Here is a 54,942-nt window from a genome sequence, read left to right as displayed (position 1 = left end):
GAATTTTCTGGTGACCTCTTCCGAGGTCGCCGCATTGGCGGGGGCAGCCGCGCCCGCCAGCAGGAGGGTCGCAATCAAGACAAGGAACCAGCGATCGTACGGCAAGACTCTCTCCTTCGCTTCCGAAGGCTCGAGACTATAGGCGCCGGCCGGCGATGGCCTGATCCATTTGGGCTATGCCGTGCTAGCTCACGGCAATGATGACATGGGCCTGAATCTTGGCGGCGACCTCGCCGCTGCCATGCTTCTTCGCCAGCGCGGCTGCGGCGTAGTCGGTGGCCGCTTCCAGTCCTCCCGCATCCCTGGCTTCGATCTCGCTGCGCAGAACAGTACCCTGGCAATAGGCGACGGCCGGCAGGCGCGGCGAGGAAGCGCGGCTTTGTTCGGCGCGCGTCTCGATCGCCACATGAGAAAAGCCCGCATCTTCCAGCTCGCGGCGGATCAGTGCCGTATCGTGATAGCCATGCGGCGTGCGGGCCAGAAAGCGCGGCGGATCGTTCGGAAAAACCCGGGCGAGCGCATTCGTCACGTCATCGGCAAATACATTCTCTTCGATGCGATCCCACACATTGAACAGAAAATGTCCGCCGGGCTTCAGGACGCGCTTTGCTTCGCGGTAGGCCGATGAGCGGTCCGGAAAGAACATCGCGCCGAACTGACAGCAAACGAGATCGAAGGCCGCGTCTTCAAAGGGTAGGTCCAGAGCATTCGCCTGGCGCCACGTGATGCGGCGATCGGGAGCTTGCCGCGACGCGGCGTAGTCGAGCATCGGCTGGTTGAGGTCGGTGACGACATAGCTTGAGCCGGGAGACAGCGTCGGTGCCAGGACGCGGGTGACGGCCCCGGTGCCCGCGGCGACTTCCAGAACGGCGCCCGGCGATAGGGACGCCGCTCGTCGCGCAATATCCGCGGCGAACGGCGCAAAGATCAACGGCACCATGTAGCGGTCGTAGTTTTCCGGAATCGAGCCGGCGAAGACCTTGTCCGCTTCCAGCACGGCGACCACCCTCTGCCTGTCTACTTCACCACGAGAACGGTGTGCATCCCCGCTTCATAATGACCCTTGATGTTGCACAGCAATTCATAGGCGCCGGGCCGCAGGGTGACGACGAGTTTCCCGTGCTCTCCGGCTTTGAGGCCCTCTACCTCGCCCAGCGCTTTGAGCTTGCCCTCATCGATCCGGTGCTTCTCCTTGACGACGGGGATGGCCTGGTCCGGGGAGTTGAGCTTGACGAGGACCACCTCATGACTTTCGGTTATCGCGTCATTGGTTACGTCGAACTGGATTTTGCCTGCCTTCACCGTCGATTGTGAAAGCTTGATTTCCATGCCGGCGCCGCCTTCGCCGAGTAGCGAGACCTTGATTTTCGCAGGCGCGGCCGCGAACGCCGTCCCTGTGATTGCCGATGACAGGATAGCGGTCGCGACGAGCATTCGCAGATGCATGATGGTTGTTCCCCTGAAGGAGTATCCGCCGCCCGCCGAGGCAAAACACTAGGGCAAGAACCTTCCGGCTCCGACTTAAAGTTTAGTTAGGCGGGTTGGTTCTTCACGGAGGAGCTCGATTACCATGGTCGCGGCAACCGCTTGCGTCGACAGTCGTTTGGCAAGGATGACTTGACGAAAGCTGGTTCATGACGCAGTGTCCTTTGTCCTAGGACAGGGGACGAACATGAAAAGCCAGGATATCGTCATATTGCTTAAACTTGCGAGCTTGGAGCAGGACGAGCAGGACGAGCAGCACGGGCTTCGGCATCCTCGGAGAGACATACGCCATGAGGATCCATTTTCAGTCCGCGGCCTTGAATCGTCCCTCGGAATCAGCAAAACCGAAGTGAATGCTTCGATCAAACGGAGTATTTCCTCTGGGCTTGCGATCAAAGACCACGATTCCGGCCGGGCTAAACCCAACCGCCGCAACCTTCGCAATTTTATTGTCCACGGACTGAAATTTGTTTTCCCGGCAAGGCCTGGCGCCATGATGCGGGGTGTGCCCACAGCTTTTGCTGCTCCCTCGTTGAAGAAACTACTGATGAGCGCCGGCGAATACATTTACGTCTGGCCGTTCGCCAAGGGCAAAGACATGGGACAATCGGTCGACCCCCTATTCAAGAGCGTGCCGGAAGCGGCTTTGAAGGATGATCGCCTTTATGAATATCTAGCCCTCATTGACGCGATCAGGCTTGGAAATCAGAGAGAAGCTGGGCTCGCGGCCGAACAGATCTCAGAGAGGTTTTTGGGAAAATGATGACTGTTAAGGGCCAGCTGCATCTTATGTTGGAAACAGTCACCAAGGCGTTAGGCGACGATCTCCGGGACCGGTTGGTCTTCGTCGGCGGATGCACGACGGCTCTTTTCATTACGGATGCGATCACGCTCGAAGGCGTACGAGTAACCGATGATGTGGATTTGATTGTTGATCTCGTCGGCCATACGCAATGGGCGAAACTGCAAGAGGAATTGCGTCAAAAGGGATTTACGGAGTCTCCAGAGGACGACGTGATTTGCCGGATGCGGCTTGGTGCCCTCAAAGTTGATTTTATGCCTGACGATGCGAGCATTCTCGGCTTTAGCAATCGCTGGTATTCCAAAGGCATTGCAACGGCGCTCTATCACCCTCTGAGCGAGACGCTGAACATCAAATGCCTCACACCAGAAATGTTTCTGGCGACGAAGCTGGAAGCATATCTTGGCCGCGGCAAAAACGACCTCTTAGGAAGCCACGACATGGAGGACATTCTTCTCGTCGTCGATGGACGGGACGAACTCGTCGCTGAAATTCAGGCTCTCGACGAAGACGTTCGCTACTACATCGCAGAGCAGTTCCGGGCTTTGCTGAAGCATGATGACTTTGATCATTTTCTCGCCGGCAACATCAGGGGGCCGGAAGGCCGCGTCGATCTTGTGCGGGAGCGCATTGTCGCCATAAGTCAGAGCGACACCGATGGCTGAATGGAGTCGGACCGACTGAGCCCGCAGGCATCGGGATAAGCTCCGACATGTTGATGCGCCTCATCCTGGATGGTTCTACCAAGCTGCCCTCGCTCTCTATGAGGCTATGACGCTTCACGCCTCCAAGTACAACGATGCCGCCGGCTCTGAATATTTCGGCACAAAAGGCGATGCGATGACATGCTGGCAAGAGGGGCTCGGCAAATATTCTTGCTACATCGGGTATGATGCGGTCACCAATGTGCTATCCGCGGCAAAAACCTGTCAGCACGAGTGAGCATCGCCTCACCCGGCGCCGCCATTTTTCTCGGGAGTAAAATGGACATCGGCCCGACTGATTGCAGACAGAGGGCTGCCGGGAGGCTCAGATCACATCATCGAAATGACCGGGGCGTACCACCTCAACCGCGATCCTTGTTTTTCTTCTTCTTCGGCTTCTTGCCGAATTTGGGCTTGGCGAACGGGGCGGCGGGGTCACGCGGCGGCCGACCGGCATCGGCAGGCTTGTTCTTGTGCCACGGCTTCTTGCCGAATTCCGGCTTGGTCCCCGACTTGGGAGCGCCATCGCCAGGGGCCTCGTCACGATGCTTCTGGTACGGCTTGTGACGGGGCTTGTCGTCGTGACGGGCCTTGCCCTTATAGGGCTTGCCGTAGCTGGCGGGTTTGTCGGCGGGCTTTTCGAAGGCGGCCTCGCCTTGCGGGCTGGCCGGCATCCCGGCATCGGCAGGTTTGTTCTTGTGCCACGGCTTCTTGCCGAATTCCGGCTTGCTCCAAGACCGGGGAGCGCCGTCGCCAGGGGCCTCGTCACGATGCTTCTGATACGGCTTGTGACGGGGTTTGTCGTCGTGACGAGCCTTGCCCTTATAGGGCTTGCCGTAGCCCGCTGGTTTATCGGCAGGTCTTTCGAACGACGCTTCGCCTTGCGGGCCGGCCGGCATCGCCTCGATGCGGATGTTCTCTTCCTGGTCGGGGCGTTTCAGGTTCTCTGAAAACCGTTCCGCCGCCTCGGCCGAGATCTCGACTTCGCTGTGCGTCCCATAGACCTTGATCGCGCCGATATCCTGCTTGCCGATATCGCCGCGCCGGCAGATCATCGGAATCAGCCAGCGGGCCTCGGCATTCGTCTTGCGTCCGACGCTCAGGCGATACCAGACGCTGCCCTCCATGTTCTGGCGGAATTCCGGCTTCTTCCGCCGCGATTCCGTGCCCATGTGGCCGTCATCGCCGCGCGGAGTGCGCTCGTCGCGCCGGTCGCCGCGCTCGTGACGCGCCCGGTCCTTGCCGGGGCCCGGATCGATGATGTCCTCGGGCGCCGGCAGCCGCGCGCGATAGAGCCGGGCCAGCGCCGCGGCGATTTCCTCGCCCGAGCGTTCGGCGAGCAATGTGCGCGCCAGGACCAGATCATCCTCACTCGACTCCTCGGTGAAGAGCGGCCCCTCGAGCATGCGCTGATGATCGAGCTTGCGGATGTCTTCCGCCTGCGGCGCGGTGCCCCATATGGCCTCGATGCCGGCCTGGGCGAATGTCGATTCCGTGCGCCGGACGCGCGACGGCGGCACCAGCAGCACGCTCACGCCCTTGCGCCCCGCGCGGCCGGTGCGCCCGGATCGGTGCTGCAGGGTCGCCGGGTCATTCGGCAGATCGGCATGGATGACGAGGCCGACATTCGGCAGATCGATGCCGCGCGCCGCGACGTCGGTAGCGACGCAGACACGCGCCCGTCCGTCGCGCAAAGACTGCAGCGCGTTCGTCCGCTCGTTCTGCGTCAACTCGCCCGACAGGGCGACGACGGAAAATCCGCGCTCGAGCAGTGCTGCCTGCAGATGCCGGACGGTATTGCGCGTGTTGCAGAAGACGATGGCCGCGGGCGATTCGAAATAGCGCAGCACATTGACGGCCGCATGCTCGATATCGCGCGCGACGACCCTGACGGCGCGATATTCGATATCGGCATGACCACCTTCGTCGCCGGTGACGGCGATGCGGAAGGCGTCTTTCTGATATTGCTTGGCCAGCGCCACGATGCCGCGCGGCAGCGTCGCCGAGAACAGCAAGCTGCGGCGGGTGTCCGGCGTGGTTTCCAGGATGGCTTCCAGGTCCTCGCGAAAGCCCAGATCGAGCATCTCATCGGCTTCGTCGAGCACGACGGCCTTCAATTCCGACACGTCGAGATGGCCGCGCCGCAGATGGTCGCACAGCCGCCCCGGCGTGCCGACGACGATATGCGCGCCCTGGCTGAGGTCGCGCTGCTCGCGGCGCGGATCCATGCCGCCGACGCAGGAAACGATGCGCGCTCCGGCATATTGATAGAGCCAGGTGAGCTCGCGCTGCACCTGCAGGGCCAGCTCGCGTGTCGGCGCCACGATCAGGGCCAGCGGCTTGCCGGCGCCTTTTTCGAAGCGCTCCGTGTCGCCGAGCAGGTTCTTGGCGATCGACAGCCCATAGGCCACCGTCTTGCCGGAGCCGGTCTGCGCCGAGACCAGGAGATCGCGGTCGGCGGCCTCATCGGCGAGCACCGCCGCCTGCACGGGCGTCGGATCGGTGTAGTTGCGCTCGGCCAAAGCGCGGGCGAGCGGTGGGCTTGTCGGCAAGAATGTCACGAAATGTCAGACCTTGATGAGGGCCGTAAAAAACAGCGATTTGAAACGGAATAGGTTGCCGGTGCGTCATGACCGGGCAAACGAGTGAGGGTGGTAAAGCTTTGCGCGGCGACAAGCAACAGTGGCGAATGATCGCTGGCAATATTATCCGAGAGCATGATCCGGAAAAGTGCGCAGCGGTTTTCCGGAAAGATCATGCGCAAACAAGAAGATAAAGCGTGGTGGCAATTCGGTTCTAATCCTGCCGGGTCCAGGCAGGCTCCAGCTTGGACAGATAGGCGCAGACCATGTCGGCCAGCGCGTCGGCATAGGCGTTCGTCTCGGCTTCCGTCCGGGGTGTTTCCGAGAATTCCTTTCCGACCGCGGTGATCGTGGTGATGATCAGGTCGCCGGTCAGCTCGCGGGTTTCATCGGACGCCGCCGGAAGCGCCTCGCGCATGAAGCTTTTGATGATGCGGTCGCCTTCGCCATGAATCTCCAATGTTTCCGGGGCATCGCGATAGAGCGGCGCCGCATCGTCGAGAGCCGTGCGCAGGGCCGCTTCCGCGCATTCGGAGCGGACGAAGGCGTGGACGAGGCTGCGCAGCCGGTCGGGCGGCGATCGCGAGGCGTCGCCAAGAATTACTGCCCACTGCGCGGTCGTCTGCCGCCATTCGTCGCTCTGCAGCCGGAACAGGATGGCCGCCTTGTTCGGAAAATACTGATAGAGCGACCCGACGCTGACCCCGGCCTTCTCGGCCACCCTGGCCGACGTGAAACGCTGTGCGCCCTCCGCCGCCAAAACCTGAACAGCCGCCTCGAGAATGGACGAAACGAGCTCCGTCGAGCGGGCCTGCTTGGGGATTTTTCGTGAGGAAATACGGGGTGTTGGGCGGTCCGGCATAGAGGCTTTCCGGGAATGCGATTAGAAAATGCGACGAATTAATCGTATTTCTAATTCCACCACGAAGCAACCTTTCTCATGGATTTCCCGATGACCACTCTCACCACAGCACCCATGGCGCCGCTCCTCGATCGCCTGTTCCAGGAGGCCGATGCCGCGACCAGCCCGGCCATAGGCGTCCTCACCCGCGACGAGCGCGAGAGGCTGATGCGCAGCAAGACCGAATATCTTGGCCTCTACAGGCTGATGAAGGATCTGTGGCTCCCGGTGTCGCGCGAGACAGGCGTCCTGCTCTACATGCTGGCGCGCAGCTCAGCCGCCCGCAACATCGTCGAGTTCGGCACGTCATTCGGCATTTCGACACTGCATCTGGCGGCGGCGCTGCGCGACAATGGCGGTGGCCGCCTGATCACCAGCGAGTTCGAGCCGTCCAAGGTCGCCCGCGCCCGCCGGCATCTGAGCGAGGGCGGCGTCATCGACCTGGTCGACATCCGCGAGGGCGATGCCCTCAAAACGCTCAATGCCGATCTTCCCGACGCCATCGATCTCGTGCTGCTCGACGGCGCGAAGTCGCTTTATCCCGAAATCCTGGGCTTGCTGGAAAGTCGTCTCAGGCCCGGCGCGCTCATCGTCGCGGACAATGCCGATTATTGCCCGGACTATCTGGAGCGCGTACGCAAACCGGGCGGCGGCTACCTGTCCGTGCCCTTCGCCGAAGATGTCGAGCTGTCGCTGCGGCTCGGCTGAAGCCCGCGTTTCCATCTCGCAACCGTCCTCGATCCACAATGCCGCATCGGCGGCCGTAAGCGTTCAACGTCATTCAACGCACTCATCCACCATGAGAGCTTGAACATGTCCGACATTGAACCACCGAATCTCGCTTATCGCCGCGTCCTCGCTTTGACGGTCGCTTTGTTTCTGTCCTATCTCACCGTCGCCATGGCGCTGCCGGCGGTGCCGGTCCATGTCGTGCAGGGGCTCGGCCTCGGCAATGCCTGGGGCGGTCTGGCCGTCGGCATCGCGTTTCTGTCGACGATCCTGACCCGCGGCTGGGCCGGCGCCTGGTCGGACCGGATCGGCGGCAAGCGCGCTATGCAGCGGGGCCTGCTCCTCTACGCGGTGGCGGGAGGGGTCTGCGTTGTTGCAGGCTGGTCCGGGCTTTCCACGCCGGAAAGCTACGCCGTGCTCATCATCGGTCGCCTTCTGCTCGGGCTCGGCGAGAGCGTGGCCATGGTCGGCATGGTCGCCTGGGCCATCGGCCTGATGGGGCAGGCTCGCTCGGGGCAAGTCATCTCGCTGGTCGGCATGGGCATCTATGGCGCCTTCGCCGCCGGCGGGCCGCTGGGCCTGATGCTGCTCGACCGGCTGGGCTTCGCCGGGTTGATGCTCGTCTGCACGTTGCTGCCGCTCGTCGGGATGATCGCCATTCACTGGATTCCGGCCGTCGCAACGCACGCCGGTCAGCGCGAATCCTTCTGGAAGATCATCGGGCGTATCTGGAAACCGGGCGCCGCGGTAGGGTTGCAGGGCGTCGGCTTTGCCGGGCTCGGCGCCTTCTTCTCCCTCTATTTCTTGAGCAAAGGCTGGCCGCATGCGGGCCTCGGCCTCACCTGCTTCGGCGTCGGTTTCGTTCTGGTGCGCCTGTGCTGCGGCCACCTGCCGGACCGCATCGGCGGTAAGCGTGTCGCGATCGTCTCGCTGATCGTCGAGGCCTGCGGGCAATATCTGCTGTGGCTTACGCCGGGGCCTGAGGCGGCGCTCGCCGGCGCGTTGCTGACCGGCATCGGCTGCTCGATGGTGTTTCCGGCGATGGGATCGGAAGTCGTCAAGCGCGTGCCGGCGCATCTGCGCGGCACCGCGGTCGGCGGCTTCGCGGCGTTCCAGGATCTCGCTTATGGCGCCACGGGTCCGGTCGTCGGCATGCTGGCCGACCACTGGGGTTATTCTTCCGTCTTTCTCATCGGCGGGCTCGCCGCGACGCTGGGTCTTTGGGTCGTGCTGTCGATCCGCGCGACATCCTGACTTGTGGCATTCGCCACAGACGTGCGGTGTGTCCGGAAAATATGGTCTCATCCGCACCCTGTATTGTCTGGAACGAGATGGAGAATGGTCATGAAGAAGGCTCTTCAGCATTCCGTGCTCACCTCGACGACGGCGCGCCGACTGATCGGCGTGACCTATCTTTCCGCCTTTGTCGCGCTTTCGGCTGTCGATGTGGCGGCGGATCCGGTCAGCTTCGGCAAGGCTTTGAGTTTCTCGAGCGAGCAGAATACGAGTTACGCGCCGACCGATGACAAGCAGGCCTTCAGCATCGATTTCAATGGTCTCGAGATCGGCCTGGGCCGCAATCCGGTGGCGACCCCCGTCGTCACGCGCAGCTATTCGATGGTCATTCCTGTGTCCGACGCGGATAAGGGCGCCGAGATCCCCTTCAATTTCCAGGGATACGCTTTGTGCCTGGAGGGCGTGAACGCCTATGCGGTGTTCAGCGTCAACGGCCAGACCTCGGCCATCAGCTTCCCGCCGGGGCATGACGACAGTTTCGTGCATACGATGAAATTCAAGGCGCCCTATGCGGACGATCTCAGGGTCACGATCTTCCTGTCGCTCGAACGCGACGCCAGGCATGCCGACGCCGAGGGCGTCAAGACCCTGAAGAAGAAACCTTGAACACCGTGACTGCGGCTCACGCCGGAACGTACCGCAGCCTGATCACATCCGCGTCGAGCCGGTCATGCGCCACGAGGCGGAGCGGCGGCCGGGGGCCGGCGAAATAGGGCTTGCCGCCGCCGAGCACGACGGGGTGCAGGTAGATGCGGTACTCATCGATCAGGCCGAGCTCGGTGAGGCTGCGCGCCAGATCCGGGCCGGCAACTTCGATCTCGCCTTCATGCTCGGCCTTCAGCTTGCGCATCGCGACTGCGAGATCGCCTTCGACAAGCCGGGCATTGGGGCCGACTGACGTCAGCGTGCGTGAGACGACCCATTTCGGCTGCCTGCGCCACGCCGCCGCGAAGGCCCGCCGGTCTTCATCCCATTCCGGATGTTCATCGTCCCAATACCGCATGAGCTCATATACGCAACGGCCATAGACACTGCCCGCCTGCGCCCGAGCCTCTTCGATGAAGTGGCGGAAGAGCGTTGGGCTCGGTCCGAACTCCATATGGTCGACATAGCCGTCGAGCGACTGGTTCATCCCGAACACGAGCTTGGCCATACGATCTCTCTTTCCTTGCGGCATATGCTGATCTCATTGAACTTTAGCGCACCCTTGCGAGTTCTCCTATCCGTGGAAGGAGAACGGCCGTGCTCGACATACACAGGACCAGGCATCGCACGCTCGACGTGAACGGCGTGAGCCTGTTCTACCGTGAGGCGGGACAGACCGGCGCGCCCGGCCTGCTGCTGCTCCATGGTCAGCCCAGCTCTTCCTACAGCTTCCGCGATGTCATCAGCCCCTTGGCGGAGGTGGCGCGGGTCGTTGCGCCCGATCTGCCCGGCTTCGGCTTCACCGAGGCGCCCGGCGATTACCCATACACGTTCGATGCGATGGCGCGGACGATCGATGACCTGACGCGGCAGATCGGGCTGGAGCGCTTCTTTCTCTACATCCACGACTTCGGTGCGCCTGTCGCTTATGACCTGGCGCTGGCGCGGCCGGATCGTGTGCTGGGGCTCATCATCCAGAACGGCAATGCCCATGAGGAGGGGCTGGGCCCGGACTGGGAGCCGAACAAGGCCTATTGGGCTGATCCCACCCCGGAGAACCGCGCCAGGCTGCCGGAATGGCTGAACTTCAAGGGGACCAAGGACACCTATGTCGGCAAGATTCCGGATCGGCTCAAGCCGCTCTTCGCGCCCGAGGGCTGGCATCTCGACTGGGAGCGGATGAGCCGGCCGGGCCTCGTCGAGATCCAGTTCCGCATCTTTGAAGACTATGGCCGCTATATCGCCCGCTTTCCGGAAATCTCGGCCTATCATCGCAAGCATCAGCCGCCCGCGCTGATGCTCTGGGGGCGGCACGACCCGTATTTCGAGATTGAGGAAGTGCTGTCCTATGCCCGCGAGCTCGACCGTCTGGACATGCACATCTATGATGGAGCGCATCTCCTTCTCGAGACGCATCATCAGGAATGCGCGGCGCTCATGCGTGCGTTCATTCTGAACACCCTTCATTCCCACTCGGCCGGCGAGTAGCCCGGGCTCCTTCCACCACCCGGATCATGCAGGATGCCCCCTTGCATGCCGCCAATCCATGCTTTATATACTGAACCATATGGTTCAGTATATTGCAGCGCGTCTCGATTCCTCCTTCGCCGCGCTCTCGGACGCCACCCGGCGCGGCGTCCTGGAGCAGCTCGGGCGTTCGGACGCGTCGATCACGGAGCTTGCCGAAAAATTCCACATGACCCTCACGGGCATGAAGAAGCATGTCGGCGTCCTGGAGCAGGCGGGTTTCGTCGTCACGCAGAAGGTGGGGCGGGTGCGGACCTGCAAGCTCGGCCGACGCCGGCTGGAGGAAGAGGCGGCCTGGATCGAGGGATACCGCCGGCTCTGGGATGCGCGCTTCGACGCGTTGGATCAGGTTGTCGAGGAATTGAAGCGGAAGGAAAAAGCCGATGGTCGAAAGAAGAGAGAATGAGTCCGACCCGAAGAAGAACCGAACGACGGCGGAACGGAAGTCAGACCGGGAGCTGGTCGTCACGCGGACCTTCGACGCCCCGGCGCGCATCGTCTACGAAGCCTGGACCACTCCCGAGCTGTTCATGCGCTGGTGGGCGCCGAAGTCGATGGGCGTGCCCCTGCTTTCCTGCGAGATGGATGTCCGTGCCGGGGGCAGTTACCGCCTCGAATTCGGACACGACGCTTCGGACGCCATGGCGTTCTTCGGCAAGTATCTCGAAGCGACCTCGCCTTCACGCATCGTCTGGACCAATGAGGAAGCCACCGACGCGCCCATCACCACGGTGACCTTCGAGGAAAAAGACGGCAAGACACTGCTGGTCCTGCGCGAGCTTTATCCCTCGAAGGAAGCGCTCGACGAAGCCATCGGGATGGAGGAGAGCATGGCCGAGCAGTTCGAGCAGCTGGACGAGCTTCTCGTCACGCTGGGGACGGGACGGTTGCCACGAGAACCGTAGCGTCTGCTGGAGCATCGGCCCGGGAAGTGCGTGCGGTTCCCGGGCAATGCGTAAAATAAATGAGATAGAGCGCCGGGGAGTACACCGAAGCACCCGGCGCTCCAGCGGCTAACGTTCGAATATAATATGGACGATGCCGCTCTCTGCGGTTTCTGTCTTCACCATGTAGCCCGCTTCAAGGCCGCGCAGATCGTCCCAGAGGCGGATGCCTCGGCCAAGCAGGATCGGGGTGATGGCGACGTGGAGGCGATCGACGAGTCCTGCCTTGAGGAAGTCGCGCGCGACACTGGCGCCGCCGCCAATCCGCACGTCCTTTCCATCGGCAACGGCGACAGCCTGACGGAGCGCATCGGCTGGTGTCGTGTTGATGAAATGAAACACTGTGCCGCCGGCCATTTCGGTGGAGGGCCGCGGCTTGTGAGTCAGGACGAAGACCGGGACCCGGAAGGGCGGCTCTTCTCCCCACCATCCACGCCAGTCCGGATCGTCGGGAAAGTTGTGGAGTCCGAACATGCCGGCGCCCATGATCTCCGCGCCGATATTTGCGAAGTAATCGCTTGCATATCTGTCGTCGATGCCCGTCGTGCCTTTGCCGCTGGTGTCCTTGAACACGCGCTCGCGGAATGTCCTTGTCGCGGCATACGCAGCGACGAGGCGTGGCCAGTCCTCGCCGAACGGTTTTTCGGGCGTCTGGTCCGTCGTTGTCGCGAATCCATCGAGTGAAATGTTGAGATCGATACGAACTGCCACGGGGAGGTCCTCTTACAAACTAAGGTACTTGCCTAAGTATATGGGATCGAATACTAAGGCAAGTACCTTTTTGTCCTTGACCACCGTCACCGGCCCCCTTTACTGACTTACATGCCCCACCATTCGACTCCTCTCGATCTGGCCTTTCACGCGCTCAGCGACCCGACCCGCCGCGCGGTCGTCTCGCGGCTTGCCGAGGGCGAGGTGCCGGTCAGTGTCCTGGCCGAGCCCTTCGACATGGCGCTGCCCTCCTTCGCCCAGCACCTCAAGGTCCTGGAAGATTGCGGGCTGATCGCCAGCGAGAAGCGCGGGCGCAGCCGCTGGTGCCGGCTGGTGCAGACGCGCTTCAACGAGGCGGCGGACTGGATGGAGACGGAGCGCCGGAGCTGGGCCAGGCGCTTGGATCGGCTGGAAGTCTACCTGGACAAGGCGGAGAAAAAATAAGGGTCATGGCAAATCCGTTTGAGACCTGGTCGCTCGATCGCGAGATCGTGCTCGTCAAGCTGCTGAACCACCCACGCGAGAAGGTCTTTGCCGCCTGGATGGACCCCGAGGCCCTGGCGCAATGGTACGGTCCGGCCGGCATGAGCATCGAGAGCCACGAGGCCGATATCCGCGCGGGTGGGGTCTGGCGCTTCGACATGGTGGGCGTGTTCGAGGGCCGGGAGCGGCGTTTCCCGAACCTGATGCGTTTTCTGGAGATCGTGCCGAACGAGCGGATCGTGATCGACTATGGCAGGCCCGAACCAAACGACCCTGACCGTTTCCGCGTCACGGTGACCTTCGATGAGCAGGCCGACGGCAAGACTGTGCTGACCATGCGCCAGCTCCACCCCAGCCGTGAGCGGCGACAGGTGGTCATCGGCTTCGGCGCGGTCGAATACGGGCTGCAGACACTGGACGGTCTCGCTGCCTGGCTGGACGGCTGAACGCTAAACAGTAGACTCCATACTCGCTGTGCGTTTCCTTGGCGCGCTGTCGTGATGGGGGCGGTGTTCACGAAAGGCAGCCGCAAGCGTTCTGAGCGCTGCGCGGGATCTCGCATCCGAAAGCGTTGAAAGCAGCACGATCTCGGATGAAGGAAGGGCAGGGAGTCCGAGCCGCCGGCTGACCTCGACCGTGCCCGGCGGCGCAAGCCGGTAAGAGAATACCGAGATGGCCAGGCCGGCCGCGACGGCGTCGGCAACGGCAAAGGAACCGCAACCGAGGAAAACCTCCGTCCACGGTATTCCCGCGGCGTCGAGCGCCCGCGTGGTGATGTTCCGGATGCCGCATGAGGGTGAGGATGCAGCCAGGCGCAGGGGCTCGCCGGCGCGATGCACAAAGTCCGGCGTGGCGAACCAGCCGAAATGCTCCGGCGCGAGGACCTCGCCATCGCGTCGGTCGTCCTCCCGGCGGATGATCGCCGCATCGATTTCACCGCGCTCAAAAGCGTCGAGAAGGTCACGGGAATCGTTCAGCCGCACTTCGATGGTGAGCGCCGGGTCGTGCGCGCTCAGCCGCGCCAGCACTGTCGGAACTTCCGGCCCACCGACATGGGTGGCAATGCCGAGCGTGAAGCGGCGCCGGACTGAAGACAGCCCAGTTATGGCGCGGTCATGTGCGGCGAGGAAGTCTCGCGCAGACTCGAGGAACACCGCGCCTTGCGCCGACAAACGCACCAGCCGCGGCGTCCGCTCGATCAGTTTCTTGCCGATCTGGTCTTCCAGCCTCTTCAGCTTCACGCTGATCGCACCCTGCGTGGTGCCGAGCGCTTCGGCTGCGCGCGTGAAATTCTGGAGATCGGCGATGGTCACGAACGCCTTCACGGCATCGACGTCCAGCGTGATCATGTGAACCATCCTGATTTGTTGTCTCAGATATAGTCAATCACCCAATTCTAAAATGATCAAGCGGGGCCTAGTTTCACTCCATTATGTTGAAAGGCCGAAACTATGCACTCTGCACTGAGCCGTCGAGGCGTCGTCGTATTGGTCGCCGTATGCCTGGCGTGCCTGATGTTTGGACTGGAGATCTCCAGCATTCCCTCGATCCTGCCGACGCTGGAGCGGGTGTTGCAGGCGGACTTCAAGCAGCTCCAGTGGATCATGAACGCCTACACCATCGCGGTGACGACCGTGTTGATGGCGACGGGAACGCTGGCCGATCGTTACGGACGCAAGCGCATTTTCCTAATCTCCATCGCAGCGTTCGGCCTGACGTCACTGATCTGCGGCGTGGCTGAGAGCGTCTCGACGCTGATCATCGCCCGGTTTCTTCAAGGCATGAGTGGTGGCGCGATGCTGATCTGTCAGATTGCCGTGCTCTCGCATGAATTCCAGGGCGGACGGGAGCGCGCGATCGCATGGGGCTGGTGGGGGATCGTCTTCGGCATTGGTCTGGGCTTCGGGCCGATCATCGGTGGCGCGATCGTCGCGGTTTCGAGCTGGGAGTGGGTGTTTCTCATCCACGTGCTGTTTGCGGTCCTGGCACTCGTGCTCACCGCGAGCGGCGTTCATGAATCGAAGGACCCGAAGGCCGGCAGCCTCGATATTGCTGGCATCCTGACGCTGTCGCTGTCCGTCTTCTGTCTGGTTTTCTACATCACGCAGGGACCGGATCTCGGCTTCGCCAGCCCGGGTGCCTTGGCGATCCTCGGCGCCTCCATCGCGAGCCTCATCGCCTTCCTCATCGCCGAGAAGGTCAGCCGGCGACCGATGTTCGACTTCTCGGTATTCCGTGTCCGTCCTTTTTCGGGTGCGATCATCGGCTCGGCCGCGATGAACCTCAGCTACTGGCCTTTCATGATCTATCTCCCGATCTGGTTCCAGGCCGGGCTTGGTTATGACAGCGTCTCCGCCGGTCTCGCATTGCTCGCCTACACGCTGCCGACGCTTGTGATGCCGCCTTTGGGAGAACGGCTTTCGTTGCGCTACCGGCCCGGTCTCGTCATTCCGGCCGGACTGTTCACGATCGGCGTCGGCTTCATTCTGATGAAGTTTGGCAGCGCTGCTGCGCACGCAGATTGGTTGACGATGCTGCCTGGGTGCCTGCTCGCCGGGATTGGCCTCGGCCTGACCAATACCCCGGTCACCAACACGACGACCGGCTCGGTTTCAAGCGACCGCGCGGGTATGGCGTCCGGCATCGATATGAGCGCGCGGATGGTCTCACTCACGCTCAACATCGCGCTTATGGGGTTCATCCTGGTCGAAGGCGTTCAAGCCTCGCTGAGAGGTACGCTTCCCGGCGTCACCGACGCCGCATTGTTGCGGCCGCTGGCGGAAAAGATCGCCGCCGGCGCGGTCATTTCGCCCGAGCAGAACATATCCGGCGCCATCATTCATGCGGCCCTTGTGGACGGTTTCGGTTGGGTCTTGCTCTACGGCGGAGTAGGAGTCTGGATTCTGGCCGGAATCAGCTTCTTGATATTCGGCTTCGCAAAGCCGGCTCGTGCTTGACGCATTACCCTAGGTATTCCCTCTGCGGCGTGGCAATTAAATGCGCTGTCACAGAAATATTCTGCGTGGCAGTTACGGTCGAGCTATGCCGAGGCCCTCGACCGTCTCGGCAACCTGCTCGAACACCTCAGGGAAACACGATAATGCAGACCATCACCTCCGCCGACGGCACCACGATCGCCTACGAGAAGACCGGCTCCGGCCCGGCGATCATCGTGATCAGCAACGTCGCCGAGGATCACACTGGTGTCGCCGGCCTGACCAAGATCCTGTCGGAGCACTTCACGGTGATCAGTTTCGATCGCCGGGGCCGCGGCGGCAGCGGTGACCCACAGCCCTACAACCCCGCCCGCGAAATCGAGGATATCGCCGCTCTTATAGAAATTGCAGGCGGCTCAGCGGCCTTGACTAGCGGTTCCGGCGGCTGTGCGATCGCGCTCGACGCGGCGAGCGCGCTCGGCAACAGAGTGACGGGACTCTACCTTTACGAGCCACCGTTCATCGTTGATGAGTCTCGGCCGCCAGCTCCCGCCGACTATGTCGATCATGTGGAAGAGCTTGTTGCGGCGGACAAGCGCAGCGAGGCCGTCGAATATGTGATGACGGATATGATCGGCGTTCCCGCCGAGTATATCGAGTCGATGAAGCAGGACCCGTCCTGGAATGAGATGGCGCGTTACGCCCATACCTTCGCTTACGAGGGGCGAATTCTTCAGGGACTTATGGACGGCAAACCCCTACCCGCCGACCGTTGGTCAATCGACGCACCGATTGCAGTCGCCGTCGGCGGCAACAGCGAGCCCTATTTCCGCGCGGGCGCCGACGCGCTGGCCGCGCTCCTGCCGAAGGTCACGGTGCTGACACTGCCCGGCCAGGATCACGGTGCGTTCTGGGCGGCGCCGGAACCGGTCGCCGGACAAATCCGCGAATTCCTGCTCAGCTGACGGAGCGAAGGCAGTCAATTTCGGTGACAGTGCATCAATCTTGGCGCGTCCCCCGGGATTTCGGTGACAGTGCACTAATCTTGGCACCCCCCGATATTTACTCTGCGGCCTGGCAATTAAATGCACTGTCACCGAAATCCGTGCTGTCAGCGAAATTCGTGTCACGGAAATCCGCCTCGTGATACTGTCTCAAGCGACAAACGGATAGGAGATACATATGCCGGAGAAGCTGACAGCAGCAGAGGCGCGAGCTACGTTGGAGGGGATTGTCGCCCTTGCCTGCCGAATCTCCAAAATGGATCCCAAGGATTTTCGGGTCAAGGAGGGAGGAAGGCAGCGCACAAACAATGCAAGTATTGATCTTTATTCGTCTGTTCAGAATGTTGAAGCCAACATCAATACAACTTCAGCGAGGAACGGTGGTCTGATCAGGAGGTCATTTGCTGTTGTACAATTCGCTGACAACGTACCGGCCGATCTCAAGATAGTTGAATGGGATGCGAAAAAAGATTGGGGCAGGGGTGACTATCGTGAAATATGGTCGAAGCCATATAGTGACCTTAAAGCGAGACAAGAGATGGCCTCTTTGATGGCCGAAAGCATTGGTGAACTCCGTGGAACAGGTGAATAGGGATCCGGAAACACCCTGCGTTCCTTACGCGTGAAAGACCTGAGGACGCGCATAAGTTCAGTGGCGCGCCGACAGAATTCACGATGGCCATCGGGACTTGTAGCGATCGCGTCGACCGATATAATCGTGTGTTCTTAATGTCACAAGCTAGAAGACACCGCGAACCAAGCTATTCGCTTTTTCAGTGACAGTGCCATCTAATCTTGGTGCATGCCCTAGGCATTCATTCTCCGGACTGACATTAAATGCACTGTTACCGAAATCGATAATGGTCTTTCACGTGGCCTCCCACCTGCAGGATTATTCCCACAGACTAGCCTGGTCGACGCCGCGTCTGGCGCGGCGCGCGTGCTCGGTGTAGGTTAGCAGCGAAGGCCAGGTGGCGGGCGCGGGTATGTTGCGTTGCGTATGAAGCATTTCCCTGCGTCCAGGGTGGTGGACCCAGCGGCCCGCTACGGCCACGAAGGTATTGCTACCGGCCTCGGTCTCCTGCAGGGTCTCCACGTCAAACCATGTCTCCCTGCGGCGCGGCTTGGCCTTTTCGTACATCGACGCGACCAGCGCACGGTCGTTCCAGTCCCGGAAATAGAGATTGGCATGGCCACGCACCGCCTGCAGGTCGTTAAAGGCGGCCACGTCCGAAACACGGTCGATGACGCCGAGTTTCCCCAAAAGTTTCTCGAGGCGGTAGATAGCCGGATCAAAAGACAAGAGCAGAAAGCGGGGTGTTAGCGGCATCAGGAGCATGGCACCCGGACTACCGATGCCGGCGCCCCCCAACACGTTCTTTTGCAGGTGGAAGCGGTTAGTATAGACCACCGGATCGTCGGACGTGAAGAACGGCATCACCGTTCGATTGAGTACAATCCGCGTCTGGAGGTGAGCCGTACTTTCGATGCTGTTTCTGAAGGCGCTCAGTGCTAGCTGAAGGGCCATTTCGTGGGTCACAACAAGGCTTTCCAGCAGCTCCGGCGTGGCCTCGTCGGCCACCATCGCGCGTTCCGCCTCGGCTAGCCGGATTTCGCCCTCGATCCATGCGGCGCTCCTGTAGGACTGCAAGAGCATGAAGCCGCTTAGGGTCGAGATGTCTGTCCATGTCGCCGCATGGGGATCGTTGACGACGCGCCGCATGATCTCGCCGTATTCACCTTCGGGCTCTTGCAGCGCCCGTTCCAGTTCGCCGTCGCGCCCGTAGAAATAAGGCTTAGCGCACTGCCCCTTAGCCGGTGCCGCCTGTATCAGCAGCTCGCGAGCCATATTGAACACATTGATTGCCGCGCCTTCATCGTCCGCACAGAAGGCACGGAGGTAGCAACGGGGTACGAAGTGTTGGGATTTGTTGGCGGGCATGGCGGGTGGATGATGTGGTGCTTCAACTACCGACGCAACGTGTTGTCGTCTGTCGACGCGTCAGGGGCGGCACTCATCCGCGCAATGATCGCATCTTCAATCCTGGAAATTTCGGTGACAGAATTTCGGTGACGAGAATTTCTGACAGAATTTCGAATTTCGGTGACAGTGCACTTAATCTTGGCGCCTCCCCCCTGAGCATTCACTCTGCGGCGTGGCAATTAAATGCGCTGTCACCGAAACTTTGGTATATTGTATCGCTCAGTTTAGAGGCGAATTATGAGACCTATACTAAACACATTCTTTCTCGCATTTCTTTTGCTCATTGCAGCTTGTTCTGACAACGAAAGCTGGACACAAGAGCAACGTTCAAATGCGCGTAATATACTGAATGCTTGGAACGCCTTTAACGAAGCCAATCGTATCCAGAATGACAATGGCTTAATTGTTTCTAGGGAGCAAATACAGCCAATCATTGTGAATCTGCGATCGGCATACGAATATGCGCAGGTGGTACAGGACGATGTATTGGACAAAGTTCATCCGGAATTGAAACAACACTGGAAACGCGAGTTCATCGAAGGGCTTCGACAACGACTGCAGAACCTAGAATCGGGCACTGGAGCTGTCGCTGCAGAGATAGGCGGATCCATCAAACTGGATCAATTTGGAGAATGGATGATGGAAAACAAGGGTGAAATCAAAATACCAAAGGCAAACTAAAAGCCGACGCGGACGTAGCTCAGATGCTTCTCTGACGTGAGATGTGCTGGATGGCCTCCTGGAGATCATGATCGAGCTCGTTGGGGGCAGTACGCTCAAGGTGCCTGTAGTAGGTCGCACGCGAGAGGCCCGCGAGCCGACACAGATGGCCAGCCTCATGAGTGGGGTTCGTTGCGATCATCTCTTTGACGACTTCGGCGAGGCGGGTCCGCGTCTGCCTTGCGTGGCCTTCCCGTCCATGGCACGCAAGGCTTGTCGAAAAAAAATCGAGTTCCAGTTGCTGGCGGCCGATCACCCGTTCAAGCTCAGCGATACGATGATGCGCAACCGCCAAAGCTCCCCGGCCTTCACCTATCGGAACATCCGGTACCGGCTTCAACCGCCTGCGTCCGGGCTTCGGCCCGCGCTTGCGGTTGAGGCCTTCTGGGCCAAGAGCTTTGTAGGCTCTCACCCAGTCATGCAGCGCTTTGCGCGTCACACCCAGATCGCGCGCCACAGGCAGAACGCCCTCACCACGCTCGACCCGCTTTATGGCCTTCAATTTGAACGCTACCGGGTACTGGCCGCTCTTGGACTTGCTGCTTCTCTTCAGCACAGGCTATCCTCCTTGGACTACCTGTAACCGAAATTGCCGTGTCTCATTCAAGGGGTGCAGCCCAGCACTGTCACCGAATCCCAGAATGATCGAACGCCTCATCCTAGGCCTTCTCATTCGAACCGGTTGTTATGCGCGCGGTCTTCTTCCCGCTCGATTCGGCGCTGGGCATCGACGTACGCTTCTAGTTTTCTTTTCGCCTCGGCCATCGCCTCGGCTAGGACAGGGGTATCGGCCCCAGGCAGGTTGTTCAGGAGCTTGAGTCGCCCCTCGAGCTTGGTCGCAAGCGAGCCACTCCAGCTTGAGGGACGGAGGCGATTGACGATTTCATTTAGCACGTGGCGCGGGTCCGGCGCTTTCTCAAGTAGCCTCCTCGCGAGCGGTGTCCATTCGTGGGGCTCGCCCTCCTTCGGCCGCTTGAAGAGTAAGACCACGGATGCGGCGAGCGGATAGCGCAATGCAGGATCTCGGTCGCACCACATAACTGCGATATCATCGGGCAACGCATCCATGACGTTCTTGCGAAAATGCAGAAGATTGTTAAGAAGGCGTACGCTCGCCCGTTGTGACTTCGCATCGCCGGAGAACAGCTCATCAAGGATGGCGAACGGGTGGATCTCCAGCAGAGCCTTCACAAGATCGTCGTAGTCGTATCCGCTGACATCGTGATTCGCTGCGGCAACCAAGAGCTTGCGGCAAAGCGCCTTCGCAATGGGAGCACCTTCCTCTCCGGCCAACGAAGCCATGACGACGACGCCAAGCTCGTGATCCTCCCGCGTCGTGTGGTTATCCTTTCCGTGGAATTCAAATGCATTGAGCACAAAGCGACCCGCTTCGCAGACCTCCGGCAACGGCTGGCGCTTGTCACTGCGGTCCGAATACAAGCGCATCGAGATTACCTCAAGACCGACCGGGAATCCGCCAGGCCTGCGCGCGATGGCAATCACCAAGTCGCGGAACTCCGGGCCCGGCACGTTGTCGGAGACACGGCCATAGGCCAGACATTGGTAATTCGCGATCTGTGCCTTACCGAGCGCAAGCGCACGATGCAGCCGGCCAAGTGCGCGTTCGTCAAGCTGTGCGCTGGCCTGCAGAATCGGAAACCACGCGGCAAAAGCAGGATGCTCCAGCGCCTCATCAAGGACAACGTCGGCAAGTGCCGCATCACGCTTCTGCAGTCCACTTATGAATCCGCGCAAGAGCTGTGGGCTTGCGTTTTTGGTTGCTGCAAACTGTGCAACAATCGCATCCCACATCGCGCGCGGGTTTTCGGTGGCCTCTGCCAATGCTTCGCCGAACGATGACGTCCGTGTGTCTCCAGCCATCAACTCCGGCAACACGGTTTTGAACGTGCCGTTGTCCGCCGCCACGTCATGGCCGAGTTCACGCATTGCCGTGGCTGAACGTGCAGCACGCTCAGCGTAGCGCGCGGTCGAGCCACTCTCATCGTCGTCTTCGTCATCATCAAAGTCATCCAGGTCGAGACCTCCTGCGCGCGCACCGATGACAAGCCCGCGCACTTTACTGACAATATCCTTAGGCCGCAGGAATTCTTCCAGCTCCGTCAAGCGATCGCGAAGCTCAGGGACCATACCCTTGCCATCGTAGACGCGGGTCTGGCGTGCAGCGATCCAGCCGTCGCGCCAAAACGACATGGCGGCGATCGCGCGAGAAAGCTGGTCTAACTCATCCGCCCTGCCCGAGTGGGTCCAGAGGCCCCGGAACTTCCGGGCGATTGCTTTCTGCACTTCTCCGACTACAGGACTGTCCGACAGGGCAAACTTGCCCGCGAGTTTCAGTACGGTGTCGAACCATGCGCGCACATCCGCGCCGGTTGGCGGGTAGTAGCCGTAGTCTCGGGAACGCGCACCGAAGTCGAATTCATAGTGTGAGGAGAAGTGGTCTGTCTTCATTAGGGATTCGAGCGCCTTGACACCAAGGTGGCGCATGGCCTCGTCCTTGGAGGTCATCAGCGCTTCCACGGCCTTCACGCGTATTTCGACTGGAGCATGTGTGCCGGATAGGACGATATGGAATAGTGACTTAACAACACCAGTCGCGTCATTGTCCTTGTCATCGCCAGTTGAAAGCGCCACGAATTTCACGAGCAAGGCAAGAGCGCGTTCGAAGAAGGCGGAGTCGTATGCGAGTGAGCGCAAGAGCCGAACGAAATGCGTACAACGTAGGAGCGTGGCCTCATCGGCGACAGACAGTGCATTCTCTAGCGCCAAAAGTACGGCCTTCGGCGCGACCGGTGCGACGTTAGTGAACATCGCACGGCCAAGCTCCGTAAAATTTGCTAGATCACCGAGCAGACCGTTCGGCGCCACCCAAGCCTTCACGATAGCCTGAGCTTCCTTGCTGTCATCAAGATATCCAAGACGCCGTGAGAAGGAGCGGAGAAGGCGTTCCGATGCATTGTCGACGAGCACCGAATTTACCCTTGCCGGCGCAACGGCATTAAGCGCTCTCTTGGCGAGACGATTAGCGATCGCATGCGGCAGCACTGCACGCCATTTTGCGCGAGTCTGCACGAGGTCTCGTTGCTTGAGCTCTGCCACTCCGGCATACATCTCCTCGGTCGATTTGCCGATGAGGCTGCCGAGGACGGGAAGCTCTGCCTCGTCGCCATCAAGAGTCTCGCCGTCGAACGAATAAACTAGGGAACAGGCTTGCGCAGTTAGGAGGAGCGATGGGTCAGGATCGTGGCGCTGCTGAAAGAGACGCTTGAAAAGCTCTTCTTCACTCAAGCCCGCGACGGCTTCGGTCTTCTCGATCCGGGATGCCAGTGCCATGGCGACCCGGGCATTGCCGCCAGAGAACTCCGCAACGGTATGCGCATCGATCTGCGAGAGGTGCGGGTAACGCCGCTTCAACAGCTTCTCGATCAGCGGTACGGAAGACGTTTCCAGAACAAAGACGTCAGTGCCCTCCGGCTGGTCCTCTCGAATATCGTACTCGATAGTGAGTACGCTGATTGTCGAACCATTCGATCGTGCGATCTCTGAGAGCCGCCTATGCAGTTCCGGTGTGCAATTATCGACAACCAGGATGGCGCGGGTCTGTCCGGCGATCAGGTCCGAGGCAAGCCCGGCAGGCGGAGGGCCGGGCTCGTCTGCTTCGTTGGAATAAATCGCAAGCGATGGATCAAGCGCGTCTTCGCCAACGCCAGCGTCAAACAGCGCTTCAGCAAGCCGTGTTTTGCCGACACCGGAAAGCCCAACGAGCCGCACCACATTCCCAGGTAAGGCAAGCACCTTCCGGATACGGTTGATGCCTTCGATTGCGGAGACCCCTTCACCGTCTTTGTCGCTTGTACGTATGCGCGCAAGGTCATCGGCTAGGTAGCTCGCGTCAACACCAGCGGGCGCAAGCGACCACGAACCGTAGGATTGCCAACCCGGCATCGCCTTGCCGATCTGAGCACGTACCCACGGAATCTGCCCGGGATGATCCCGAACCCATGTCGCCGTCCGGTTACGGTCATAAAAATCGAGCGCGAGCTTACCTTCGGCGGGCGTGCCTCTGATGGCTTCGGCCATCGCGCTGCGGCGGTCGGTCAGAGCCGAGTCCGATGTGGAACCCGTAGAACTCACGATGATGTAGGCGCCACCAGCCGCCGCGAGCTCGAGGATGACGGGCCGTACGCCTCCCTTCGGTATCATCTCCTTCAGAATCTCCGCCCGTGGCAAATCGGGCTTCTTGACCTGAAAACCGGATGCCGGCTTCGGCACGAAGCCTTCGATCTCCGTCCCGACCGGAAGTGCTACCCGAACATCGAGACCGCCGTCTTTCGCGTCTTGATTTCCACCGTAGGTGATGGCGGATGTGGGCAGCTTCCGTCGGCGCATCTCCGCCTCGCAGAGAAGCCCGATTAAGGTACGCAGATCCGCGTCGCTTAAAGCAGCGATATCGTCGCCAGTAATTTCGAACATGGGTTAGCCTATGCAGTTGACGCAATCGCGTCAACGAACGGTGGTAACTCAGTCTTGCTAGGAATATCAGGGCTCGGTCGCGCCTGTGGGTGCGGTATTGCCACGGCTTGATCCACCGTCCATGCCGAATTCTTGCGGGCCGCCATGGGTGAAATAGAAGAGTCAGGTGGTGGTCGGCCGGCTAATCACGGAATCGCTGGTTTCGGCACGCTCATGTGTGAGTATATCAACCATGGCGGAAGTCTTGTTCTGGAAAGCGTGCCTTACAATCCTTAGCCGGCGCCGTGGAGATCGATGATCGTTATCCGCATTCCAGCTTAGACACAGTGCTGGAACGCGCCGTCCCAGGCATCCGGGTGTTGATAGCTGTGTATTAGAATATGGCGCGCCCGAAAGGATTCGAACCTCTGACCCCCAGATTCGTAGTCTGGTGCTCTATCCAGCTGAGCTACGGGCGCGCAATGGAATAAGGGGCGGCAAGCCGCCCGCGGGCGCACTCTCTAATACGGCTTTCCGGCAAAGGCAAGCCACGGATTTCACCAATCTTTTCGCTGGCCTATTTGGCCACAAAGGCTCGACATTCCGCAGCTGGATGAAAACGGAAGGGTCGAAGTGGCGAGGAAGACGAAGAGAGATGGTGATCGCCGGGCTGATCTGCCGCGAGGTCTCCGGATTTCCCTGATGCGGCGGCGTGTCGGGCGCCAAGTGATTGAAATCATTCAGGTCGGCACTTTTTTCGCGAAATTTCCCTGTAATTCCCTGAAAATCCCTGTATCGGCGTGCCGGCCCTCAGAGCCGGTGCTTCTCGCGATACCCCGGAAACCCACCCGTGCTCTCGGCCGCCCACAGCGCCCGGCCGATGGCCCGCGTCAATGTGTCGGCGGCGATGCTCCCCAAGGCCGCGACACCCAGGGCGTGCTGCTCGGGCAGGGGCTTCTTGCCCGTCGACAGCGCGAAGACCGTGTCGCCGTCGAACGGCGTGTGGATGGGGTGGATCGCCCGCCCCAGGCCGTCCCTCGCCATGATGGCGAAGCGTTTCGCCTCGATTCGGCTCAGCGTCGCGTCCGTCGCCACCACCGCGATGGTGGTGTTCTGCAAAGGCTTCGGATCGAACTTGCTGTCTTCGAGGGGCGATGCCTGCGGTCGCGCGCCCTCGCGCGATGTGTCCGGCCCCATCTCCAGCCCAAGCGCCATGTCGCGCGCCCACAGCCTCGACGTGCCTGGAATGACGCAGGAGCCGACGGAGTTCACCGCCACGATCGCGCCGACCGTATAATCGCGCCAGCGCGACGACGCGCTGCCGAGCCCGCCTTTGAGCCGCCCGGCAATGGCGCCAAGGCCGGCGCCTTTATTGCCGATCTCGAAATCATGCTTCGCCGCCTGCAGCGCCGCGAGCCCCAGCTCGCGATAGGGCGGCTGATCGTCCGGCCATTTGGCGCCGCCATTCATGATGTCGAAGAGAATGGCCGACGGCACCACCGGGCAGGGCACCGGCTGGTTGCCGAAGGTGAAGCCCACGCCGCGTTTCGCCAGCTCGATGACGACGCTCGAGGCCGCGTCGAGCCCGAAGACCGAGCCGCCCGACAGCACCAGCCCATGCACCGTCTCGATGAGATTGGCGGCATCGAGCGCCGCCGTCTCGCGGCTGCCGGGCGCCCCGCCGCCGATCTCGATCGCCGCCACCGCGGGCTCGTCGGGCAGGATCACGGTCGTGCCGGTCAGCGCCAGCCAGTTCTCGGCATTGCCCACTTTGAGCCCCGCCACATCGGTGATGAGATTGCGCGGGCCCGGCCTGATCTCGTCGGATTTAGCCGTCAAGGGCGGACCTGCGCTCTGCGCGCTCGCCCCGTTTGGGCGGCCGCACCTCGCTCACCCGGTCGGGCAAGGTCAGCATGAAGCTCGTGCCGTCACGCCCCGTTTGCGACATCCATAATTCGCCGCCATGGGCGCGCACCAGGTCGAAGGCGATGGCGAGGCCCAAGCCCGTGCCGCCCGGTTTCGCGGCACTCTGGAACGCCTCGAAGAGCCGGCCCCGCACATGCTCGGGGATGCCGGGCCCGTTGTCGCTGACGCTCGCCGTGACGACCGATCCCTCGCGCCACGCCTTGATCGTCACCACCCCGTCGCGCTCGGAGGGCGCGTCCTTCTGATGCTGCTCCAGCGCCTCGACCGCGTTGCGCGCCAGATTGGTCAGCACACGGAACAGCTGGTCGCGGTCGGCATCGGCCGACAGTGTCTGCGGCACATTGTTGTAGAGCACGATGCGGCTCGACGCCTCGACGACGACGCCTTCGATCACCTCATCGACGAGCAGCGCCAGGATGAACTTGTCGCGTTTCGGCTTCGGCTCCTCGGCGCGGCCATATTTGAGCGTCTGCACGCACAGCGAGATCGCCCGGTCGAGCGAGAGGATGAGCTTCGGCGCGAATTTCTGCACCGTCGGATCGTTCACCATCGACAGCCGGTCGGAGATCAGGTGCGCCGAGGACAGCATGTTGCGCAGGTCATGGCTGATCTTGCTGACCGCGAGGCCGAGTGCGGCCAGATGGCTCTTCTGATGCAGCGCCGAGGAAAGCTCCAGCTGCATGTGGCGCAATTCGCGCTCCGCGATGCCGATCTCGTCGCTGCGTTTCGACGGCGCGATGATGCGCTCGGGATTCTCCGGCGCCCCGGCATAGGCCTGCATATGTTCGGAGAGCCGCCGCATCGGCTTCACCAGCACCTGGTTCAGCGCGAGGAAGACGAGGCCGGCGACGAGGGCCGACAGGAACAGCGACAACAGGAAGATGTTGAGCGCGTAGCGCAGCATCGCGGCGCGCAATGGCGCCTCCTCGAGCGCCACGTCGATGAGCTCGCCCGAGCTGTTGGGCGGCGTGTCGGTGACCCCGATCACCCGGCCATTGCCGGCGATCAGGGCGCCGAAGGCGTCATAGATGGCGGGCAGCGTCGAGCTCTCGCGCAGGTCGAAGCTCTCGTCGATCATGTCATAGCTGTCGCTGCGCAGGATGAGCTGGCGCGAGTCGCCCTTCTTGAGCGACACGACCAGCACGCCCGCCCCGGCCAGGAGCTCGCTTTTCAGGTCCTCGGACAGCATCTGGTCGGGGGCGGCCTCGACGGCCAGAGCGGCGATTTCGGCCTGGGCGATCCGATTCTTGAGCCAGTTCAACCGGAAATTGGCTATGGAGGGCAGGAAGATCAGGATTTCGCCCAGCATCACGAAAAGAAGCGTCAGGCGCAGCAGCTTGCCCGACAGGCCCTGGAACAGGCCCGGGCTCTTCATGCGCTCAGCTGTGGCGGGATCCGTCATTATGGCGGTTACACTAACACCCCGGACGGAAAGGAAAAAGTGGAGTTACAATGCGGCCTTAACGGGTGGGGTTGGGTTGCCCTTGGGGCGGAAAACCGGCCTTGGTGACGCAGGCGCCCTGGCGATTGCGGGAAATATCGGGTGAAGATTGACTTTGCTCGCCTTTTCACCCTATATGCCGCGCCATTCCAGAAGCGAGTGAATTGTCCCCTCGCGGCGCTCTCCGGGCCGGCTGCCCGGTCCGTGGATCGAGCGCCAGGACAGGGGACTGACGACGGAGAAAGATTGTGAAGCGCACTTATCAACCCTCGAAGCTTGTCCGCAAGCGCCGCCATGGCTTTCGGGCCCGCATGGCCACCACGGGCGGCCGCAAGGTGATCGCGCGCCGCCGGTCGCAAGGCCGCAAGCGGCTGTCCGCGTAACGTGGACGGGGCCATTGAGCCCCAACCAGCTGATCGAGCGCATCGTGAAGCGGCAGGATTTTCTCGCCGCCGCGAAAGCCAATTCCTTCGCCGCCAAGGGCGTGGTCGTGCAGATGCGCGACCGCAAGGATGAAAGACCGGCCCGTGCCGGCTTCACCGTCACCAAGAAACTCGGCGGCGCGGTGACGCGCAACCGGATCAAGCGGCGCTTGCGCGAGGCGGCCCGCCTCACGCTGCCCGAGCTTGCTGAACCTGGCCATGACTATGTGCTGATCGGCAGGGCCCAAGGCCTCGAAAGGCCGTTTTCAAGCCTTCAAAATGACATTAGGACAGCCTTGAAAAGGCTGCACACCACCGACCGGTGAACGGGACTGCCCATGCAGCATGATAATAAGAATTTCATTCTCGCCATCGTCCTCTCCATGGCGATCATCTTCGGCTGGCAATATTTTTATGCGGCGCCGACGCAGAAGAAGCTCGAGCAGCAGACTCAGCAGCAGACCCAGGTAACGGGCGGCCAGCAGCAGCAGCCGGGCGCCGTCGTTCCGGGCACCCAGGCGGCCCCCGTCGTCCCGCGAGAGACCGCCATCGCTTCGGCCAAGCGCATCACGATCGAAACCCCGGTCATCGACGGCTCCATCAATCTCACCGGCGCCCGCTTCGACGACATCCGCTTCAAGAACTACCGCGAGACGGTCGACCCGAAGAGCCCCGAAATCGCGCTCCTCAACCCGCTCGGCACCCCGCATGGCTATTTCGCCGAGCACGGCTTCATTCCCGCCGCCGGCACCACGGTGAAGCTGCCCGACCTCAACACCGAATGGCAGGCCCCGGCCGACGCCACTCTGGCGCCCGGCAAGCCGCTCGTCCTCACCTGGGACAATGGCGAAGGCCTCACCTTCACCCGCACCATCTCGGTCGATGAGGACTATCTCTTCACCGTGAAGCAGGACGTCGTGAACAAGAGCGCCAATGCGGTCTCGCTCTTCCCCTATGCCCGCCTGCTGCGCCAGGGCACGCCCAAGGTCGACGGCATCTATGTGCTGTTCGAGGGCCTGATCGGCGTCTTGGGCGGCAAGCTGCAGGAGGTCCACTATTCCGACCTCAAGGAAGAGGGCAAGAAGATGCCGGTCGACACGACTGGCGGCTGGCTGGGCTTCTCCGACAAATATTGGGCGACCGCGCTCATTCCCGACCAGGCTCAGGATCTCACCGGCACCTTCCAGCACGTCACCGCAAACGGCGCTGACAGCTACCAGGCCGACTATCTCGGCAAGACCGCCATCAACGTACCGGCCGGCGGCAGCGCCTCTTATGAGGACCGCCTCTTCGCCGGCGCCAAGGTGGTGCAGAACATCAATGCCATCGGCGAGAAATACAAGATCGACCGCTTCGATTTGATGATCGACTGGGGCTGGTTCTGGTTCCTGACCAAGCCGCTGTTCTGGCTGCTCGAATTCATCAAGTCCTATATCGGCAATTTCGGCGTCGCCATTCTCATCGTCACCGTCATCGTCAAGCTCCTGTTCTTCCCGCTGCAGAACAAGTCCTACGAGTCGATGAGCAAGATGAAGAAGCTGCAGCCGGAGATGGAGAAGATCAAGCAGCTCCATCCCGACGACCGCATGAAGCAGCAGCAGGAGATGATGGCGCTCTACAAGCGCGAGAAGGTCTCGCCGCTGTCGGGCTGCTTACCCATCCTCATCGCCATCCCGGTGTTCTTCGCGCTCTACAAGGTGATCTATGTCACCATCGAGATGCGCCATGCGCCATTCTTCGGCTGGATCCGGGACCTTTCGGCGCATGATCCGACCACCATCTTCAACCTGTTCGGCCTCATCCCGTGGGATCCCTCGACCGTGCCGGTGTTCGGCCACTATCTGATGCTGGGCGTCTGGCCGATCATCATGGGCATCACCATGTGGCTGCAGATGCGGCTCAACCCGACGCCGCCGGATCCGATCCAGGCCCAGCTCTTCAACTGGATGCCGATCCTGTTCACCTTCATGCTGTCCTCCTTCCCGGCCGGCCTCGTGATCTATTGGGCGTGGAACAACTTCCTCTCCATCCTGCAGCAGAGCTACATCATGCGGCGCCAGGGTGTTGAGGTGAACTTCTTCGGCAATATCCGCAACAGCCTGCCGTTCCTCAAACGCAAGAGCAGTACCGGGTGACAACGGACTGGACAGCCGATCAGCTTGAACGGGGCAGACTCCTTTTCACGGGGCCTGCCTCTTTCGTCATGGGCGTGGCGATTCCCGAGCAGCTGCCGGACGTGAACGGCGTCGAGATCGCCTTTGCCGGGCGCTCCAATGCCGGCAAGTCCTCGCTCATCAATGCACTCACCGGCCATAAGGAGCTGGCGCGCGCCTCCAATACGCCCGGCCGCACCCGTGAGCTCAATTTCTTCGACATCGGCGCCGGTAAGCTGACGCTGGTGGACATGCCGGGCTATGGTTATGCCAAGGCGGCCAAGGTCGACGTCAAGAAGTGGCAGGGGTTGCTCAGGACCTATCTTAGGGCGCGTCCCGGCCTCACCCGCGTCTTCGTGCTGGTTGATGCCCGCCACGGCGTCATTGGCACAGATCTCGAGATGTTCAAGCTGCTCGATGAGAGCGCCGTCACCTTCCAGATCGTGCTTACCAAGGGCGACAAGATCCTCACCAAAGATGAGCCGGAGCTTCTGGAGAAGACCCGCGCCATCGCCAAGAAGCGGCCCGCCGCCTTCCCCGAGGTGCATCTGACGTCGAGTGTGACCGGGCGCGGCTTCCCGGAATTGCGTGCCGAGATCGCGGGGCTTGTGAGCGGGCGCAATTGAAGTATAAGCGCATCGGTTTTTTTGATCCGGGACTACGCAGCCATGTCCGAGACCTCCGCCACCGAAACCGCCCGTATTCTTTCTGAAGCCTTGCCCTTCCTGCAGCGTTATGACGATCAGGTCGTGGTGGTGAAATATGGCGGCCACGCCATGGTCGATCCTGAGCTTTCGCGCAAATTCGCCCGCGACATGGTCATGCTCAAGCTGTGCGGCATCCACCCGGTGGTGGTGCATGGCGGCGGTCCGCAGATCAACCGGCTGCTCGACAAGCTGCAGGTCAAATCGGAGTTCCGCGAGGGCCTGCGCGTCACCGACAAGGAGACGATGGAAGTTGTCGAGATGGTGCTCGCCGGCTCGATCAACAAGTCGATCGTCGGCCTCATCCAGTCGGCCGGTGGCCGCGCCGTCGGCATTTCCGGCAAGGACGGCAACCTGCTCATGACCGAGCGCTTCACCAAGACCAAGGTGAACGCCGAGACCGGGCAGACCGAGACGATCGATTTCGGCTATGTCGGCGAGCCGCACCGGGTCAATACCGAGATCCTGCAGACCATCATTCACAGCGACGCCATTCCGGTCATAGCGCCTGTCGGCGTCGGCATGGACGGCGAAAGCTACAATGTGAATGCCGACACCGCGGCGGGCGCCATCGCCATGGCGCTGCATGCCAAGCGCCTGCTGCTGCTCACCGACGTGGCGGGCGTGCTCGACAAGAACAAGGAGCTCATCCACGAGCTGACTCTTGCCGGCATCCCCAAGCTCATCGCCGAGGGCACCATCACCGGCGGCATGATCCCTAAGATCGAAAGCTGCGTCTCGGTGGTCGAATCGGGCGTCGAGGGCGTCATCATCCTCGATGGCCGCGTGCCGCACAGCGTGCTGCTCGAGCTCTTCACCCCGCACGGCGTCGGCACCCGCGTGTCACGCTCGGGAGTATAAGTGTTATCCCCTCTCCCCCTTGCGGGGGAGAGGGGTAAGAAAAAGGATGCTGCAGTTTGACCACCAGAGGCTTCGATCATATCGACACCTGGATCTTCGATCTGGACAACACGCTCTATCCGGCGAGCTGCCGGCTGTTCGACCAGATCGATGTCAAGATCGGCGCCTTCGTGTCCAACCTGCTCGGCATCGACGCCACCGAGGCGCGGCGTATCCAGAAGGCCTATTTCTACGAATATGGCACGACGCTGCGCGGCTTGATGAGCGAGCACAAGGTGGCACCCGAGGAATTCCTCGATTTCGTGCATGACATCGATCACTCACCGGTGCCGGCCAACCGGCTTCTCGACGAGGCGCTCCATGCGCTGCCCGGCCGCAAGCTGATCTTCACCAACGGCACCGTCGCCCACGCCCAGAAGGTCCTGGCCCGTATCGGCGTCACCCATCATTTCGGCGACATATTCGACATCGTCCATTCCGACTATATCCCTAAGCCCGCTATCGGGCCCTATCGCAAATTCGTCGCCCAGACGGGCATCGATCCCACCCATTCGTCGATGTTCGAGGACATCGCCCGCAATCTCGAGGCGCCGCATGAGCTCGGCATGACGACCGTGCTGGTGACGTCTCCCGACAACACCGATGCCAAGCACCTCAACAGCCTGCATGGCGGGGCAGGCGAGGCCCATGTCCATCACGTGACCGACGACATCGCCGCTTTCCTGGCTAAGCTGGTCGCCGAACGCAATTGACTTCGAGCCGGTGCGCGCTAGTTTCCGCCGGATGACGATTTAGAGGGAATAACATGGCCGATCTGCAAGCCACCATCGAAGCAGCCTGGGACGAGCGCGACAAGATCTCCTTCAAGACCAAGGGAGCTGTCCGCAAAGCGGTGGATCAGGCATTGATCCAGCTCGATCAAGGCAAGGTGCGCGTCGCCGAGAAGAACGGCGACCAGTGGACGGTCAATCAGTGGCTCAAGAAGGCGGTGCTGCTGTCCTTCCGCCTCAACGACATGGCGATCATCGGCGGCGCCCCGGGCAAGGCCAAGTGGTGGGACAAGGTGCCGTCCAAGTTCGACGGCTGGACCGCCACGCAGTTCCGCAAGGCCGGCTTCCGCGCCGTGCCGGGCGCCATCGTGCGCCGCTCCGCCTATATTGCCCCCGGCGTCGTGCTGATGCCGTCCTTCGTCAATCTCGGCGCTCATGTCGATCAGGGCACCATGGTCGACACCTGGGCGACGGTCGGCTCCTGCGCCCAGATCGGCAAGAACGTGCATCTTTCGGGCGGCGTCGGCATTGGCGGCGTGCTCGAGCCGATGCAGGCGGGTCCCACCATCATCGAGGATAATTGCTTCATTGGCGCCCGCTCGGAAGTGGTCGAGGGCTGCATCGTCGGCGAGGGCTCGGTCCTCGGCATGGGCGTCTATATCGGGCAATCGACCAAGATCATCGACCGCGCCACCGGCGAGATCTTCATGGGCCGCGTGCCGCCTTATTCGGTGGTCGTGTCGGGCAGCCTGCCGGGCAAGCCTCTGCCAAATGGCGAGCCGGGTCCCAGCCTCTATTGCGCGGTGATCGTCAAGCGCGTCGACGAGAAGACGCGCTCCAAGACCGGCATCAACGAATTGTTGCGCGACTGAATCCAATCCTCACGCTGAGGTGCCCGGCGCAGCCGAGCCTCGAAGCGTCCTTCAGGATTAAGTGAGAATCCTAACGCACCGCCGGCTGCGGCCGGTGGACGTCCAGGTCGACGCCGATATATTCGGCCGCCTTCTGATTGACCTCCGGGCTGTCGAAGAAGCGATAGCCGGCTTCGATCAGGCGGCTCGTATATTGCCGGTTGTACATGAAGCTGACGATGATCTGCCAGATCCCGAGGGTGACGATTGAAAAGAGCAGATGGAGTGCGGCGACGCCGAGCTCGCCACGCAGCAGCGGCACCCACCAGCCGAAGAAGAAATAGGTCCAGGAGAAGCCGAAGAAGCCGGTCTTGATCTGGCCGGTGGCCGGGTTCTTCATGGTGACGCGTTTGGCCCCGATGCCGCAGACTTTCAGGATGATCGGCAGCGCGACCAGGACGAGCAGAAAAATAATACCTACGATGGCCGATGCCGCGCCTTCATCCATGTTCTATTCCCCAGCTCTTTCCAATGGTTATCGGAACACCTTACGCGATTCTGCCCTTGCGCAACAGTCGCCGCCCTCAGGCGCCCGTCCGCCATTTCTTAACGGATTGTTGCTGCTCCGAATTGATTTTATCCATCTGATTTTACGCAGGCTTAAAGGGCACCAAGGTAAGTATCGCCCATAACATCGCGAGGGGCGGGGCCATGAGTTTTGTTTCACTGCTGTTCAGTCTTGAAGGCCGTATCGGCCGGGCCAAATACTGGCTTGGACAGCTTGTGCTTTTCGCCATCGCCTTCGTGGCCTGGCTCGCCCTTATCCCCGGCCTCGCCACTCAGAATATCCCGTTGCTCCTGGTTCCGATCGCGCTTCTTCCTTTCAGCCTCTGGATGTCCATTTGCGTCGCCGGCAAGCGCTACCATGATCGCGGCAAGTCGGCCTGGTGGATCCTTATCTGTCTTATCCCCATCGTCGGCGGCATCTGGCAGTTCATCGAGCTTGGACTGTTGCGCGGCGACGATGGAACGAATGACTACGGGCCTGATCCGATCTTTTCGTTCAATGTCGCGGGTGACATCGAAGCTCTGCGCGGCCAGGCCGGCCAAGGCAAGGCCAGCCTCATGAACAGGCCCGCCGCGATTGCCGCGGTTACGGCTTCCACGCCGGCACGCGCCCAGGCGCGTTCGCCCTATACGGATGGCCGGCCGGTCTTCGGCAAACGCGTCTAGCATTCCGCAATTCATTTTTTCCCACTCAAGCGCCCGGTCATGTTATGGCCGGGCGCTTTGCTTATGGATAGACTGTGCCGATGGACACCGACCCGCTTCCGCTTCTCGAAGATCTCATTCGCTGCCCTTCCGTAACGCCCACCGAGGCGGGTGCGCTCGATTGCCTCGAGGCATACTTGCGGTCCGCGGGCTTTCACTGTGAAAGGCTCGTCTTCTCCGACAAGGGCACGCCTGACGTGGACAATCTTTTCGCGCGCATCGGCAAGAGTGGACCACATCTGTGTTTTGCCGGCCATATCGATGTCGTGCCGCCGGGACGTCTGGAGGATTGGGCGGCGCCGCCTTTCGCCGCGTTTCAGGCCGACGGCTTCCTCTATGGCCGCGGCGCCGCCGATATGAAGGGATCGGTGGCGGCCTTCGCTACCGCCGCCGCCGATGCGGTGAAGGCCGGCAGCTTCACCGGCTCGCTGTCGCTGCTCATCACCGGCGATGAGGAGGGGCCCGCCATCAACGGCACCGCCAAGGTGCTCGCCTGGATGAAGGAGAACGGCCATGTTCCCGATCACTGCATCGTCGGCGAACCGACCTCGGCCGAGAAGCTCGGCGACACGATCAAGATCGGTCGGCGCGGCTCATTGAGCTTCGATCTGGCGGTGGCCGGCATGCAGGGCCATGTCGCTTATCCGCACAAGGCCGACAACCCGATCCCCAAGCTCGCCCGCCTGATCGACCGGCTCGCCGCCTACAAATTCGACGACGGCAATGATCACTTCGACCCGACGACGCTCGCTTTCACCACCATCGATGTCGGCAATCCGGCTGGCAATGTCATTCCCGGCCGCGCCCAGGCCCGCTTCAACATCCGCTACAATACCGAGCACACGCCGGACACGCTCATCGCCATCGTGCGGGACGCCTGCGCGCGGATCGAGGAGGAACTCGGCGGCACCTTCACCCTCGACGTCGTCAATGGCGCCGATGCCTTCATCACCGAGCCCGGCGCCTTTGTCGGTGTCGTGCTCGATGCGATCGAAGCGGAGACCGGTGTCCACGCCAAGCTGTCGACATCGGGCGGCACCTCCGATGCCCGCTTCATCAAGGACTATTGCCCGGTGCTCGAATTCGGCCCCCTCAACACGACCATCCATCAGGTCAACGAACGGATCGCCATCGCCGATCTGCGCCATCTCGCGGGCGTATACCGCGCCATCATCGATGCCTATGCCGGACGGAAGCCCGCGTGACGATCGTCGGGGAGGGATTGACGGCACTGCGCGGATGCTGGCGCTTCATCCTTCGCGATCCAGACGCGGAACAGGATTTTAACCTGACCGTCGACGGCTTCTGGCGCTCTTTCGCCATGGTCGTGCCGTTGCTCGTCCTGATGTATCCGATCTTCATTTCCGACTACGGCTTCGGCATCGAGCTTGCCGATCCGACGGCGGAGATCCAGCCTTTGAGCATCGGCCGCGCCTATGGTCATCTCATCATTGCCATCGTGGTTTGGCCGCCGGCCGCGGCGCTGCTCGCCAAGCTGTGCGGCGTCGCGCATAGCTATGTCCGCTATATGGTCATCTATAATTGGATGGTGCTGCCGACCGTGGCTCTGACACTCGTGCCGCATTTGTTGCATCTGGTCCAGGGCACGACCTATCCCGCTTTCATCCTGCTTGAGATCGTTGTTTTTCCCTTGCTCTATGTGAGCTGGTATATCGCGAGAAGGGGACTCGAAACGACCTGGCTGATTGCTACAGTCTTCGTGGTTGCCGACTACGCGCTGTCAATCGGCATGGCCCACTGGATCCGCTAGTGGTGAAACATCTGTGGAATTCGGCCTTGGGCCTGCTGATCGTGACCGGCGCTCTCCTTGGGCTGACGCTGCCTTTCGGCAAGATCGCCACCGGGGCCGGCGTCCCGCCGATCTTGTGGCCCTTCGTCATCTCCTGTGGAGCCGGCGGCGTCCTGTTCCTGGTGTTGTTGGTACGGCGGCGGCCGATCGCGCTTAGCCCGCATCGTCTGCGTTATTTCCTCATCGCCGCGCTCATCTCCTACGCCATTCCCAATCTTCTGCTGTTCTCGGCCATTCCGCATCTGGGGGCGGGGTATGCCGGCATCATGTACACGCTCTCGCCGATCGTGACATTGATCCTGTCGATCCTGCTCGGCGTGCGCCGGCCGAACGCGCTCGGCATTGCCGGCATCGTGGTCGGCTTCATCGGCGCGGTGATGGTGGCGACGACGCGCGGTGTGGCCGACCGGCCGGCCGACATTTTCTGGGTGGTCATCGGACTGCTGATGCCCGTCTGCCTCGCGCTCGGCAATGTCTATCGCACCTATGACTGGCCGAAAGACACCGGACCGATAGAGCTTGCCGCCGGCAGCCATCTCGCCACCGCGGCGATGCTGCTGGTGGCCGTGCTCGGCCTGGGGCAGGTCGGCTCCTTCGCCACCCTTGCCGACGTGCCGTGGCTGGTGCCGCTGCAAGGCGCGTCGGCCGCCGCGATGTTCGCCTTCTATTTCCGCCTTCAGGCAGTCGGCGGCCCGGTCTATCTGAGCCAGATCGGTTATGTCGCGGCGGCCATCGGCCTCGGTGCCGGAGTGCTGTTCCTCGACGAACACTATCGGCTCTTGACCTGGCTCGGGGCGGCGATCATCGTCCTCGGCGTGATCATGACCACCAAAGCCCAGAGCCAGGGCGCCTGACCAGACCGGCGTGAGCTTTCCTATATCTTCGGGCTGTGCATGATGGCGGAAGGGAGAGGGAGCGAGCGTTGCGCAGCAGCATCAGCCATGACGACGTGCCGGCGCTTATCGACCGTCTGTATGAGGCCGCCTTCCTTCCCGAGCTATGGCCGGGGGTGCTCGACGATCTGGGAAGCCTGTCGGGATCGCATGCCGGAACGATGTTCGTCTTCGACGGAATCCGGCCGATCCGCTTCCGCGCCACCGAGCTCGTCCGCGAGATCACCGAGCGTTTCTGTTCCAGCGGTCAGTGGATGGAAAGCGGGCGGATACCTTATTATCACCGGCATCCTTTTACTGGCTTCATCATCGCGCAGGATTATTACCCTCCCGAGTTCCTCGCCGCCGACATTCCCTTCCAGAACAAGCGCAAGCTCGGGCTCAATGGCGAGATGGGCACGATCATTCCCATGCCGGGGGGCGAACTGGCCGTCTATGTCTTTGGAAAGCGGGAGAGTGACGGGCCTTATGTCAGAAACGACATCAAGGTGCTCGAACTCCTCCACCCGCATATGGCGCGCGCCGGGCTGATCGCCGCGCGGCTGGGCATGGAGCGCGCCCAGGCGATGGTTTCCGCGCTCGCGGCGCTGGGGTTACCGGCCGCGGTAATGACCGTTGCCGGCCGGGTCCTCGCCGTCAATTCCTTGCTCGAAGACATGCCGCGGCTCTTTCTGCCGGCGGCCTTCGGGGGCCTCGCCATTGCCGATGAACGGGCCAATCAGCTGCTGCAGGAGACGGTCGCGGCCAGCCGGGGCGACCGCGAGCCTCTGGTGCGTTCCATTCCCGTCGCCGCGCGCGAGGGCTCGCCGCCGGTCATCCTGCATGTGGTGCCGCTGCGCCGGGCGGCGCATGACGTCTTTTCCGGCGCCGATATCCTGGTCGCGGCGACCGCGGTCAGCGCCACGGCGCTCGTGCCGTCCCCCGGCATTCTCACCGGCCTGTTCGACCTGACGCCGGCCGAGGCGCGCCTCGCTTCGGCGCTCGTCGCCGGGCGCACCCTCAAGGAAGCGGCGGCGGAATGCGGCATCACGGTCAAGAGCAGCCGCGGCTATCTCGCCCGTGTTCTCCACAAGACGGGTACCGGCCAGCAGAGCCAGCTTGTCGCTTTGCTGAAGGGAGCAGGTCCTCTCGGATCCGCGCTGAACGCTCAGAGGTGAAACATCAGGCCGCCACGCAGGATATGCGTGTCGACCTCGGCATCGCCGAGGATCTCGTCGCTCAAATGAAAATTGAGATCGTCAAAATCGGCATAGAGATATTCGATCTTCACTGAAACGGGAGCCAGCGCGAACTCGACGCCGCCGCCGGCGACCCAGCCGAACATCGTATCCTTGTCGCCCAAGCGGACATCCAAGGCGCCATCATCATAATCTTCATAGGCGAGCTTGGCTTCGGTCAGCGCCACGCCGCCGGTCGCGAAGAGCAGCATATTGTCGAGGGCATAGCCGACTTTGCCGCGCAAGGTGGCCAGCCATTCGAGCTCGCCGACATAGACTTCGTCTTTCTCATCGACGTTGATGGGCGAGTCATCCTTGGCAGCCATCACGCTGAAGTCGGCGGCAATGCCGAGCACGAAAGCGTCCATCTGGTGGTTCCAGCCCGCTTCGGCGCCCACCAGACCGCCATCGACATCGAGGGATTGGTTCCATTTGAAGTCGTCGCTGTTGGGCAGGTCGGTCGGCGAGGTGTCGAAATTGGACCAGGAATAGCCTGCTATGATCCCGGCATAGGCGCCTGACCAATCGAAGGCCGCGGGCGGCTCGATGTCGGCTGCTTGGGCGGTGGTCAGGGCGAAGAGCGAGACGGCAAAAGCAAGGCACGATTTCCTGATCACGAGACACGCCCCCGAATCCGATGATTGAGAAGACAGTCTGGCGCAGTGCATGCCGAGCGGATGCCGCCAAATGACCGCAATCGAACTGGGGTCAATAATCCACTTGCGTGAGATAGAGACCGGTCGGCGGCGCCACCGGTCCGCAGCGGGTGCGGTCGCGGGCATGGAGCGCCCTGGCGAGCTCTTCGATCGGCCATTTGCCGTCACCGACGAGCTTGAGCGATCCGACCATCGAGCGCACCTGATGATGCAGGAAGGAGCGCGCCTCGACGACGACGTCGATCGCGTCTCCGCTTCGCATCACGTCGAAGCGGTCGAGCGTCTTGACCGGTGACTGCGCCTGACAGGAGGAGGCGCGGAAGGTGGTGAAATCATGCTTGCCGAGGAGGGCCTGAGCCGCCTCGTGCATCGCGACGTGGTCGAGCGGGACGGGATGCCACCAGGCCTTGCCCAGCTCGAGCGCCAGCGGCGCCGGTCGGTTGACGATACGATAGAGATAATGCCGGCGCAGAGCGCTGAAGCGCGCGTGGAAGTCCTCGGTCACTTCCTCGATGGCGAGCACGCTCACCGGATGCGGGCGCAGATGGGCATTAATGGCGTTGCGCAAGACCCGCGTGTCCCAGGCGCGCTCGATATCGACATGCGCCACCTGGCCCGTCGCATGGACGCCGGCATCGGTGCGCCCGGCGGCGTGCACCACCGGGCGTCCCTGGGTCAGCACGGCGACAGCATTCTCCAGCACGCCCTGAACGGTCAGGGCATCGGCCTGCAGCTGCCAGCCGGCGAAAGGTCCGCCGTCATATTCGATGGTCATCTTGAAGCGCGCCATGGCACCTTATGCCCGCACGCGCCCCGCCGATGAAAGCAAATTTCGCGCGTTATTGCCGGGTCTTGTTGAGGGTGAACTCGCCCGCCCTTATGCGCTCCGGCAAGCGTTCCGCCATGCGCGCCACCGGCTCCTCACCGTAGGTGGTGATGAGGTCGGACATGGCGGCGAAAATCGCCGCCGTCGCCACGCAATCGGGGTCGATGCCGTCATAGACGGCCTCTTCCCAGGCTTCCATGATGTAGCGCAGCGCCACATATTTCGGCTCGGTCTGCGGCGCGGGGGTCTCAGTATCCAATGTCTCTCTATCCATCCCATCCACCTTGGGCGTTCCCGGTACGCAGGGAGACGCTTGCGAAGCCGCACGCCCGCTACACTGGCGCCGGCAAGCCCACCAACCGAATCAGCACAATTTGAAACTTATCAGAGCAATGTGGCCGGACTACCTGATCCTTAGGAAAGGGTTAACGCCCGCGTCCCTTATTGAATCAAGTCGTTAACAATTGCCAAGCCTGCCGGATATAGTCCGCCGTCCCAGGCGTCATATCGAGGTCGTCGAGAAGGGCGCGTTCCGCCCATTGCACATTGGTCGCGTCGTCGCGCGCGACGGGTTCGCCCGAGCGCCAATGGCCGGTGAAGCAGACGATCGAATAATGGGCGATGGGCCGGCCGGTCTCATCGCGCATGACCGCATCATCGACATCCACGAGCTTCACGAGATCGGCGGTGACGCCGGTCTCTTCCGCGAGCTCGCGCGCCGCCGCCGCGCGCACCGTCTCGCCGAATTCGAGACCGCCGCCGGGCAGGCTCCATTTGCCCTTCCACGGCTCCTTGCCGCGCTCGACCAGCAGCACCTTGCCGTCCCGCCACACGCAGGCGCTGACGCCGATTCGGGGAAAGGGTTTGGGATTGTTCATGGGGTGTAGCCCTAAGCCATGGGGCTGATTGATTCAATCCGGAGCCAATGTAAGCTTCTCATGTGAGTCGAGAACTCACATCACAACGGGGATGAAGCAATGGCTGACAACAAGAAAGCCCGCGGCAAAGCCGATCGCGCCAAAGTGGCGAAGGGCGAGACCTATGAAGTAGCCTATTTTGCCAGGAAGCATGGCATCACAGCGGCCGAGACGCGCGCCTTGATCGACAAGGTCGGCAACAGCCGCGAGAAGCTCACCAAGGCCGCCGAGGCGATGAAGGCGAAGAAGAAGAAATAGCCTTCCGACAGCACCTGTTTCAGTCGCACGCCATCTGGATCGGCGTCGCGCATATGTTGCGTGTCCTGTCCGCCAGCATGCGATAGCCAGCTGTGACGGCCGCGAGCGCGAGCACGCCGGCGGTGACCGAAACCCAGAAGCCGCTGGCAGGACCATAGGCGTCCACCACATAGCCGGCGCTGAACGAGCCCGCCGCCATGCCGATGCCGATCCCGGTCATCGCCCAGGTCATGCCCTCGGTGAGCCGGGCAACTGGGATACTCTGCTCGATCAGGCCGAAAGCGGTGATGAAGCTCGGCGATACCGCGGCGCCCGCGATGAACAGCGCCAGGCCCAGCATCGGAATATTGGTGATGAAGGGGAGCGGCAGCGCGGTGAGCGCGGCGATGAGTGTCGCGAAGACGAATTGCTGCGCCAGATTGGCCTTGAGCTTCAGGACGCCGAAGACGAGGCCGACCACGAGCGAGCCCCCGGCATAGCCGGCCAGGACGAAGCTCGCGGCACCGGGCTGCCCGAGCTCCTTGGTGAGGGCTATGACAGCGACCTCCGCGGTGCCGAGCAGCGTGCCGAGCGCCAGGAGGACGAAGGTGATGAGCTGCAGGGGCCGGAAGGCGATCACCGATGCGGCCCCGCTTTGGGCAACCGCATGAATGCGCGGCTCGGTTTTTTTCTGAATCACGAAAAGGAAGGTGCCGACCGCCAGAAAGACCGTGGCGAAGAGCGGTCCAGCTTCCGGAAACAGGCCGACACTCAACCCGATCGAGAGAACGGAGCCGGTCATATAGAGGATTTCATCGGAGACCGATTCGAAGGCGAAGGCCGTGCTGAGCTTGGGCGTGTCGCGATAGATCTCCGTCCAGCGCGCCCGGATCATTGCCGGCATGCTGGGCATGACGCCGGCAAGAGCGGCGAAGAGGAAGAGCAGGGCGCTCGACCAGCGCCAAGTGGTGGCGGCGAGCAGCAGGATGAAAGCCGTGAGCGCGACGATGGTCGCGGGAATGAGGACGTGGGCCTGGCCATGACGGTCGACGAGCCGCGAAATCCGGGGCGATACCAGGGCATTGGTCAGGGCGAAAGTGGCTGAGACGGCGCCCGCCAGCCAATATTCGCCATGCGTCTGGGAGAGCATCGCGACGAGCCCCATCGGCACCATCGCAAGGGGCAGGCGGGCGATGAAGCCGGCGCTGGCGAAGCCGACCGTGCCGGGCGCCCTGAAGATGTCGCGATAGGGGTAAAACATCGGAAAACTCCTGGATTCTGACGCCTTCGTCATCTACATACGGGGCGTATGTGATCTTACATAATAACATACGTAACGTATGTCAATTGACCTGCGCCCTGTATGTGAGTGAAAAATACGCATGGCTCATAAACCCCGAACGGAGATGATTGCCGAGACGCGGGCGAAGCTGGTGACGGCGGCGCGCAAGGCCTTCGGCACGGTTGGTTACGCCGAAGCGTCGATGGACGATTTCACTGCCGAGGCCGGTCTGACCCGCGGCGCGCTCTATCATCATTTCGGTGACAAGAAGGGGCTGCTCCAGGCGGTCATCGCCGAGATCGACGGCGAGATGTCGGCGCGCATGAGCGCCGTCACGCGCCAGGCGCCGTCGCGCTGGCAAGGTTTCGTCGATGAATGCGTGACCTATGTCGAGATGGCGCTCGATCCCGAGATCCAGCGCATCATCCTGCGCGATGGTCCCGCCGTCCTGGGCGATCCCTCGCAATGGTCGAGCCAGACCGCGTGCATTCGCAACATGACCGCGACACTCGAGAAGCTGATCGAGGAAAGGACGGTGCGTACCATCGATCCCCGGGCCACGGCGCACATCCTCAATGGCACGATGCTTTACGCCTCGCTCCTCATCGCCAATGCCGAGGACCAGCGCAAGGCGTCGCAGGAGGCGGTGCGCGCCATGACGGCGCTGCTCGACGGACTTCTCGCCAAACCCGAGGCCGCCTGATGTGCAATCTTTACAAGCTCAACGCCAAGCCGGATCATCTGCGCGAGCTTCTGCGTTATGTCGAGGAGCATGATTTCCCGCCGCGTGCCTATGTGTCGCCGGGCAGTCCCATCGCCATCATCCGGGCGGAGAGGGACGGTATCCGCCATCTGGTCCTGGTGCGCTGGGGGTTCGTGCCGTCCTGGGCGAAGGAAGTGGCGCCGGGCAAGCCACTCACCAATGCGAGAAGTGAAACCATCCTCGAAAAGGCATCCTTCAAGAACGCCATCCGGCGCCGGCGTTGCCTCATCCCGGCCGATGGTTTCTATGAATGGTCGGGACCAGAGGGTCGCAAGCAGGCCTATCACATCGCCCGCGCCGACGGCGCGCCCTTCGCCTTCGCGGGGATCTGGGAGCATTGGCAAGGGGCGGAGGGCAGCGAGCTCGAAACCGCGGCCATCGTGACGACCGAAGCTTTGCCGCCCATCGCGCATCTGCATCACCGCATGCCGGTGATCGTTCCGCCCGATCTTCATGAAGACTGGCTCGCCAATGACAGAGTCGAGGCGAACCAGGCGCTGGATCTGGTAAAGGCGCATCCCGATCCGTCACTCGTTTTCGCACCGGTGACCCTCGAGCGCCGGGCGCCGGCGCCCAAGCCACCGCCGCCGCCACCGGATCAGATGTCGCTGTTTTGAGAATGATTACGTGTCGGTGAAGAACCTGGAGAGCAGCCCGGCCGTCTGATCAGGCAGTTCCTCCGGAAAGAAGTGACCGCCAGCAAGCGCCTCGCCCTGAATATTCACCGCCCATTTCCTCCAGATTCCAATCGGTCCACCGTCTTCCTTGTACCAGCTGTCGAGTGGCCCTTTGCCGCTCCACAAGACCAGGACTGGACAGACGATGCGCCGTCCAACCTTCCGGTCGCCTTCATCATGGTCACGGTCGAGGGTGGCGGCGGCGCGATATTCCTCGCAGATCGCATGCGCATGATCCGGATCGCGCAGAACATCGGCATAGGCTGAGCGAATGTCGGAAGGGAACGTCGTGGACGCCGAGCCCCAGTTGTCGAGTGCATTGTCGATGATCGCGGCGGCGGCGCTGGTCAGAATTTGCTCCGGCAGCGGTTCGGACTGGGCCAATAGAGACCATGGCCAGAAGCCGAGGGTGAAATCCGCATCGGCGCGATGCCAGGCTTCACTCGTGGGGATGACGTCAAGTACTGCCGCTTTGACTATATGATCTGGATGGTCGAGCGCCATCCGATAGGCGACGCGCCCGCCCCGATCATGGCCGGCGACGAAAAACTTTCGGAAGCCCAGCGTCTCCATGACCGCGATCATGTCGCGTGCCATGGTCCGCTTTGAGTAAGAAGCGTGATCGGGACCCGAAGCCGGGCAGCCGCTTCGCCCGTACCCTCTGAGGTCGGCGCAGACGACGGTGAAGTGCCGGGCAAGCACGGGCGCCACCTCGCGCCACATCAGATGAGTTTGCGGAAAGCCATGCAGGAGAAGAAGCGGTGGACCGCTCCCCGATCGGCGCACGAAGATAGAGGTATCCCTTGTACGAATTTCCGCGCTGTCGAAACCGTCGAACATCGAACCTCTCGGAGGCGGGCAACCATGCCCGCCTCCGAGACAACATATCAAGAGAGAGGCGGTTCCCGACTAAGCCGGCTCGACCTCGAGCCCGGCATCGGCGGCATCCTTGAAGCCGCCGAGATTATGGACATTTGTGTAGCCCATATCCTTCAGTACCTTGCCGGCGAGCGCCGAGCGGCCGCCCGAGGCGCAATAGAGAATGACTGGCCGGTCCTTGCGGAACTGCGGATCATGATAGGGCGTGTCGGCATCGGCGCGGAATTCGATCATGCCGCGCGATACGTGGACGGCGCCCTTGAGCTTGCCGGTCTTGGCGACTTCGGTGCCGTCGCGCACATCGACGACGAGTGCATCCTTGGCCATGAGCTTGCGCGCGTCATCGGCGCTGATTTTCGGCACGGCCTCGTTGGCGGCGGCCATCAGCTGCTTCACGGAAGTGGACATTGCTCTCTCTCCTGTTAAGGGTCGCCCTCTCGTCGAGGGATAGTGACAAAGACATGACCCGCCGTCATCCTCTTTCGTAGCGGTACGGATGAGGATGAGGATAAATGCTCAGCTCGGGAAGTCGAAGAGTGTATTGGGGAGCTTCTCCTCGAACACGCTGGTATTATCGACAGGAGCCGTGCGCTGGCGCTCCACCAATGTGCCGTCACGGCCGAAGTAGAACTTGATGCCGCCGAAGACCTGCGTCTCCTGGCTGTCGAAGTGGAAATCATTGTCGAAGTCGAGGTCGTGATTGCGTTCGGCATAACGTGCGCCCGCAAACAGCGAAAGTCCCTGATCCCAGACGAGATATTCAGCTTCGCCCGAAATGGCGTAGCCGTTGAGATCCCCATCATCGCCGAAAGATTCGGTATCCGCGAAGAGGACATCTCCACGCAGCATCAGGCTCACATCAGGCGTGGCGTAGAACCGCCCATATGCGGCGAGCTCGAAGCCGGATTGCTCAATGTCGAAGTTCGAACTGGAATCGCTGTTGTGATAGGCGGCATTGCCGCCGAGCGTGAAGCTCTCTCCGAGATATAGCTCGCCGAACAGGCCGATACGAAACACATCGATGTCGATGCCCGATATGTTCTGCGAGATCCATGATGCCTGCACGCCCGCGGCCCAGCTCAGCGGATCCCGGTAGAACAATGCGCCGCCGATATGAGAGGCGCCGCGGTCGACATTGTTCTGGTTGCCGAAATCGAACTCGTAATCACCTGAATGTCCGTAATAGGCGATATCAGCCTGAATGTTGAGGCCGCCGCAGGTCGCGAGAGCGGCGCCTTCGCCGAACGGCGTCGTCCAGTCGACGTCGACCTGATCTTCGCCATTGAAGTCCAGCTCCTGCCAGTCGAACATGATGCCGGCCATGACCGAGCCGGACAGGCTGCAGCCGGGATCTTCGAGATCGGCAGCCTGAGCGGCCGGTGTCGCCATGAGGAACAGCGCTACGGTCGCCGCACTGGCCATCAGTCTGATTGTCCTGGTCATCATTCCCCCGCTGAATCGCGCACTCTGGGCGGGAAAGTACTGACGGCATCATGCGTCATCAATGACGAAGGGAGGGGTGGCCGTCAGTTTTGTCCGGCGTGTTGTGAAATGGCAACAGATGGTTGCATTAGGGAGAAAAAATTCGCGATAAGCATCAGAACAGTTCACTCGAGACAAGGTCAAGCGCCGAGAGTCCCGGGAATGTTTGAGGAAAGCTTGAGGCGGAGTCCATAAGCTGGAGTCTGTTCGCGTCGGCGACCGGTCTATTGCGCGCCGGTCTGCCCGCGATGCCGGAGGAAATGGTCGGCCAGGACGATGGCGAGCATGGCTTCGCCCACCGGCACGGCGCGGATGCCGACGCAGGGGTCGTGGCGGCCGGTGGTCACGATATCGGTGTTCTCGCCCGTGGCCGTCACCGTCTTGCGCGGTGACAGGATCGATGAGGTCGGCTTGACGGCGAAGCGCACCACGATCTCCTGGCCGGTCGAGATGCCGCCCAAAATGCCGCCTGCGTGATTGGTGCTGAACTCAGCCTTGCCGTGGCGCATGCGCATCTCATCGGCATTTTCCTCACCCGCGAGCAGGGCGGCGGCGAAGCCGGCGCCGATCTCGACGCCCTTCACCGCATTGATGCTCATCATCGCGGCGGCGATATCCTGGTCGAGCTTGCCGTAAAGCGGCGCACCCCAGCCCGGAGGCACACCGGTCGCCACCACCTCGACGATGGCCCCGGCTGAGGAGCCCGCCTTGCGCACCTCGTCGAGATAGGCCGACCACGGCTGCACGGCCGCTGCATCGGGTGTGAAGAAGGGATTGCGGTCGACCTCGTCCCAGTTCCAATGGGTACGGTCGATCTTGTGCGGGCCGATCTGGATGAGCGCGCCGCGCACGGTCACATTCGGGATGATCTTGCGGGCGATGGCGCCGGCGGCCACCCGGGCTGCCGTTTCGCGCGCCGAGGAACGCCCGCCGCCGCGATAGTCCCGCACGCCATATTTGGCGAAATAGGTGAAATCGGCATGGCCCGGGCGGAATTTGTCGCGGATCGCCGAATAGTCCTTGGAGCGTTGGTCGACATTCTCGATCACGAGCGCGATCGGCGTGCCGGTGGTGACCTGTCCGCCGGTGCGTTCGTCCTCGAAGACACCGGAAAGGATCTTGACCTCGTCCGGCTCGCGCCGTTGCGTCGTGAAGCGCGACTGGCCCGGCTTGCGCTTGTCGAGATAGGCCTGGATTTCCGCTGCGGTGAGCTGAATGCCGGGTGGACAGCCATCGACCACGCAGCCGAGCGCCGGCCCATGGCTTTCACCAAAGGTCGTCATCCGGAACATATGGCCGAAGCTGTTATAAGACATGAGGCAACTGATTAGAGCAAGTTCCGCCAAAGTTGAAGACTTTGGCGACAAGGATTTGCCCAAATATTAATCTGGCGCGACGGCGACGACGTCAAATACCGCTGCCGGTCGCCGTGTCGCTCGCCGGATGGCCGGAACTGTCGAACCAGTCGATGCGCCCATCCTGGAGCCGGCAGAAGTGACCCTGCGGCGTCGGCATCTTTACCATCTCGGCGGGTTTGAGGCTGGAGACGAGGCCGATGAGGCAGCGCCCGATGGCGCCATGCGCGACGATGACCGTGGGCCCGTCGAGCCGGCCGATCCATTGCTTGACCCGCTCGAGGCCTTCTTCATAGCTTTCGCCGTCCGGCGGGCGCCAGCGGAAGCGCTCGGTCAGATCTTTTGGATAGTTCGCGCTGGTCTTGAGGTCCTTGAAATAATGGCCTTCCCAGATGCCGAAAGCGAGCTCGAGCATCGCCGGTTCGATTTCCGCCTTGCTGGCGGGGAGGTCGAATTCGCGCGCCAGATAGCCCATCGTCTGGCGCGTGCGCGTCAGCGGGCTCGTCACGAAGAGGTCGACCTTCGTCTTGCCGAGGAAGTTCTTCAGGCCGCGCGAAATGGCGACCGCCTGCTGGTGGCCGGTGTCGTTGAGCGGAATGTCGATCTGGCCCTGGATGCGGCCTTCGAGATTCCAGTCGGTTTCGCCGTGGCGGATGAAGTAGATCGGCGGATTGGGCTCAATCACCGTTTTGCGCGACCGTGATGTCGGGAGCTTCGGGATTCTTCATGCCGACAATGTGGTAGCCGGCATCGACATGCATGATCTCGCCGGTGACGCCGCGGCCGAGTTCGGACAGAAGATAGAGACCCGAATCGCCGACCTCGTCGATGGTCACGGTGCGCCGGAGCGGCGAGTTGTATTCGTTCCATTTGAGGATGTAGCGGAAGTCGCCGATGCCTGAGGCGGCGAGCGTCTTGATCGGGCCGGCGGAGATGGCATTGACGCGAATATTCTTGGGGCCGAGATCGGCCGCCATGTAGCGCACCGAAGCCTCGAGCGCCGCCTTGGCCACACCCATCACATTGTAATGCGGCATCCATTTCTCCGCCCCGTAATAGGTGAGGGTGAGGAGGGAACCGCCTTTGCTCATCAGCTTCTCGGCCCGCTGCGCAATGGCGGTGAAGCTGTAGCAGGAAATGAACAGCGTCTTGGTGAAGTTGTCGGCCGTCGTGTCGACATAACGGCCGGTGAGCTCGTCCTTGTCGGAGAAGGCGATGGCATGGACGACGAAATCGAGCTCACCCCATTCTTTGCCTATGGTGGCGAAAGTCTGGTCGATGGAAGCCATGTCGGTCACGTCGCAGGGCAGCACGAGCTTTGAGCCGATGCCGGCGGCGAGCGGCTCGACCCGCTTCTTGAGCGCGTCGCCCTGATAGGTGAAGGCGAGTTCGGCGCCATGACGCGCGCAGGCCTGGGCGATGCCCCAGCCGATCGACCGGTTATTGGCCACACCCATGATGAGGCCGCGCTTGCCGGCCATTAAGCCTTTGAATTCACTCATGATTCGCCTTGATTGCGCGAGAAGGGCCGAGGTTGCCCCGGCGGCGCGTTTCTGGCACAGATGTTTTCAGAGGTCCACCTTTAAAGACATACAATTTATGTTGCGAAATATTGTGTGAGTGGCCCTTGCGGGTCCTGGCGGACCAGCCCGCGCTCGATCAGATGCTCGATATGGGCGAGTGTCGAAAGCCCGGCGGCGGCATGGAGGCGGGGATCGATGTCGGCATAATTGGCCTTGACGATCTCGGCGATGCTCCGGTCACCGGCTTTGAGCCTCGCCAATATGGCGTCCTCGCGCATCTTCCGGTGTACCAGATAGGCCCGCACCAGCGATTTCGGTTCGGCCCGCGACGGCCCGTGGGCCGGATGATAGAGGGCATCGTCACGGTCCAGCAGCAGCCGCAGCGAGGCGAAATACTGGCCCATATTGCCGTCGGGCGGCGCGATCACGCTGGTCGCCCAGGCCATGACATGGTCACCGCAGAACAGCGTTTTTTCCTCGGCCAGCGCATAGCTCATATGGTTCGACATATGCCCTGGCGTGAACACACCCTCGAGGGTCCAGCCTTTGCCGGTGACCGCCTCGCCATGCCGCAATCTGATATCGGGGTCAAAATCGGCATCGATGCTGGCATCGAGCCGGGGCAGGCCGGAATCGGATGATTCGGGACGAGTGACGGCGCCATAGCCGACCAGCGCCGCGCCGGTCGCCGCCTGGAGGCGGCGCGCCAAGGGCGAATGGTCGAGATGGCTGTGCGTCACCAATATGTGGCTGACGGTCTCGCCGCGGATGGCGGCAAGCAGCGCCGCCAGATGCTGGTCGCTGTCCGGGCCCGGATCGATGATCGCCACCTCGCCGCGCCCGACGATGAAGCTTGCCGTGCCCTTGAAGGTGAAAGGCCCCGGATTGTCGGCCAGGACGCGCCGGACGAGTGGCGACAGCTCCATGGCCGGGCCAGATTCTATGTTGAAATCGCGGTCGAAACTAAGGGATACCATCGGGCCGAAAGACCAGTTGTGAGCGAAACGCGCCGGCTCTATATTTTGCAGCGCGTTCACGGGGTTAAATAGTCAACAAACGAGGGCATAGATGACCACATCGACGACAACACTGGCAAGCCGGGTCTGGCCGGTATCGGGTTCATGGACGAAGCAGGCGCTCCTCGTGGTGCTGGGTAGCCTCTTCATCGCGATTTGCGCGCAGATCACCATCCACCTGCCGCTGGTGCCGGTGACGATGCAGACTTTCGCCATCCTGGCCGTCGGCGCGGCCTTCGGCTTCCGCCTCGGCGCGGCCGCGGTGACGCTCTATCTGATCGAAGGTCTGGCCGGCCTGCCGGTCTTCGCCGAGTTCCGCGCCGGTATGCCGGTTCTTCTGGGACCGACCGGCGGCTATCTCGTCGGCTTCGTGCTCGCCGCCGCCGTGGTCGGCTGGTTTGCCGAACGGGGCTATGACCGCCGCGTGCTCAGCATGTTCGGCGTGATGATGCTCGGCGCCGCCGTGCTCTATATTCCCGGCCTTCTCTGGCTCGGCTATGCCTTTACCGGTTTCGACAAGGTGCTCGAGCTCGGCCTCTATCCCTTCCTGTGGGGCGACATGCTGAAGGCGGGCCTGGCGGCGGTGGCTTTCCCGACCGCCTGGAGCTTCCTCTCCAAGCGCTGAAACAGCCTGGGGCGCGGAACCGTCTCCGCGCCCCATTTCGATATTCCCTGCAGATCCCTGTAGATCCGCTGTTAATCCGCTGCAAATTCCGCTGCAATTCCGCTGCAGATTTATCGCGGTTCCCCTGTTATTCCCTGCAGACAGGCAAAGCCGTCGCTGCCAGCTGATCCTGGAAATCGCGATTAGCCTGAACGGTCCGGAAGGCCGGATCGACGCTGTAATCGACCACTGAATCTTCGCCCTTGGCGAGCGACTGCTTCAGGAACCGCGCTGCGTTTCGCCAGTCGTTCCTGAGCCCGTGGATATGCGCCATGTAATAAGCGGTGACGGCGCCTGAGGCGTAATGGGGCTCGGCCGTGGTGAGCATCGCTTCCGCCATGCCGGCGCGCCCGTCTATCGCCAATCCTTTCCGTCCGGCGGCAATGATGGCGTTTCCGGCGCCGAAGCCCTTCACCTCGAACAAGCGTTGCGACAGCGCGAGATAGCGCTCGTTGTCGTCACGCGCGAGGGCGATGAAGATGAGGCCCCAATAGGGTGGCGGATAGTCGGGCTCGTTGGCGATCAACTGCTCGAGCAAGCTTTCGGCTTCCGCGGCACGGCCGGCCCGGAAGAGGATGAGCGCTTTGGCCGTGAGAATGGAGCGTGACTGTGGATCGAGCGCCTGCGCTTTGACGATCTCGACCAGGGCGTCGTGCGGACGACCGGCATAGAGCAGCGCTTCGGCATGCCAGTGCAGCGCCTGCGCCGATCGGGGATCGAGCTCGCAGGCGAGCGCGAAGCGCCGCAAGCCGTCCTCGGTCTGGCGCAGCCAGAAGAATTCGATGTCGGCAAGCACGCTCTGCGCCTGGGCGAGGCGCGCATCGAGTGCGATGGCGCGTTCGGCCGCCGCTTTGGCGAGCGGAAAGCCTTGTTCCGGCGGCAGCACGTCCTGCTCGACGAGAAGGTCATAGGCGGTCGCGAGCCCGGCATGGGCCCGCGCGTCCTTGGGATCGAGCGCAATGACATGCTGGAAGATTTCAACCGCCTTGCGCAGGCTCGCCGGCGTCCGTTTCTGCCAGAGATAGACGCCGTTCAGATAAAGATCTTTTGTCTGCGGTGAAGCCGAACTCGCTGCCTGCGCCGCTTTCGCTTCGTGGCGCAGCCACGCTTCGAGATCATGCCGATAGGCATAGACCGGACTGCGTCCGCCGCCCGGGATACGGCGCACCGGCAGGCCGCGCTGATGTTCCCAGCGTTTGACCGTGCGCTCGTCGCGGCCGAAGAAAGCCGCGATTTCCTTCCAGCTGTTGAGACGGCCGCTGCCGTTCGTCGTCTGCGCTTCAGCCATGATGCGTCAGGATGGTGATTGCCCCATGTCACGCCTTTTTGCCTCCTGACGCCTGAACGGTCAACTTAACCTCGGTTTCCGAAGGCCTTGTTTCGTGTCCTCGAACATGTTTGAGGTCGTAGCTGGTCGCGATTTGGGCCATTGTGCCGGCTTTTCAGGGGTATCTCGTGCTCTTCGTGCCTGTGTCTTTTGTCGTAGCCCTCCTCCTGGTGCTGCTCTTCGCCGCCCTGGTGCGCCGCAATGACGAGATCAGGGCCAACCGGCCCTTCCTGGCGCTTATCGCGCTCTGCGCCGTGCAGTCTGTGCTGGTGGGCCTGCGCTGGGGTTACGGCCTGTCGGAAGTCCGTTTTATCCTGCCGATCGCCGCAGGCCTTCTGCCGCCGCTCGTCTATGCGAGCTTCCGCACCCTGATCCATGACGATCATCCGCGCGGCGGGCTGAGCGCGCTCGCCTACCTGGCGCCCCCTTTGGTCATCCTCCTATTGATCCTGACCATTCCCTGGCTGATCGACGCGGCGCTCATCGTCCTCTATGTGTCATACGCTTTCGCGGTCCTGAGCCTCGGCCGCACCGGGCCCGACGCGCTGGATGAGGCACGTTTCGAGGGCGCCTTGCCGACCTTCCGCGCCCTCCAAATCGCCGCGCTGGCGCTCTGTGCTTCGGCGCTGTTCGATTTCATCGTGTTGCTCGACTTCGAATGGACCAAGGGCGCCAATGTCGCGGCCATGGTCAGCAGCGCCAATGTGCTGGGACTTCTGCTCCTCGGGCTCGCCGCCACGGTTGCCGGGCGCAACCAGCCTGAGGCCGAAGGCAAAGTCGCCCCCGAGCCGCCACCCGCGCCGGCAAGTGCCGAGGATCGTGATGTCCTGGCGCGCATCGACAGCCTCATGCTGACGCAGTCCTTGTTCCGTGACGAGAATCTCAATCTGTCGCGTCTCGCACGCCGCGCCGGTATCCCGGCCCGGCGCATTTCCGGCGCCATCAACCGGCTTACAGGACTCAATGTCTCGCAATATGTGAACGACCACCGCATCCGCGAGGCCTGCCGTTTGCTCCAGGAAACCGATCATGCGGTGACGGCGGTGATGTTCGAGGCGGGCTTCCAGACCAAGTCCAACTTCAACCGCGAATTCCGCCGTGTGACGGGAGTGAGCCCCATGGCCTGGCGCGAGAGGAGCGCGAGAGTCTAGTCAGCTTTCATTGCCGTAACGAGCTTCGACAGGAAAACCGGCTCGGCAGTTATGTCCGTGAATCCCGCTTCGCTGAAGATCGAACCCAGATCCTCGCGCAAATACGAGGGATAATAGGGCTCGTGGAAATTCGCCGGAAAAGCTTCGAGCATCGCGTCGATCTTCGGCGTGTCACCGGTCTGCAGAGAGTCCATGAAGACGAGCAGTCCGCCGGGCTTGAGCACGCGGGCGAATTCCTTGGCGATCTGGCGGCGGATCACCGGCGGCACTTCGTGGAAGAGATAAATCGAGGTGACGATGTCGAAGGACTGATCGGCGAAGGGGAGCGCCTCGGCGGGACCGGGCTTGAAGTCGATCTTGAAGGGCCGCGCATGATTGCGCGCCTCATCGAGATAGGCTTCCGACAGGTCGCTGCCGGTCACGGCGAGGCGCGGAAACGCCTCTTTGGCAAAGCGGACGAAACGTCCCGTGCCGCAGGCGACGTCGAGCAGCGCCATCCGGCGCTGATCCTTGTGGCGCAGATACTGCGCGATGGGTGCGAGGCATTGCCGGCGCATGGCGTTGGCGGTGCCTGAGAACAGCACCTCGACCTGCATGTCATAGAGCCTGGCCGATTCCTCGGTCAGGTAGCCCCCGGTTTGGAAGTGGAAATTCTGCAGGAAGTAGGCTGGGAACTTCTCGGCGAGTTCCGGTGAATAGACTTCAGCACTTTGGCCTTGCGCCTTGCGGTCGGCCGCCTGCGGCAGGTCGGCGAAGTAACGGCGGCTCGCCGCGATGATGTCGCGGAAGGTTCCGTCGTGATCGCGCGGCGTCGGATAATAGCCCTTGGCCACATTGGCAAGATCGCGCGCGAAGAGCTCGCCCATTTGCGCGAAGATGTAATTGCGCCCGGGCCCTTTGCCGCTCGACTTGCGTTCTTCCGCCGGCTTGCTTTCGCGGAAGCGGCGCGCGGCGAAATAATGGCCCATATACCAGGCGATGCGGGCGCCCTGTTTGCCGGCATAAGCGAGATTATCGAAGGGAGTCATGCAGTCTTCTCCGCCGCGACGAGATATTCGGTATTGCCGCTGCCGCCCTTGAGGGGTGACGGCGTCAGGCCTATTGGACCCCATCCCCGCCCATTTAGCCAAGACGCGATATCGTCGCAAATCTGCTGACGCAGCGTCTCGCTTTTGACGATACCGTCCTTGCCGAGCGCCTCCCGGCCGGCTTCGAATTGCGGCTTGATCAGGGCGATGAGCCGAGCGCCGGTTTCGGCGAGATCGAGGGCGGCCGGCAGGGCGAGCTTGAGCGAAATGAAACTCACATCGCAGACGATGAAGCGCAAAGGCGTCCTCAGGTGATCCCGGGTCAGATCGCGCGCATTCAGCCCCTCCCACAGCGTGATGCGGGGCTCGGCACGCAGGCCGGCCGCAAACTGGTCATGGCCGACATCGATGGCGGTGACATGCGCGGCGCCACTTTCCAGCAGTACTTCGGTAAAACCGCCGGTCGAGGCGCCGATATCGAGACAATTGAGACCCTCAGGCGATAGCTCGAAGTGGGCGAGCGCATGTTTGAGCTTGAGCGCCGAGCGCGCCACATAGGTGCGCGCCTCGTCGGCGATGCTGAGCACCGCTTCCGCAGCGATCGGCTGGGCCGGTTTGGTGGCGGTGATGCCGTCGACCTTGACGGTGCCCCGCTTCACCGCATCGCGGGCCCGCGAGCGCGTCGGATAGAGCCCGCGCGCGACCAGTGCTTCGTCGAGCCGCTCGCGGCTCACCCCGCGTCCAGAGGTTCCGTGCCGGAAGGCGTGCCATCCGCCTTGAGCGTGATCTTCTCGATGCGCGCCTCGGCATCCTTCAGCAGTTTCTCGCAGTGCTTCTTGAGCGCTTCGCCGCGCTCATAAATGGCGATCGAGGCTTCGAGATCGACTTTGCCGGATTCGAGCTTCTCGACGATATC

General features: G+C 61.9%; 62 protein-coding genes and 1 tRNA gene (2 of these 63 only partly in view). 32 read left to right on the top strand and 31 right to left on the bottom strand.

The genetic code is table 11. From position 1 onward, the window contains the following. The 3 genes from JHL16_RS27725 to JHL16_RS27715 form a co-directional block, all read right to left on the bottom strand. Positions 1 to 105, bottom strand: the 5' end (the start) of a protein-coding gene (locus tag JHL16_RS27725) for a hypothetical protein (RefSeq protein ID WP_200188125.1). 207 nt of this gene lie to the left of the window's left edge; the window shows 105 of its 312 coding nt (coding positions 1-105); its start codon is at positions 103 to 105; the stop codon falls past the left edge of the window. Positions 106 to 184: 79 nt separating this feature from the next. Continuing rightward, on the bottom strand, positions 185 to 997 hold the full coding sequence (locus JHL16_RS27720) for a methyltransferase domain-containing protein (RefSeq protein ID WP_200188124.1): 813 nt from the start codon (positions 995 to 997) through the stop codon (positions 185 to 187). A gap of 20 nt (positions 998 to 1,017) precedes the next feature. Next, positions 1,018 to 1,446, bottom strand: a complete 429-nt coding sequence (locus tag JHL16_RS27715; protein ID WP_200188123.1) for a plastocyanin/azurin family copper-binding protein — start codon at positions 1,444 to 1,446, stop codon at positions 1,018 to 1,020. 226 nt (positions 1,447 to 1,672) lie between these two features. Here JHL16_RS27715 and JHL16_RS27710 point away from each other — a divergent pair, with 226 nt between their 5' ends. From JHL16_RS27710 to JHL16_RS27700, 3 genes are all read left to right on the top strand, one after another. Then, positions 1,673 to 2,248 carry a hypothetical protein gene (locus JHL16_RS27710; protein WP_200188122.1) on the top strand — a complete coding sequence of 192 codons (576 nt, stop codon included), beginning with the start codon at positions 1,673 to 1,675 and terminating at the stop codon, positions 2,246 to 2,248. Beyond that, on the top strand, positions 2,245 to 2,952 hold the full coding sequence (locus JHL16_RS27705) for a hypothetical protein (protein WP_200188121.1): 708 nt from the start codon (positions 2,245 to 2,247) through the stop codon (positions 2,950 to 2,952). The genes JHL16_RS27710 and JHL16_RS27705 overlap by 4 nt, the downstream gene beginning before the upstream one ends. Positions 2,953 to 3,058: 106 nt before the next feature. Then, the gene (locus JHL16_RS27700) at positions 3,059 to 3,229 is read left to right on the top strand and encodes a hypothetical protein (RefSeq protein ID WP_200188120.1); all 171 of its coding nucleotides are present in this window, start codon (positions 3,059 to 3,061) and stop codon (positions 3,227 to 3,229) included. A 124-nt stretch (positions 3,230 to 3,353) separates the two neighbouring features. On the opposite strand, the gene JHL16_RS27695 is transcribed toward JHL16_RS27700, so the two are convergent. Both JHL16_RS27695 and JHL16_RS27690 read right to left on the bottom strand, forming a co-directional pair. Then, entirely contained in the window at positions 3,354 to 5,552 is a 2,199-nt protein-coding gene (locus tag JHL16_RS27695; RefSeq protein WP_200188119.1) for a DEAD/DEAH box helicase, read from the bottom strand. Positions 5,553 to 5,787: 235 nt separating this feature from the next. After that, positions 5,788 to 6,435 (bottom strand): TetR/AcrR family transcriptional regulator, encoded by a 648-nt coding sequence (locus JHL16_RS27690; protein WP_200188118.1) that lies wholly within the window; start codon positions 6,433 to 6,435, stop codon positions 5,788 to 5,790. A 90-nt stretch (positions 6,436 to 6,525) separates the two neighbouring features. On the opposite strand from JHL16_RS27690, the gene JHL16_RS27685 reads away from it, so the two are divergent. The 3 genes from JHL16_RS27685 (at position 6,526) to JHL16_RS27675 (ending at position 9,105) form a co-directional block, all read left to right on the top strand. After that, positions 6,526 to 7,182 carry an O-methyltransferase gene (locus tag JHL16_RS27685; RefSeq protein ID WP_200188117.1) on the top strand — a complete coding sequence of 219 codons (657 nt, stop codon included), beginning with the start codon at positions 6,526 to 6,528 and terminating at the stop codon, positions 7,180 to 7,182. A 105-nt stretch (positions 7,183 to 7,287) separates the two neighbouring features. After that, complete coding sequence (locus tag JHL16_RS27680; RefSeq protein ID WP_200188116.1) at positions 7,288 to 8,457, top strand: arabinose transporter; 1,170 nt, start codon at positions 7,288 to 7,290, stop codon at positions 8,455 to 8,457. A gap of 90 nt (positions 8,458 to 8,547) precedes the next feature. Further along, positions 8,548 to 9,105 carry a hypothetical protein gene (locus JHL16_RS27675; protein WP_200188115.1) on the top strand — a complete coding sequence of 186 codons (558 nt, stop codon included), beginning with the start codon at positions 8,548 to 8,550 and terminating at the stop codon, positions 9,103 to 9,105. 16 nt (positions 9,106 to 9,121) lie between these two features. Here the strand turns inward: JHL16_RS27675 and JHL16_RS27670 are convergent, their stop codons facing one another. Next, on the bottom strand, positions 9,122 to 9,652 hold the full coding sequence (locus tag JHL16_RS27670; protein WP_200188114.1) for a dihydrofolate reductase family protein: 531 nt from the start codon (positions 9,650 to 9,652) through the stop codon (positions 9,122 to 9,124). An 89-nt stretch (positions 9,653 to 9,741) separates the two neighbouring features. On the opposite strand from JHL16_RS27670, the gene JHL16_RS27665 reads away from it, so the two are divergent. The 3 genes from JHL16_RS27665 (at position 9,742) to JHL16_RS27655 (ending at position 11,576) form a co-directional block, all read left to right on the top strand. After that, entirely contained in the window at positions 9,742 to 10,632 is an 891-nt protein-coding gene (locus tag JHL16_RS27665; protein ID WP_200188113.1) for an alpha/beta fold hydrolase, read from the top strand. Between the two features lie 79 nt (positions 10,633 to 10,711). Further along, on the top strand, positions 10,712 to 11,077 hold the full coding sequence (locus JHL16_RS27660) for an ArsR/SmtB family transcription factor (protein WP_200189563.1): 366 nt from the start codon (positions 10,712 to 10,714) through the stop codon (positions 11,075 to 11,077). Then, positions 11,055 to 11,576 (top strand): SRPBCC family protein, encoded by a 522-nt coding sequence (locus tag JHL16_RS27655; RefSeq protein WP_200188112.1) that lies wholly within the window; start codon positions 11,055 to 11,057, stop codon positions 11,574 to 11,576. The genes JHL16_RS27660 and JHL16_RS27655 overlap by 23 nt, the downstream gene beginning before the upstream one ends. Positions 11,577 to 11,684: 108 nt before the next feature. Here JHL16_RS27655 and JHL16_RS27650 read toward each other — a convergent pair whose 3' ends face one another. Next, on the bottom strand, positions 11,685 to 12,326 hold the full coding sequence (locus JHL16_RS27650) for a dihydrofolate reductase family protein (protein ID WP_200188111.1): 642 nt from the start codon (positions 12,324 to 12,326) through the stop codon (positions 11,685 to 11,687). Positions 12,327 to 12,437: 111 nt separating this feature from the next. Here JHL16_RS27650 and JHL16_RS27645 point away from each other — a divergent pair, with 111 nt between their 5' ends. Together JHL16_RS27645 and JHL16_RS27640 are read left to right on the top strand one after the other, a co-directional pair. Further along, positions 12,438 to 12,770, top strand: a complete 333-nt coding sequence (locus JHL16_RS27645; RefSeq protein ID WP_200188110.1) for an ArsR/SmtB family transcription factor — start codon at positions 12,438 to 12,440, stop codon at positions 12,768 to 12,770. 5 nt (positions 12,771 to 12,775) lie between these two features. Beyond that, positions 12,776 to 13,255, top strand: coding sequence for an SRPBCC family protein (locus JHL16_RS27640; protein WP_200188109.1), 480 nt, complete (start codon positions 12,776 to 12,778; stop codon positions 13,253 to 13,255). 3 nt (positions 13,256 to 13,258) lie between these two features. Here JHL16_RS27640 and JHL16_RS27635 read toward each other — a convergent pair whose 3' ends face one another. Beyond that, entirely contained in the window at positions 13,259 to 14,158 is a 900-nt protein-coding gene (locus tag JHL16_RS27635) for a LysR substrate-binding domain-containing protein (RefSeq protein ID WP_200188108.1), read from the bottom strand. Between the two features lie 102 nt (positions 14,159 to 14,260). On the opposite strand from JHL16_RS27635, the gene JHL16_RS27630 reads away from it, so the two are divergent. From JHL16_RS27630 to JHL16_RS27620, 3 genes are all read left to right on the top strand, one after another. Then, a complete protein-coding gene (locus JHL16_RS27630) occupies positions 14,261 to 15,766 on the top strand; it encodes an MFS transporter (RefSeq protein WP_200188107.1) in 1,506 nt (501 codons plus the stop codon). Between the two features lie 143 nt (positions 15,767 to 15,909). Next, positions 15,910 to 16,710 (top strand): alpha/beta fold hydrolase, encoded by an 801-nt coding sequence (locus JHL16_RS27625; protein ID WP_200188106.1) that lies wholly within the window; start codon positions 15,910 to 15,912, stop codon positions 16,708 to 16,710. A gap of 217 nt (positions 16,711 to 16,927) precedes the next feature. Next, entirely contained in the window at positions 16,928 to 17,341 is a 414-nt protein-coding gene (locus tag JHL16_RS27620; protein ID WP_200188105.1) for a hypothetical protein, read from the top strand. Between the two features lie 300 nt (positions 17,342 to 17,641). Here JHL16_RS27620 and JHL16_RS27615 read toward each other — a convergent pair whose 3' ends face one another. Next, entirely contained in the window at positions 17,642 to 18,691 is a 1,050-nt protein-coding gene (locus JHL16_RS27615; protein WP_200188104.1) for a DUF4238 domain-containing protein, read from the bottom strand. A 279-nt stretch (positions 18,692 to 18,970) separates the two neighbouring features. Here JHL16_RS27615 and JHL16_RS27610 point away from each other — a divergent pair, with 279 nt between their 5' ends. Further along, complete coding sequence (locus JHL16_RS27610) at positions 18,971 to 19,414, top strand: hypothetical protein (RefSeq protein WP_200188103.1); 444 nt, start codon at positions 18,971 to 18,973, stop codon at positions 19,412 to 19,414. 19 nt (positions 19,415 to 19,433) lie between these two features. Here JHL16_RS27610 and JHL16_RS27605 read toward each other — a convergent pair whose 3' ends face one another. The 5 genes from JHL16_RS27605 to JHL16_RS27585 all read right to left on the bottom strand — a co-directional run bounded on the left by JHL16_RS27605 (position 19,434) and on the right by JHL16_RS27585 (position 27,251). Then, complete coding sequence (locus JHL16_RS27605) at positions 19,434 to 20,009, bottom strand: helix-turn-helix domain-containing protein (protein ID WP_348647289.1); 576 nt, start codon at positions 20,007 to 20,009, stop codon at positions 19,434 to 19,436. A gap of 113 nt (positions 20,010 to 20,122) precedes the next feature. Further along, the gene (locus JHL16_RS27600; RefSeq protein ID WP_200188102.1) at positions 20,123 to 23,944 is read right to left on the bottom strand and encodes a hypothetical protein; all 3,822 of its coding nucleotides are present in this window, start codon (positions 23,942 to 23,944) and stop codon (positions 20,123 to 20,125) included. A gap of 381 nt (positions 23,945 to 24,325) precedes the next feature. After that, a tRNA-Arg gene (locus tag JHL16_RS27595) sits at positions 24,326 to 24,402 on the bottom strand. Between the two features lie 331 nt (positions 24,403 to 24,733). Continuing rightward, the gene (locus JHL16_RS27590; protein WP_210346098.1) at positions 24,734 to 25,762 is read right to left on the bottom strand and encodes a P1 family peptidase; all 1,029 of its coding nucleotides are present in this window, start codon (positions 25,760 to 25,762) and stop codon (positions 24,734 to 24,736) included. Next, a complete protein-coding gene (locus JHL16_RS27585; protein WP_200188101.1) occupies positions 25,752 to 27,251 on the bottom strand; it encodes a sensor histidine kinase in 1,500 nt (499 codons plus the stop codon). The genes JHL16_RS27590 and JHL16_RS27585 overlap by 11 nt, the downstream gene beginning before the upstream one ends. 287 nt (positions 27,252 to 27,538) lie before the next feature. On the opposite strand from JHL16_RS27585, the gene rpmH reads away from it, so the two are divergent. Genes rpmH through dapD form a run of 7 tightly spaced genes read left to right on the top strand, consistent with a single transcriptional unit; the run spans position 27,539 to position 33,072 of the window. Then, positions 27,539 to 27,673 carry a 50S ribosomal protein L34 gene (gene rpmH, locus JHL16_RS27580; RefSeq protein ID WP_137853823.1) on the top strand — a complete coding sequence of 45 codons (135 nt, stop codon included), beginning with the start codon at positions 27,539 to 27,541 and terminating at the stop codon, positions 27,671 to 27,673. Between the two features lie 14 nt (positions 27,674 to 27,687). Then, positions 27,688 to 28,038: a ribonuclease P protein component gene (rnpA, locus tag JHL16_RS27575; protein ID WP_200188100.1), complete on the top strand. Its 351-nt coding sequence runs from the start codon at positions 27,688 to 27,690 to the stop codon at positions 28,036 to 28,038. Between the two features lie 12 nt (positions 28,039 to 28,050). After that, positions 28,051 to 29,847, top strand: a complete 1,797-nt coding sequence (gene yidC / locus JHL16_RS27570; protein ID WP_200188099.1) for a membrane protein insertase YidC — start codon at positions 28,051 to 28,053, stop codon at positions 29,845 to 29,847. Further along, complete coding sequence (yihA, locus tag JHL16_RS27565; protein WP_200188098.1) at positions 29,844 to 30,491, top strand: ribosome biogenesis GTP-binding protein YihA/YsxC; 648 nt, start codon at positions 29,844 to 29,846, stop codon at positions 30,489 to 30,491. Before yidC ends, yihA begins: the two co-directional genes overlap by 4 nt. A 42-nt stretch (positions 30,492 to 30,533) precedes the next feature. Then, complete coding sequence (argB, locus tag JHL16_RS27560) at positions 30,534 to 31,430, top strand: acetylglutamate kinase (protein ID WP_200188097.1); 897 nt, start codon at positions 30,534 to 30,536, stop codon at positions 31,428 to 31,430. Between the two features lie 56 nt (positions 31,431 to 31,486). Then, positions 31,487 to 32,182 carry a pyrimidine 5'-nucleotidase gene (locus JHL16_RS27555; RefSeq protein ID WP_200188096.1) on the top strand — a complete coding sequence of 232 codons (696 nt, stop codon included), beginning with the start codon at positions 31,487 to 31,489 and terminating at the stop codon, positions 32,180 to 32,182. 53 nt (positions 32,183 to 32,235) lie between these two features. After that, positions 32,236 to 33,072 (top strand): 2,3,4,5-tetrahydropyridine-2,6-dicarboxylate N-succinyltransferase, encoded by an 837-nt coding sequence (gene dapD / locus JHL16_RS27550; protein ID WP_200188095.1) that lies wholly within the window; start codon positions 32,236 to 32,238, stop codon positions 33,070 to 33,072. 70 nt (positions 33,073 to 33,142) lie between these two features. On the opposite strand, the gene JHL16_RS27545 is transcribed toward dapD, so the two are convergent. Then, positions 33,143 to 33,559 (bottom strand): hypothetical protein, encoded by a 417-nt coding sequence (locus JHL16_RS27545; protein ID WP_246771187.1) that lies wholly within the window; start codon positions 33,557 to 33,559, stop codon positions 33,143 to 33,145. A 203-nt stretch (positions 33,560 to 33,762) separates the two neighbouring features. On the opposite strand from JHL16_RS27545, the gene JHL16_RS27540 reads away from it, so the two are divergent. The 5 genes from JHL16_RS27540 to JHL16_RS27520 all read left to right on the top strand — a co-directional run bounded on the left by JHL16_RS27540 (position 33,763) and on the right by JHL16_RS27520 (position 38,183). After that, complete coding sequence (locus JHL16_RS27540; protein WP_200188094.1) at positions 33,763 to 34,284, top strand: DUF805 domain-containing protein; 522 nt, start codon at positions 33,763 to 33,765, stop codon at positions 34,282 to 34,284. 80 nt (positions 34,285 to 34,364) lie between these two features. Then, positions 34,365 to 35,528: a succinyl-diaminopimelate desuccinylase gene (dapE, locus tag JHL16_RS27535; protein WP_200188093.1), complete on the top strand. Its 1,164-nt coding sequence runs from the start codon at positions 34,365 to 34,367 to the stop codon at positions 35,526 to 35,528. Then, positions 35,525 to 36,094: a hypothetical protein gene (locus JHL16_RS27530; RefSeq protein WP_200188092.1), complete on the top strand. Its 570-nt coding sequence runs from the start codon at positions 35,525 to 35,527 to the stop codon at positions 36,092 to 36,094. Before dapE ends, JHL16_RS27530 begins: the two co-directional genes overlap by 4 nt. A gap of 2 nt (positions 36,095 to 36,096) precedes the next feature. Then, complete coding sequence (locus JHL16_RS27525) at positions 36,097 to 36,987, top strand: EamA family transporter (protein ID WP_200189560.1); 891 nt, start codon at positions 36,097 to 36,099, stop codon at positions 36,985 to 36,987. 68 nt (positions 36,988 to 37,055) lie between these two features. Beyond that, complete coding sequence (locus JHL16_RS27520; RefSeq protein WP_210346097.1) at positions 37,056 to 38,183, top strand: helix-turn-helix transcriptional regulator; 1,128 nt, start codon at positions 37,056 to 37,058, stop codon at positions 38,181 to 38,183. Here JHL16_RS27520 and JHL16_RS27515 read toward each other — a convergent pair. From JHL16_RS27515 to JHL16_RS27500, 4 genes are all read right to left on the bottom strand, one after another. After that, positions 38,174 to 38,860: an outer membrane beta-barrel protein gene (locus JHL16_RS27515; RefSeq protein WP_200188091.1), complete on the bottom strand. Its 687-nt coding sequence runs from the start codon at positions 38,858 to 38,860 to the stop codon at positions 38,174 to 38,176. The genes JHL16_RS27520 and JHL16_RS27515 overlap by 10 nt on opposite strands. Positions 38,861 to 38,951: 91 nt before the next feature. Further along, positions 38,952 to 39,689 (bottom strand): tRNA pseudouridine(38-40) synthase TruA, encoded by a 738-nt coding sequence (gene truA / locus JHL16_RS27510; RefSeq protein ID WP_200188090.1) that lies wholly within the window; start codon positions 39,687 to 39,689, stop codon positions 38,952 to 38,954. A 49-nt stretch (positions 39,690 to 39,738) separates the two neighbouring features. Beyond that, positions 39,739 to 39,984: a hypothetical protein gene (locus JHL16_RS27505; RefSeq protein WP_246771185.1), complete on the bottom strand. Its 246-nt coding sequence runs from the start codon at positions 39,982 to 39,984 to the stop codon at positions 39,739 to 39,741. A gap of 190 nt (positions 39,985 to 40,174) precedes the next feature. Continuing rightward, positions 40,175 to 40,603, bottom strand: a complete 429-nt coding sequence (locus JHL16_RS27500; RefSeq protein ID WP_200188088.1) for an NUDIX hydrolase — start codon at positions 40,601 to 40,603, stop codon at positions 40,175 to 40,177. A gap of 99 nt (positions 40,604 to 40,702) precedes the next feature. On the opposite strand from JHL16_RS27500, the gene JHL16_RS27495 reads away from it, so the two are divergent. Then, positions 40,703 to 40,900, top strand: coding sequence for a DUF3606 domain-containing protein (locus JHL16_RS27495; protein WP_137853809.1), 198 nt, complete (start codon positions 40,703 to 40,705; stop codon positions 40,898 to 40,900). A 19-nt stretch (positions 40,901 to 40,919) separates the two neighbouring features. On the opposite strand, the gene JHL16_RS27490 is transcribed toward JHL16_RS27495, so the two are convergent. Continuing rightward, complete coding sequence (locus tag JHL16_RS27490) at positions 40,920 to 42,140, bottom strand: MFS transporter (RefSeq protein WP_200188087.1); 1,221 nt, start codon at positions 42,138 to 42,140, stop codon at positions 40,920 to 40,922. Positions 42,141 to 42,261: 121 nt separating this feature from the next. Between JHL16_RS27490 and JHL16_RS27485 the strand changes: the two genes are divergently transcribed. Together JHL16_RS27485 and JHL16_RS27480 are read left to right on the top strand one after the other, a co-directional pair. Beyond that, a complete protein-coding gene (locus JHL16_RS27485; RefSeq protein WP_200188086.1) occupies positions 42,262 to 42,864 on the top strand; it encodes a TetR/AcrR family transcriptional regulator in 603 nt (200 codons plus the stop codon). Then, a complete protein-coding gene (locus JHL16_RS27480; protein WP_200188085.1) occupies positions 42,864 to 43,541 on the top strand; it encodes an SOS response-associated peptidase in 678 nt (225 codons plus the stop codon). Before JHL16_RS27485 ends, JHL16_RS27480 begins: the two co-directional genes overlap by 1 nt. A gap of 6 nt (positions 43,542 to 43,547) precedes the next feature. On the opposite strand, the gene JHL16_RS27475 is transcribed toward JHL16_RS27480, so the two are convergent. The 7 genes from JHL16_RS27475 to JHL16_RS27445 form a co-directional block, all read right to left on the bottom strand. Then, positions 43,548 to 44,441 (bottom strand): alpha/beta fold hydrolase, encoded by an 894-nt coding sequence (locus tag JHL16_RS27475; protein ID WP_200188084.1) that lies wholly within the window; start codon positions 44,439 to 44,441, stop codon positions 43,548 to 43,550. A 69-nt stretch (positions 44,442 to 44,510) separates the two neighbouring features. Beyond that, entirely contained in the window at positions 44,511 to 44,888 is a 378-nt protein-coding gene (locus JHL16_RS27470; protein WP_200188083.1) for a rhodanese-like domain-containing protein, read from the bottom strand. Positions 44,889 to 44,996: 108 nt separating this feature from the next. Then, positions 44,997 to 45,902 carry a hypothetical protein gene (locus tag JHL16_RS27465; protein ID WP_200188082.1) on the bottom strand — a complete coding sequence of 302 codons (906 nt, stop codon included), beginning with the start codon at positions 45,900 to 45,902 and terminating at the stop codon, positions 44,997 to 44,999. A gap of 284 nt (positions 45,903 to 46,186) precedes the next feature. After that, entirely contained in the window at positions 46,187 to 47,278 is a 1,092-nt protein-coding gene (aroC, locus tag JHL16_RS27460) for a chorismate synthase (protein WP_200188081.1), read from the bottom strand. A 91-nt stretch (positions 47,279 to 47,369) separates the two neighbouring features. Further along, positions 47,370 to 48,002, bottom strand: a complete 633-nt coding sequence (locus JHL16_RS27455; protein ID WP_200188080.1) for a histidine phosphatase family protein — start codon at positions 48,000 to 48,002, stop codon at positions 47,370 to 47,372. Further along, positions 47,995 to 48,819, bottom strand: coding sequence for an enoyl-ACP reductase FabI (fabI, locus tag JHL16_RS27450; RefSeq protein ID WP_200188079.1), 825 nt, complete (start codon positions 48,817 to 48,819; stop codon positions 47,995 to 47,997). The genes JHL16_RS27455 and fabI overlap by 8 nt, the downstream gene beginning before the upstream one ends. Before the next feature lie 95 nt (positions 48,820 to 48,914). Beyond that, positions 48,915 to 49,817 (bottom strand): MBL fold metallo-hydrolase, encoded by a 903-nt coding sequence (locus tag JHL16_RS27445; protein ID WP_200188078.1) that lies wholly within the window; start codon positions 49,815 to 49,817, stop codon positions 48,915 to 48,917. 91 nt (positions 49,818 to 49,908) lie between these two features. Between JHL16_RS27445 and JHL16_RS27440 the strand changes: the two genes are divergently transcribed. Further along, the gene (locus JHL16_RS27440; RefSeq protein WP_200188077.1) at positions 49,909 to 50,481 is read left to right on the top strand and encodes a biotin transporter BioY; all 573 of its coding nucleotides are present in this window, start codon (positions 49,909 to 49,911) and stop codon (positions 50,479 to 50,481) included. A 127-nt stretch (positions 50,482 to 50,608) separates the two neighbouring features. Here JHL16_RS27440 and JHL16_RS27435 read toward each other — a convergent pair whose 3' ends face one another. After that, complete coding sequence (locus JHL16_RS27435; protein ID WP_200188076.1) at positions 50,609 to 51,808, bottom strand: tetratricopeptide repeat protein; 1,200 nt, start codon at positions 51,806 to 51,808, stop codon at positions 50,609 to 50,611. A gap of 167 nt (positions 51,809 to 51,975) precedes the next feature. Here JHL16_RS27435 and JHL16_RS27430 point away from each other — a divergent pair, with 167 nt between their 5' ends. Beyond that, positions 51,976 to 52,998 carry a helix-turn-helix domain-containing protein gene (locus JHL16_RS27430; RefSeq protein WP_200188075.1) on the top strand — a complete coding sequence of 341 codons (1,023 nt, stop codon included), beginning with the start codon at positions 51,976 to 51,978 and terminating at the stop codon, positions 52,996 to 52,998. Here JHL16_RS27430 and JHL16_RS27425 read toward each other — a convergent pair. The 3 genes in view from JHL16_RS27425 to JHL16_RS27415 are tightly spaced (each overlapping or abutting the next) and all read right to left on the bottom strand, a layout consistent with a single transcriptional unit that may run on beyond the window. After that, entirely contained in the window at positions 52,995 to 54,026 is a 1,032-nt protein-coding gene (locus JHL16_RS27425; RefSeq protein ID WP_200188074.1) for a class I SAM-dependent methyltransferase, read from the bottom strand. The genes JHL16_RS27430 and JHL16_RS27425 overlap by 4 nt on opposite strands. Next, positions 54,023 to 54,760, bottom strand: a complete 738-nt coding sequence (locus tag JHL16_RS27420; protein WP_348647288.1) for a TlyA family RNA methyltransferase — start codon at positions 54,758 to 54,760, stop codon at positions 54,023 to 54,025. The genes JHL16_RS27425 and JHL16_RS27420 overlap by 4 nt, the downstream gene beginning before the upstream one ends. Then, positions 54,757 to 54,942 carry the 3' portion of an exodeoxyribonuclease VII small subunit gene (locus JHL16_RS27415; protein ID WP_200188073.1) on the bottom strand. 69 nt of this gene lie beyond the right edge of the window, so 186 of the gene's 255 nt are visible here — the last part of the coding sequence; its start codon lies beyond the right edge, outside the window; its stop codon occupies positions 54,757 to 54,759. Before JHL16_RS27415 ends, JHL16_RS27420 begins: the two co-directional genes overlap by 4 nt.

The organism is Taklimakanibacter albus (assembly GCF_016595235.1).
GTDB lineage: Bacteria > Pseudomonadota > Alphaproteobacteria > Rhizobiales > Aestuariivirgaceae > Taklimakanibacter > Taklimakanibacter albus.
Note: the sequence above shows the minus strand (reverse complement) of the source record. Positions and strands in the feature narration are given on the sequence as shown.

Coding starts and splice junctions, on each gene's coding strand:
- JHL16_RS27620 (WP_200188105.1), top strand. CDS start 16,928: ATGCCGGAGAAGCTGACAGCAGCAGAGGCGCGAGCTACGTTGGAGGGG.
- JHL16_RS27440 (WP_200188077.1), top strand. CDS start 49,909: ATGACCACATCGACGACAACACTGGCAAGCCGGGTCTGGCCGGTATCG.
- JHL16_RS27705 (WP_200188121.1), top strand. CDS start 2,245: ATGATGACTGTTAAGGGCCAGCTGCATCTTATGTTGGAAACAGTCACC.
- dapD (WP_200188095.1), top strand. CDS start 32,236: ATGGCCGATCTGCAAGCCACCATCGAAGCAGCCTGGGACGAGCGCGAC.
- JHL16_RS27670 (WP_200188114.1), bottom strand. CDS start 9,652: ATGGCCAAGCTCGTGTTCGGGATGAACCAGTCGCTCGACGGCTATGTC.
- JHL16_RS27500 (WP_200188088.1), bottom strand. CDS start 40,603: ATGAACAATCCCAAACCCTTTCCCCGAATCGGCGTCAGCGCCTGCGTG.
- JHL16_RS27585 (WP_200188101.1), bottom strand. CDS start 27,251: ATGACGGATCCCGCCACAGCTGAGCGCATGAAGAGCCCGGGCCTGTTC.
- JHL16_RS27610 (WP_200188103.1), top strand. CDS start 18,971: ATGAGACCTATACTAAACACATTCTTTCTCGCATTTCTTTTGCTCATT.
- JHL16_RS27425 (WP_200188074.1), bottom strand. CDS start 54,026: ATGACTCCCTTCGATAATCTCGCTTATGCCGGCAAACAGGGCGCCCGC.
- JHL16_RS27700 (WP_200188120.1), top strand. CDS start 3,059: ATGACGCTTCACGCCTCCAAGTACAACGATGCCGCCGGCTCTGAATAT.
- JHL16_RS27600 (WP_200188102.1), bottom strand. CDS start 23,944: ATGTTCGAAATTACTGGCGACGATATCGCTGCTTTAAGCGACGCGGAT.
- argB (WP_200188097.1), top strand. CDS start 30,534: ATGTCCGAGACCTCCGCCACCGAAACCGCCCGTATTCTTTCTGAAGCC.
- yidC (WP_200188099.1), top strand. CDS start 28,051: ATGCAGCATGATAATAAGAATTTCATTCTCGCCATCGTCCTCTCCATG.
- fabI (WP_200188079.1), bottom strand. CDS start 48,819: ATGAGTGAATTCAAAGGCTTAATGGCCGGCAAGCGCGGCCTCATCATG.
- JHL16_RS27685 (WP_200188117.1), top strand. CDS start 6,526: ATGACCACTCTCACCACAGCACCCATGGCGCCGCTCCTCGATCGCCTG.
- JHL16_RS27675 (WP_200188115.1), top strand. CDS start 8,548: ATGAAGAAGGCTCTTCAGCATTCCGTGCTCACCTCGACGACGGCGCGC.
- JHL16_RS27490 (WP_200188087.1), bottom strand. CDS start 42,140: ATGTTTTACCCCTATCGCGACATCTTCAGGGCGCCCGGCACGGTCGGC.
- JHL16_RS27465 (WP_200188082.1), bottom strand. CDS start 45,902: ATGGCCAGTGCGGCGACCGTAGCGCTGTTCCTCATGGCGACACCGGCC.
- JHL16_RS27645 (WP_200188110.1), top strand. CDS start 12,438: ATGCCCCACCATTCGACTCCTCTCGATCTGGCCTTTCACGCGCTCAGC.
- JHL16_RS27635 (WP_200188108.1), bottom strand. CDS start 14,158: ATGATCACGCTGGACGTCGATGCCGTGAAGGCGTTCGTGACCATCGCC.
- JHL16_RS27680 (WP_200188116.1), top strand. CDS start 7,288: ATGTCCGACATTGAACCACCGAATCTCGCTTATCGCCGCGTCCTCGCT.
- JHL16_RS27630 (WP_200188107.1), top strand. CDS start 14,261: ATGCACTCTGCACTGAGCCGTCGAGGCGTCGTCGTATTGGTCGCCGTA.
- JHL16_RS27545 (WP_246771187.1), bottom strand. CDS start 33,559: ATGGATGAAGGCGCGGCATCGGCCATCGTAGGTATTATTTTTCTGCTC.
- JHL16_RS27715 (WP_200188123.1), bottom strand. CDS start 1,446: ATGCATCTGCGAATGCTCGTCGCGACCGCTATCCTGTCATCGGCAATC.
- JHL16_RS27495 (WP_137853809.1), top strand. CDS start 40,703: ATGGCTGACAACAAGAAAGCCCGCGGCAAAGCCGATCGCGCCAAAGTG.
- truA (WP_200188090.1), bottom strand. CDS start 39,689: ATGGCGCGCTTCAAGATGACCATCGAATATGACGGCGGACCTTTCGCC.
- JHL16_RS27655 (WP_200188112.1), top strand. CDS start 11,055: ATGGTCGAAAGAAGAGAGAATGAGTCCGACCCGAAGAAGAACCGAACG.
- JHL16_RS27615 (WP_200188104.1), bottom strand. CDS start 18,691: ATGCCCGCCAACAAATCCCAACACTTCGTACCCCGTTGCTACCTCCGT.
- aroC (WP_200188081.1), bottom strand. CDS start 47,278: ATGTCTTATAACAGCTTCGGCCATATGTTCCGGATGACGACCTTTGGT.
- JHL16_RS27475 (WP_200188084.1), bottom strand. CDS start 44,441: ATGTTCGACGGTTTCGACAGCGCGGAAATTCGTACAAGGGATACCTCT.
- JHL16_RS27660 (WP_200189563.1), top strand. CDS start 10,712: ATGGTTCAGTATATTGCAGCGCGTCTCGATTCCTCCTTCGCCGCGCTC.
- dapE (WP_200188093.1), top strand. CDS start 34,365: ATGGACACCGACCCGCTTCCGCTTCTCGAAGATCTCATTCGCTGCCCT.
- JHL16_RS27470 (WP_200188083.1), bottom strand. CDS start 44,888: ATGTCCACTTCCGTGAAGCAGCTGATGGCCGCCGCCAACGAGGCCGTG.
- JHL16_RS27480 (WP_200188085.1), top strand. CDS start 42,864: ATGTGCAATCTTTACAAGCTCAACGCCAAGCCGGATCATCTGCGCGAG.
- JHL16_RS27710 (WP_200188122.1), top strand. CDS start 1,673: ATGAAAAGCCAGGATATCGTCATATTGCTTAAACTTGCGAGCTTGGAG.
- JHL16_RS27485 (WP_200188086.1), top strand. CDS start 42,262: ATGGCTCATAAACCCCGAACGGAGATGATTGCCGAGACGCGGGCGAAG.
- JHL16_RS27445 (WP_200188078.1), bottom strand. CDS start 49,817: ATGGTATCCCTTAGTTTCGACCGCGATTTCAACATAGAATCTGGCCCG.
- JHL16_RS27435 (WP_200188076.1), bottom strand. CDS start 51,808: ATGGCTGAAGCGCAGACGACGAACGGCAGCGGCCGTCTCAACAGCTGG.
- JHL16_RS27690 (WP_200188118.1), bottom strand. CDS start 6,435: ATGCCGGACCGCCCAACACCCCGTATTTCCTCACGAAAAATCCCCAAG.
- JHL16_RS27640 (WP_200188109.1), top strand. CDS start 12,776: ATGGCAAATCCGTTTGAGACCTGGTCGCTCGATCGCGAGATCGTGCTC.
- JHL16_RS27540 (WP_200188094.1), top strand. CDS start 33,763: ATGAGTTTTGTTTCACTGCTGTTCAGTCTTGAAGGCCGTATCGGCCGG.
- JHL16_RS27625 (WP_200188106.1), top strand. CDS start 15,910: ATGCAGACCATCACCTCCGCCGACGGCACCACGATCGCCTACGAGAAG.